Raw genomic sequence first — 57,671 nt, 5'->3', positions numbered from 1 at the left:
CATATGTAATAATCCTAAAAAGCCACATCTAAAACCAAATCCTAAAGCTTGACTAGTTTCTGGTTCATAAACTAAAGAAGAATCAGATAATTCAATTTTTTCTAAAGCTTCTTTAAAATCTTGATATTTATTAGTATCAATTGGATAAATTCCACAATATACCATTGGCTTTAATTTTTTATAACCGTCAAGTGGTTCACTAGCAGGATTTAAAACACTTGTAATAGTATCTCCAACATTAACATCTTTAATAGTTTTAATTGAAGCAGCAACTCAACCAACTTCACCAGCTTCTAAAAAATCTTTTTTAACAATTTTTGGAGTTTTTATTCCTAAAGAAGTAACTTCATATTCAGCATTAGTAGACATTATTTTGATTTTATCACCAACTCTTAGCATCCCTTGTTTTAATCTTATTGACATAACAACACCTAAGTATTTATCATAATAAGAATCAAAAATTAAAGCTTTTAAAGGGGCATTGTCAATAGCATCGCTTGGTGATGGAATTTTTTCAACTATTGCTTGTAAAACATCTTGAACATTTAATCCAGTTTTTGCTGAAATTAAAGGGGCATTACTACAATCTAATCCTATAATTTCTTCAATCTCTTGTTTAACTTTATCAACATCAGCACTAGGTAAATCAATTTTATTAATTACTGGAATTATTTCTAAATTACTATCTATTGCTAAATAAACATTAGCTAAAGTTTGAGCCTCAACTCCTTGAGAAGCATCAACAACTAAAATAGCACCTTCACAAGCTGCTAAGCTTCTTGAAACTTCATAAGTAAAATCCACATGACCTGGAGTATCAATTAAATTAAAAATATAATCTTGGTCATCTTTTGAATGATATTTTAGCTGAACTGAGTTTAATTTAATTGTAATTCCTCTTTCTCTTTCAATATCCATTGAATCTAATAATTGATCTTGCATTTCTCTTTTTTCAACTGTATTTGTTAGTTCTAAAATACGGTCAGCTAGTGTAGATTTACCATGATCAATATGAGCAATAATACTAAAATTTCTGATTTTAGATTTATCCATATAAAACCTTTCTTTAAATATGTATTGAGTGTGTATTAATAAAAGTAATTACTTGATTTTCTAGTTTTAAATTAGAATTACTAAACATCTTATTTTTAAGATCATCAATATAACTCAAACTTATATGATAATCTTTTTTTAAAAGTTGTTTTAATAACTTATATGATGAGTTTAAATATTTTTGTTCTTCTTGATAATTATTATCATTAACAATAATTAAAATAGGTAAATGCTTTTTTATTAAATTAATTTTTTTTCTTTTTAAACTAAAATACATTGTTTTATAAACATCTAACAGACTAATAATATCAAACTTTTTAGAAACAAAATCATCTTCTAAAATATCTAAATATCTATTTAATTTATTTACTAAAAAATTATTATTTTGATTAAACTTATTTAAAAATTTTTTAATAAAACTATATTGATGAAAACTACATTGATTTTTATTTTTAAAAAACAATTTAATAAATATTAATTTAAATATTTGTTTAATAATTGTTTTTTTATTTAACTCTAAATAATTAGATAAAATTAACCCATCTATAGTTTCAGAATATTTAATACTATAAGCTTTACTAAAAGCACAATAAACTGAATGAGAAAACATGAAAATAGGTAACTTATATTGCTTTTTTATAAAATGATTAATTTCTTTTAAATCTTCAAGATTAATTTTTCAATTATTATTTAATATTCTAGCTTGTTTTCTAATATTTAAAGAATTTTGAATTGAATTACAAACAACTATAATCTGATTATTATTAAGTACTTTAAAAAAGTTCTTATAAAAATCTATGATATTTAAATTACTACTTATAATATGTAAAACTGCCTTAGGTTTTTTAACTTTATCAAAAACATAAGTTTTAACTTGATGATCATCAATTGTTTGAATATCAATTTGTTTCATTTTAAACCTCTTTAAAAACAAATTCTAAAGTTGCTTGCTTTGCTAATTTATCAGCTAAATCATTATACTTATTATTAGTATGTGATTTTATTCATTTAAATTCAACACTAATTTGATCCTTATATTTATTAAAAAAATCTTTATATTCTTTTGTAAAATCTAAATTAGCTTTTCACTGATTTAAAGCTCATTTACTAACCCCTTGATAATCATGATAAATAATAACTTTTGAAATTTTATTAGCTATACAAAACATGATTGTTTGTTTAACAGCCATTATTTCTCCTGCTACATTTCTTAAATTAGCTAAATTAGAATCATTAAATCGTTGACTCAAATGAAATTCTCTATTTTTTAAAAAAACAACAACACCATAAGAAAAAGTATTATTTAAAGTATCATAACTACCATCAGTGTATGCTATACAACTATTTTTATCATTAGTAAAATTTTTTAATGGTTTTTGATCAGTATCATTTAAAAAATCTCTAGCTTGTTTTAAAGTTGAAAAAGATTTATGAACAGCATTAGAATAATTTTCAACTTGTTTTTTAGCTTCATCTCAAGTTGTATAAATACCAGTATTTCAACCTTTTTTTACAGCATAATACTTTTTAATCATAACTTTTCCTTTCTAATAAGCTCTTGCAAATATTACTTGTAAACAAGTGTCTTTTTTACAATTAAAACATTTTGCTTTAATTTCTTTTTTATCAAAAGGAATACATCTTGAGTTAGTTAAAGTTTTTGTTTTAATATCTTCTTCACATTCAACTCTTCCACAAAATGGAACTAATACAAAACCTTGATTTTGTTTTAAAATTTCAATATATTCTTCAATTGTATTAGCTTTAAAAGTTCTATTTTTTCTATTTTCTAAAGCATTATTATAAAGTGATAAATCATAATCTTTGATCATTTGATCAACTACTTTTTTGACATCTTTATAATTAATTTTAATTTTAATTTCTTGTTGATCTCTTCTTGAAATTGTAATTTGATTATTTTCTAAATCACGAGGTCCTATTTCAATTCTAATTGGTATTCCTTTAATTTCTGCTTCACTAATTTTAAATCCAAAGCTTTTATCACTATTATCTACATCTATTCTATAATCAGATAATTTTTCTTTAATATTTTCAACAACTTGATCAATTTGTTCGGTATTTTTAATTTGAATAATTTGGATTTGAATTGGAGCTATTTTACTTGGTAAGACTAAACCATTATCATCACTATGAGTCATAATAAGAGCACCAATTAATCTTGTTGAAACTCCTCAACTTGTTGAATAAGCATGTTCTAACTTATTTTCTTTGTTTTGGAATTTAATATCATAAACTTTTGTAAAGTTATCAGCAAAAAAATGAGAAGTACCACACTGTAAAGCTTGACCATCAAACATTAAAGATTCAATACTATAAGTATCTTTTGCTCCTGCAAATTTTTCTTTTTCAGTTTTTTTACCACAAATTACAGGTAGTAACAAAACTTCTTTTGCAAACTTTTCATAAATATCTAATATCTTTAAACAAAAATTTTCTGCTTCATTATAAGAACTATGAACAGTGTGACCTTCTTGTCATAAAAACTCACTAGTTCTTAAAAAAGGACGAGTAGTTTTTTCTCATCTCATCACATTACATCATTGGTTATAAATTAAAGGTAAATCACGATAAGAATTTATTTCATTACTAAAATAATCCATCATTAAAACTTCACTAGTTGGTCTTATAAATAAATTTTCTTCTAATTTTTTTTGTCCAACTCTAGTAACAGTTGCAATTTCTGGAGAAAATCCATCAATATGATCTTTTTCTTTATTAAACAATGATTCAGGAATTAATAATGGAAAATAAACATTATCTACATTTACTTTTTTAAATTCTTCATCTAAATACTTTTGAATTAATTCTCAAATTCTATATCCATATGGTCTAAAAATCATAGTTCCTTTAACAGAACCATAACTAGCTAATTTTGTATTTAAAACAATATCTGTATATCATTGTGAAAAGTCAATATTTCTTGGAGTTATTTTATCTAGTTGCTTTTTCATTATCATTATTACTTTCTATTTGATCTATTTCATTTTCATTTTTATAATATATTCTTATTCTATTATTTAACATAACTTCTTCAACATATTTTTTAGCTTGTTGATATGTTTGATAATCTCTAAATAATAATCATTCAATACTATCTATTTCAATTTTTTGATTAATAAATACTATAGATAAAGATTTATCTCAAACTCAATCTTTACTAGTGCGTGTGTATAAACTATAAGGATTTATTCCAATTGTTAAAAAATTGTCATAATTAAATTTTTGATCATCTATTGATTCTTTTATTCACTTTCAAAATTGAGCTCTTGATGAAACATCAAATTCTAATCCAATTAAAAAATCTTTTTGCTGATATGATCAAACAATATATTCTTCATTAGATTCTAAATTAATGTTTTTAACTGGACAAATACCATGCTGTAAAATGTTTAATCAATTTTTAGAATTTGTATAAAATAAAAAATATTGAATATCTTGTTTTTTTATAAAGTCTAAAACATTTTTCTTTTCATTTTCTTTAGTAATAAAAAAAGGATATAAAATATTTTCAAAATAATTATGTTGAATTAAATCATTATCAGTTTTTCAAAATATTAATTTTGATCAAATAGATTTTTTGCTTTTTGATTTATTTTTAATATTTTTATCTACTTTTTTATTCATCATAACTCCATTTATTATTCTTACTATATTATATATTGTTTTAAATTGTTTAAATTAAAAGTTAATTTCTACTATATTAAATTAAAAATAAAAAAAGACTACTTATGTAGTCTATTTAATTTCTAATGGCGGGTTAAGAGGGACTCGAACCCTCGCGCCGGAGACCGACCTAACACCTTAGCAGGGTGTCCTCTTCACCAACTTGAGTATTAACCCATAAAGTAATACTTTTTAATTATACACAAAAATATTAATAATTTAAATTAGATTCAATAAAGCGTGTTGGATTATTAAACAAAATGGTACCAGACCAATTATAAGACCACAGATCTGTGGTCTTATAATTGAACAGGAGGTCTAATGTTTGTTATCCAAGAAAATAAAAAGTTTAATGAAAAAAAGAAACTTATAATAGATACTTTTGAAAAAGAGCCTAACAGAAAGTTGTTATCAATCGCTATACAGTTTCAAAAATCACTTTCTACTGTAAAAAAATATAAAAGTGAATATATTAAATGAAAGAACAAGGAAGCAGAGCTAATTCTTTCACATAAAAACACTAATAATAAAAATGCTCAAAAATATAGTGATGAGATAATACATAATTTAGGTGAAAAATACCAAGAACAAGTAAAAATAACTGGTGGAGATGTAAATAATGCTAGTTGTTCTTATTTAACTTTAGAAAACTATCACAGCACTCTTATGTCAACTAACACTAAAAATAAAATTTCTTATTCAACTTTAAATAGGAGACTAATACAACAAGGTTATGCAAGCCCTTATTGCAAACGTAAAACCAAAAAAGAAGTTAAAAAAATAAGAAGACAACAAGAAGAAGGAAAATTAATTAGGTATAGCAATGAGCTAGTTTTTTATGTGCCTAAAAACGTAGAAAAACACAGACTAGCAGTAGCAAACAATTATAAATTTGGACAGGTAATAGGAGTAGATGGATGTACTCATTATTATTTTCAAAATAACACAATAGCAACATGTGTTATGGCTGTTGATGTTGGAACTAATCAAATACTTGATATGTATTTTGAAGAATACGAAGAATCTTTAAATTCTTATCAAAAAATTTTTGAAACAATATTTAGAACTTATGGCTATCCTCAAAGAATTATTACTGATAATAGAGCTAATTTTAAAAAAGATGAAAGAAATAACGCTAGAACGCGTTTAGAGCTTGAAAATAGGGGTATAGAGGTGATTTCTTCATCTAATGCTAATGCAAAACCACATGTTGAAAGAATGTGAGATACAGTCCAAAAAAATGCACCTTTCTTCTTTAAACAAAATGATATAAAAACAATTGAACAAGCAAATCAAATAAAACACAAATTAATAGATTTTGTTAATAGTAAATGTAAAAAAAGAAAAAGAGATAATGCATTTAGACAACTAGGTGAAAATGAAGTTGAAAAATTCTTTGACCTACCTATACCTAGAAAATTTGCAAATGGTGTAGCAGAGTATAAAACTAAAATTTATGCTCCATACGATGAATTTGGTAAACGTTTTAGATTTTATAAAAAAGAAAATATTCAACTTGTAATTGGTTCAGATGAACAACTTTACTTTAGAACAGATACTAAACGCTATATTGCAAAGCCATTAGAAATTGGTTCAACTGATTGAGTTGAAGTTGATTTTGTTAGAAGAAAACAATTAGATGAAAGTAGAAAAGAAGATTTAAAAATACTAACAATGATAAACCAAACAAGAAGAATTCATAGTGGATTAAGAACTTTCCGTTAAAACCACTATAGGAATATATGAAAAATAGCTGAAATGCTATTTTTTTTGCCTATTTTGTCAAAATATCGATAAAACCTAGGATTTTTATAGAAAAAAATATATAAAAAAACAGCTAAAAACTATAGAAAAAGAACGAAAAATATAATACAATTATAGTGACTAAAGCACTACATAAGGAGAAGGAAAATGCCTATACCAAAAGAGATATTAGCTGTCGAAAGACCAAAAAATACAAGAGTAAAGAAAAACGGAAATAGATATGATGTTATTAAAAGAACAAGTGTTTGAAAAAATGGAAAATCTGTTCCTGTAGAACTGGGTAAAATCGGTGAAATAATAAACTTTGAATATGTAGAAACTAAAACAAGTAGACTTAACTTTGCTTTGTGTGACATAAAACAATTCGGAAGAACTGAAATTGCTTATAAATTATCAAAAGATGTATTTGAAGATCTTTGCAAAGTTTATAATCCTTCAGATGCAAAAATAATTTATGCAATAGCAATTATTAGAGCAGCTTATGGAAATATCACTAATCGAGAAATTAATAGAAAATATCAATGTTCATTTTTCTCTGAACAATTTCCAGGTATAGGACTTTCATCTAGTAACATTTCAAGGTTTTTAGAAAAGTTAGGATATAACTACAGATGCATCAAACAATTCATTCAAAATAGAATCGATACTGTTTCTCCTGGATCTACTATTGTAATTGATGGTATGTTAAAAAAATGTAGTTCTAAAAGTTCTGATTTTACAAAATGATCGTGAAAAGCTAGAACTAAAGGAGTGCAAAACATTTCTGTTCTATATGCTTTTGACCTAAACAAAAAAGAACCCATTGCAAGTAAGGTTTTTCAAGGAAACACACTAGATACAATGGCGTTCAATAGATTTATTGATGAATTTTCACTAAATAATTGCTTAATCATGGGAGATAAAGGAATTCTTTCTAAAGAAAGTTTAGATAAATTAAATACTCAAAAGAAAAATGTTAAAAATCTTTTCCCTATTAAAAGAAACGATAAAAGAATCAAAGCTTTAGAGTTATCTAAATATGAAATGACTTTCAATTCTGATGAAGATATTATTTTATGTAAAAAAGCAAAACTAGATCAAGGCGAATTTTTATATTCATTTAAAAGCACAAATGACTACAGCCAAGAAAGAAGAGCTTATTTAGATAAAGTTAATCGTGAACAAAGTTTTAATAACGAACTTTTACAAGAAAAAGAAAATCTTTTTGGAACAATTACTTTTATTTCCAACGAAGATTTATCTTTAAAACAAATATATGATCTTTACAAAACAAGATGAGAAATTGAAGAATTTTTCAACTTCTATAAAAACATTGTTGAACTGGATTTTGTAAGAGTACAGCAAAACACAAGTGTAATTGCTACTGAATTTATAAACTTAATAAGTTCTATAATCACTTCAAGAATGAAAAAAGAATTTGAAGAAAAAGGATTAACAGAGAGGTTCTCATTTAATCAAATAATGGAAAGATTAAGTTCAGCTAATAAGTATTTAGATGGTACAACTAAAAAATGACACTATACAAGTGAAAAGAAATATACTGACAATATTATTGATATTTTAAACCTATAGTGGCAAAAATGATAAATTTCTTAGTGGATTAGACAAAACACTCTTATACATAAAAAAATACCCCAATGGATTACCTAGTGAGTTAGTTGACGAGATCTCAGGAATCGTATTGAGGGTTAAAAGTGATTGTTCAAGGTTTTCCCATGAACTCAAAGATAAATTAGGCTTGTTAGAATAGATCTATTATTCTCTATTATTTCGCTGCTTTACCTGGAGTTGTTCCATCAGCTTTACCTGGAGTTGTTCCATCAGCTTTACCTGGAGTTGTTCCATCAGCTTTACCTGGAGTTGTTCCATCAGCTTTACCTGGAGTTGTTCCATCAGCTTTACCTGGAGTTGTTCCATCAGCTTTACCTGGAGTTGTTCCATCAGCTTTACCTGGAGTTGTTCCATCAGCTTTACCTGGAGTTGTTCCATCAGCTTTACCTGGAGTTGTTCCATCAGCTTTACCTGGAGTTGTTCCATCAGCTTTACCTGGAGTTGTTCCATCAGCTTTAGACTCTTCCTCTTTTTTATCTTCTTTTGTCATTTCTGATGGTTTTTCAGAAGTTCCATTATTATTTATTTCAGTATTTGATCTATCACCACATGCAACTACAGCAGCACTAGTTGATGCAATTAAACCTACTGAACCTAGTAAAGTTAATAATTTTTTCATTAATTATCCTTTCAAAAACCGGTTATTTTAGCTACATATTATGTATTCTATATAGCTGAAATTCATTATATATATATATATATATATATATATATATAATGTCAAGCATACATACACGGTTGGTTGGATTATTAAACAAAATGGTACCAGACCAATTATAAGACCACAGATCTGTGGTCTTATAATTGAACAGGAGGTCTAATGTTTGTTATCCAAGAAAATAAAAAGTTTAATGAAAAAAAGAAACTTATAATAGATACTTTTGAAAAAGAGCCTAACAGAAAGTTGTTATCAATCGCTATACAGTTTCAAAAATCACTTTCTACTGTAAAAAAATATAAAAGTGAATATATTAAATGAAAGAGCAAGGAAGCAGAGCTAATTCTTTCACATAAAAACACTAATAATAAAAATGCTCAAAAATATAGTGATGAGATAATACATAATTTAGGTGAAAAATACCAAGAACAAGTAAAAATAACTGGTGGAGATGTAAATAATGCTAGTTGTTCTTATTTAACTTTAGAAAACTATCACAGCACTCTTATGTCAACTAACACTAAAAATAAAATTTCTTATTCAACTTTAAATAGGAGACTAATACAACAAGGTTATGCAAGCCCTTATTGCAAACGTAAAACCAAAAAAGAAGTTAAAAAAATAAGAAGACAACAAGAAGAAGGAAAATTAATTAGGTATAGCAATGAGCTAGTTTTTTATGTGCCTAAAAACGTAGAAAAACACAGACTAGCAGTAGCAAACAATTATAAATTTGGACAGGTAATAGAAGTAGATGGATGTACTCATTATTATTTTCAAAATAACACAATAGCAACATGTGTTATGGCTGTTGATGTTGGAACTAATCAAATACTTGATATGTGTTTTGAAGAATACGAAGAATCTTTAAATTCTTATCAAAAAATTTTTGAAACAATATTTAGAACTTATGGCTATCCTCAAAGAATTATTACTGATAATAGAGCTAATTTTAAAAAAGATGAAAGAAATAACGCTAGAACGCGTTTAGAGCTTGAAAATAGGGGTATAGAGGTGATTTCTTCATCTAATGCTAATGCAAAACCACATGTTGAAAGAATGTGAGATACAGTCCAAAAAAATGCACCTTTCTTCTTTAAACAAAATGATATAAAAACAATTGAACAAGCAAATCAAATAAAACACAAATTAATAGATTTTGTTAATAGTAAATGTAAAAAAAGAAAAAGAGATAATGCATTTAGACAACTAGGTGAAAATGAAGTTGAAAAATTCTTTGACCTACCTATACCTAGAAAATTTGCAAATGGTGTAGCAGATGAACAACTTTACTTTAGAACAGATACTAAACGCTATATTGCAAAGCCATTAGAAATTGGTTCAACTGATTGAGTTGAAGTTGATTTTGTTAGAAGAAAACAATTAGATGAAAGTAGAAAAGAAGATTTAAAAATACTAACAATGATAAACCAAACAAGAAGAATTCATAGTGGATTAGACAAAACACTCTTATACATAAAAAAATACCCCAATGGATTATCTAGTGAGTTAGTTGACGAGATCTCAGGAATCGTATTGAGGGTTAAAAGTGATTGTTCAAGGTTTTCCCATGAACTCAAAGATAAATTAGGCTTGTTAGAATAGATCTATTATTCTCTAATTTCTTTGATAATATAATTATAACTTATAGTACCATTTTGTATAATAACCTACGTTTTTATTTTTTAATATTATTCAAATAGCACTAATTTATTATTATAGATAAATTCTTATATAAAATAAAACTAGGTTATATTTTTTATAAAATTTATAATTTTTGTAAGTGGTATAATTTAAATAACAAAAGGAGAATTTTATGGCAAATATAAAAACTCAAAAGAGAAAAGAATCATTGCTTTTAAGAGAATTAAACTTAATTTTACAACGTGAAATGAAAAGCGAAATTTTAAAATCAATTTCAGTTGTTGAAACTAGATTATCTGCTGATAATAGTCATGTTAAAATTTTTTATCAATTTATTCCAATTATTGAAGATTTAACAATACAAACTATTGAAGAAGAATTAGAAAATAATTTAAAAGAAATTAGAATGATATTAGCAAGCAAACTAGATTGAAGAACTGTTCCTGAATTAACTTTTGTTTATGATAATAGTTTAGATAGAGTTAATCAAATTGATAAAATTTTAAAAGAAGAAAAAAATAAATAATATTAAATTTCCAAGTTTTATACTTGGATTTTTAAATAGAAACTAAGTTATGCAACAATCAGGTATTTTTATTTTAAATAAACCAAAAAATATATCAACTTATCAATTAATTAATCAAGCTAAAAAAAAGCTAAACATTAAAAAAGTTGGTCATTGTGGTACTTTAGATTTACTAGCAACTGGGGTTGTTATTTGTTTAGTAAATAATGCTACTAAAATTAGTGATTATTTATTAAATGCTAATAAAGCTTATCAAGTAAAAATCAAATTATTTACACTAACTGATAGTTATGATAGTGAAGGAAATATAATTAAAACTCAAACTCCTTTTGATATTAGTTTAGATCAAATAAATAAAGTAATTAATAAGTATAACAATTATTCTTATGAACAATACCCACCAATTTATTCATCTATAAAAGTTAATGGTAAAAAACTTTATCAATATGCTTTAACTAACCAATATGTTGAAATTAAAAGTAGAAAAGTAACTATTTATAAAACTAGTTTATTAAGTTATGATCAAAAAAATTATGAGATTTTTTTAGATGTTAAGTGCAGTAAAGGAACATATATTAGAAGTTTAGCTGTTGATATATGCAAAGATTTAAATACAATAGGATATGTAGTTTATTTAAATAGAACACTTTCTGGTAATTTTAAACTAGAAAATGCTATTGATTTAGATAATATTAGTTGAGATCATTTAATCTCAATAAATGATGCAATTAAAATTAATGATTTTAAAGTAGTTAAATATCAAAATAGTTTAGAAATAATACAAGGTAAAAAAATTATTTTAAATGATATTAATGATGATTTAGTTTTTGTTAGTGATGATCAAAATAATATTCTAGCTGTTTATCAAAAATATGATAATAATATCTTTAAAATTAAAAGAGTAGGATTAAATAATGATATATATTAATGACTCCTTTGATAAATTAGAAAAACTAAATACTAAAAAAGCAATTATTACTATTGGTAATTTTGATGGTTTTCATATTTTTCATCAAAAAATCATCAATCAAGTAATTAATATAGCAAAACAAGAAAATCTAACTAGTATAGTAATGTCTTTTGATAAAAAAATTAAAAATAACAAAACTTATACTAATTTAGCAACTAAAAAACAAAAATTAGAATTTATTAATACTAAATTAACAGATTTAGATTATTTTATTGATATAAAAGTTGATGATAGTTTAATCAAAACAACTAAAGATCAATTTATAGATATTTTATTAAACAAATTAAATGTTATTAAAATAGTTGAAGGTCAAGACTTTACATTTGGTTATTTATCTCAAGGAAATATCAATGATTTAATTAGAGTTTTTAGTAAAGAAAATGTGATTATTTTTAAAAGAGATAATGATATTTCTTCAACAAAAATAAAAAAACTACTAGATGAAAATCTGGTAGATAAAGCTCAAGAATTATTAGGAATAGATCTAAAATTAAAATAGTACACACTTTAAAAAAGTATGTACTATTTTTTATTTTGTCTTCTTTTTTTAATAATAAAGAATGCTGATATTAAAACAATAAATACAATAATAGATGAAGATACTAAACCAATAATTAATTTAGTTTTATTATTAGTTTTTATTTCTTTTTGATTATTATTAATAACAGAAAAATTAATAATTACTTTATCTTCTGGATTATTTTCTAAATAAATTTCAGCTTTATTTTTATCTTTTAAACTAATTCTTATATCTTGATCAAACTTAAGTTCAGGATTAGTTTTTAAAAGTTCTACTAATAAAGTTATAGGATCATTTTTTGTAATTTTTAAATTCTTATTTTTTATATGTTTAGATAAAAAGAATTTTGGTTTTGAATTTGGTTGTAAATTATCATCTGGTTTTATAGGTAGTGTTTGACTTGGTTTAATAGTTGATTCAGTATCATTTCCAAAAGGAATTTTATCTGCTTTACTAATTAGATCTAAAAGTTTATTGTTATCATATAAATCTTTTGCATTAGTTAAAACATCACCATCTAATTTAACATCTGGATTAACTCCAAATTCTAAGCTTTTAAATTTAGAGCTTGTAAAAACATTATTAGTACTTAATTGAATAATATCTCCAGTTGGTAAAATAAAATATCCAATTGAACTAGCTCCACCAAAAGTTTTATAACCAATTAATTTTGCTACTTTATTATCTCTTGCTATTTGAGGAAAAATATTACCTGCTGAAAAAGAATATGGAGAAGTTAAAATATAGTATTTAAAGTCAAATTTGTTATATTTTGATTTAATAGTTTCAACTTTTTGTTCTTTTGAAAGTGGATTATAATTATAAACTTTAAATGGCTTATCAGTTAAAAATCCCATAATTTCATAAGCAGCCCCAATAAATCCACCACCATTTTGAGTTACATTAAAAATAATGTTTTTAATTCCCTTTTTTTGAGCTTCTTCTAAGCTTTTTTTAATGTGTGAAGCTGTATTTTCTTCAAATTGTTTAAATGAAATTACTGAAGTAGTATCTGAAATAAAATTATTTTGATATTCGATTTTATTAGGATCCAGTTTAGCTAGTACGTGAAGTAGGTTATTTCAATTATCAGAGCGAACTTTGTTAGATTCTTTTGATATTGGAACTTTTTCAATATCTTTCATTTTGCTAAAATAGCCATCTAGAATATAAGCTGAATGAGGATCATCAAGATCTGCTATTATTTGTCTTGTTGCTAAATAATGACTATCATTTGATTCTAAAATTTTAGATTCATATTTTTTAAAAAACTCTTTATATGATTTATTATTTAGTTTAATTCCATAGTAATGATCAAATAAAAATGACAAATATTTATATTGAAATTCTTTTAAATTTTTAGGAATTTCTGTTTGCATATTTGCTTTTGACATTTTAAGATTTGCTATGCTAAAAAAATCTTTTAGTGAATCAGCAAATCTAAAAACATTAACTTCGTCTTGATTAAAGTAAACTTGAATATTTGAATCACTTAAAAAAATTTGATTTAGCAAAACTATAGGTAAATAAATATCCTTATCGTTCTTTAACATTTCAATATTATAATCTTTTAAATGATATTTGAATTGTTTAATTGGGTTTTCGTTTTTTATTCCTTTAAATTCAAGATCTAATTTTTCTTCTCCACGTTCTTTATCTTTTAAAATTTCAGTAAAAATATTGTTATCTGAAACTATAATATCTTGAGCTTTGTGATCAAATTCAACTTTTAGGTTACTAAAACTAGATGATTTTAAACTAATTGTAGTTTTATTATCTTTAAATTCGTGTGTAACATCATTACGTTTAATTATTGATTCAATACTATCTAAAAATTCATTTATAGAAACATAAGCTACATCTTTGTGAGTATGTATGTTTATTTTTTTCTTTTTAGTGTTTTTAATATTTTTAGCTAAATAATTAAGATTATATTCTTTTAAATTAATAGATGAATTTTGATTATTAACTACATTTATACTATTTGCTAAACTTGGAGTTATTGTATTTGATAATAAGAATAAACTTGATAAAAATAATTTCATAATAACTCCTTTCTACAATGTTTTCTAGTTTTTATTTACGATATTTTGAATGTAATCTAAATCAAATAGTTTTTTAAAATCATAACCTTTTGATTTATCAAATTCTATATCAGGTTTAACACCTAATTCATATGAATTTCAATTATTATCAGTTAAAGTATACATTGAACTTTTTCTAATTATCATACCATTAGGTAGAACACTTAATCTAACTTCACTAGCTCCTCCACCTGATTGATATCCAATAATTTTAGCTATTTTATTAGTTTTACTAATTGAAGCAAATGTATTTCCAGCTGAATAATTAATAGGTGAAGTTAAAATATAGTATTTAAAATTAAATTTACCTATATTTGATGTAATATTTATGATTTCTTTATTATTTGTGTTTGGATATAATTTATGATATTTAAAACTTTGATTTGTTAAAAAACCAATAATTATAAAAGTTGCAAGTAGACTCCCTCCTTTATTTAAAGTTAAATCAAAAACAACATTTTTAACTTCTTTTTTGTTTTTAATTTGTTCAAGTTGATTTTTAACACCTTTTATAGTATCTCTTGTAATCAGATCTATTTTAATAATAGCTGTTTTATTATCTTTAGTATATCTAATATCTTTTTCATTTAATTTACTAGATTCTCTAATTAATTCTCTTTCATATTTTCTAAAGTTTCCAACTCTATCAGTTCTACTACTTTCTTTAACTAATAGATCTTCATCTTTAGTTTTTAAATTATAAAGTGGAGATTGTAATAATACTTTTGTATGAATATCATTTAAATCTCTTATTAATAAATTAGTTGTTTTAAAATGTTCTAAATTATCTTTTAATAAATTAGTTTTGTATTTTGTTAAATAATCTTTATAAGATTTATTTTTTATTTTTAAAGGATAAAAATTATCTAATAAAAATCCTAAATAGTTATATTGAAACTCTTTTAAGTTATTTGATAATTTAATGTCTTGTTTATTAGAACTTAGTTTTTTCTTAGTTTCATTATTGTTATGTTGATAAAGATCAAAAACTTCAAATATAAAAAGATTTTTATTATTAAAATAAATTTGTTTTTCTGATTCACTTAAAAATATTTGATTTAAAACAATTAATGGTAAATATAAGTTGTTATTAGTATGAAACATATAAATATTGTATTTATTTAAATCTATGATTAAAGGTTTAGATTCTAGTGTTTTAAAATAATGATATTTTAAGTTAGTTTCATTTTGATAAGAATTTATTAAGTTATAAAAATTAACACTAGATATGATTATTTTTTTGTTTAAAAAATCAAATTTAATAAACTCACTTATTATAAAATCATTTGTTTTATTTTTATCTTTTGATTGATATTTATTAATTAATTTAATAGTAATTAAGTTATTATTAATTTCTTTTTTAAGCTCTTTATTTAATAAATATGAATTATTGTTATAAATTACTTCTTCAGTTTTTTGATTAATTTCTAAAATATCTTTAAATAAATCTAAAAATTGATCTAAATCAATATAATCTATATCTTGATATTTTGTTAGATTAATTGTATTTTTTGTAAGAATTGTTAAATTTGTTAAATCACTTACTTTATAAGGCGTATTTGATACTTTAAAACTATTAGTTTGTTTTGTTATTCTTTTTTTATTAGATTCATCTAATAGATTTTTAAAATCATTATTTTTGCTATTAGTTGATGAGTTATTAGCTTTATCTTTTTTTATTGAGTTAATATTATTTAAATTAGATTGTTTATCATTATTTTTATTATTAAAAGTTTTATTGTTTAGTTTATTATTTGGATTATTTTGATTGATAGTATTTAGCATATCTGGTTTACAACTTACTAATAATAATGATAGAATTGGTGTTAAGAAAATAATAGTTTTTTTCATTTTGTAATCCTAGACTCTCTAATTATTATTTTATAAAAATTATTTAATGATTTTGCAATTTTTATATTTTTTAAAAAACGTTTAATAACTAAGACAAAATAGTTAGTTTATGATAATATTTAAAAGTTAGTAGTTTACCAAAGACATTATTCTTTCTCAAATATGCCTTTGATAGACATTTAAATACAATTCAAGGAGAAAAATATGATTTCTAAAGAACAAAAACAAGAATTAATTAAAGAGTTTGGTGGTTCAGAAAAAAATACAGGTTTAGCAGAAGTGCAAATTGCTATTTTAACAGCTGAAATTTCTAATATGACTGAACATTTAAAAATGCATAAAAAAGATATTCCTACAAGAAGAAGTTTATTAAAAAAAGTTGCTCAAAGAAGACACTTTTTAGATTATCTAGTTAAAAAAGATGTTAATAGATATAAAGAAATTATTGAAAAATTAGGAATTAGAAAATAATTATATTAAAATATTGACATTGATACTTTTATGTAATAATATATAAAAGTATCAAGTATGCAGGTGTAGTTTAATGGTAGAACTTCAGCCTTCCAAGCTGATTGTGAGGGTTCGATTCCCTTCACCTGCTCCATTGAAAATGACAACAACACTCAGGTGTTGTTTTTTTGTATTCAATTTTAACGTTGTTTTTTTGTATTCAATTTTATGTCTAGTTTTTGATATACTTAAAGTAATAAATTAAAAATTATGAAAGAACAAAATAAAGAACAACTATTAGATAATATTAAATTTAATAATAGTAGAACCCCTTTTTTAATTAATCTCTTATTTCAATTATTTACAACAATTAGCTTATTTTTAGTAATATTATTTTTTATTGGTCCTGATTTAAAAAATTATTCTTGAAATTATTTTAATAAATTAGATAAATTAGCTTATTTATATTTGTTTTTAATTTGTTTAGCTTATTTATTAATAATATTTGTAGTTAATTTTTTATTTGTTTTATTTAAATTTATAAAACCAGATAGTTTCAGTTATTCTTTTGGTTTAGTTTTTGTTGGTATTTTAATAATTTTTACTGGAGATTTATTTTATAATTGAAATATTAGTTTAGTAATTAAAACAATGCTACGATTTATTTTAATAATTATTAGTATGGTATTAGGTGTTTTGCTAGGAACTTTTATAAGTGTTATTTATAAAAATAAAGAATATCAAAAAGAAGAACAAAACCAAGTAATTTTAAAAGCTTATTTAAATAATCAAATTATTCCTACAAAAAAACAATTAAAAAAAATAAAACAAATAGAATATAAAATTGCTAAACAAAAAGAATATATAGAACTTTTAAAGTTTAAAGAAGAATTATATAAAAAAAAGACAGATGATAATTAATCTGTCATTACTTAACTTGCTCAAGTTTATAAGCTTCAAATATATCGCCTTCTTTAATATCATTAAAGTTTTTAATAGTCAATCCACCTTCAAAGCCTGCTTTAACTTCTTTGGCATCTTGTTTTTGATGTTGTAATGAATTAATTTCTCCATCATAAACAACAACACCATTTCTAATTACTCTGATTTTGGCATTTCTTGTAATAGTACCATCAACTACATAAAATCCACCAATAGTTCCAATTGCTGAATGTCTAAATAAAGCTCTTACTTGTGCTTGTCCTAAAACAACTTCTTTAATTTCAGGATCTAAAATTCCTTTAGCAGCATCTTCTAGTTCTTCAATTAATTTATAAATAATGTTATGTAATCTAATTTCAATTCGATCTTCTTCTGCTTTTTTTCTAACTATTGCATCAGGTCTTACATTAAATCCATAAACAATTACTAAACCATCTCTAACTGTTGAAGCTAAAGAAATATCTGAAAGTGAAATAGCTCCAACACTAGCTCTAATAATATTAATTTTTACACCAGAAATATTAATTTTTGATAAAGAACTTTTTAAAGCTTCAACACTTCCTTGAGTGTCAGCTTTAATAATTAAAGTAATATTTTTTAGTTCTCCTTCATCAATATGTTGTTTAATTGCATCTAAAGTAAATGCTTGTTTAGTTCTTCTTTCTTCTTCTTGTTGTTTTTTTAATTGAGCTTCAGAAATTTCACGAGCCATTTTTTCATCATTAATGACAACAAATTTGTCTCCTGCTTTTGGAACTTGATTTAACCCATAAACAACAACTGGTTTACTTGGTTCAGCTTTTAAAACTTTATGTTTGAATTCATCTTCAATATGTTTGATTGATCCAAATGTAGTTCCAACTACCATAATATCTTTAATTTCTAATGTTCCTTGTTGAACCAAAACTGAAGCAACTGGACCTTTTGCTTTATCTAAGTGAGCTTCTAAAACAACTCCAGAAGCAAATCTATCTGGGTTTGCTTTTAAGTTTTCTAATTCAGAAATTAGAATAATAGTATCTTCTAATTTGTCTAAATTAATTTTTTTAATAGCTGATCCTTCAATAAATGGAATATCTCCACCAAATTCTTCAGCAACTAAACCATACTTCATTAATTCAGTTTTTACTCTATTTGGATCAGCTCCAGGTTTATCGATTTTATTAATAAAAACAATAATTGGAACATTTGCTAATTTAGCATGATCAATAGCTTCTTCAGTTTGTGGCATTACTCCATCATCAGCAGCAACTATTAAAACTACAATATCAGTTACATTAGCCCCTCTACTTCTCATTTCAGTAAATGCCTCATGACCAGGAGTATCAATAAATGTAATCTTTTTATTATTTTTAGTAATAATTTGATAAGCACCAATCGCTTGAGTAATTCCTCCAGCCTCACTAGCTACAACATTAGAATTTTTAATTGAATCTAATAAAGTGGTTTTTCCATGATCAACATGCCCCATAATTGTGACAATTGGTGGTCTTTCTTTTAAATGTTTTTCATCATCAACAGTATCTAACAAAGTTTCTAAAATATTTTCTTTAGTTACTGATGTTTCTTTTTTAAAATCAAAACCAAATTCTAAACACAATTCACCCATTTGCTCTTCAGTTAGAAGTGTGTTTTGATTTAATAATAGACCTTGATTAAAGTAGTGTTTTAAAATTACAGTTACTGGTTTATTAATTTTAGTAGCAAATTCTAGTATTGATAGTGGTTCTGTATAAACAAAAATCCCATCAATTAAGCCTATATTAACTTCTTCTTTTAATTGTTTTTTAATATTTTTTGTTTGATTTTGAGCTTTTTGTTTTTTTATATTTTTGACTGGTTTTTTCATATCATATATTCCATTCTATCTATAAGTTGGATTTAATCAACTTTATAAAGTTTTCATCTTTTAACCCTATAGCTACTAAAATATCTTTTCCACATGCTTTAGATAATTCTTGTTTTGTTAAAACATTAAAAACACATTCGATATTTCTTGAAAGACATTTATCAATATATTTCTTTTTTTGTGCTAATCCCATATCTGAACTTAAAATCACAAACTTAATTTTATTTAATTTTATTTGTTCTAATAATTTAAATCCAATTATTAGGTTATTAGAAGTGTATGCCATTCCAATAGCTTTTAGTAATTTATCTTTTTGCATTAATAAATTCTTCTAGTTGATCATAAATAGATACATCTATTTTTGATTTTAAACTTTTTGCAATCAAATTTTTTTCTCTTGCTATTTTTAAACTATTTAAATCTGGTTTTAGATACACACCTCTACCGTTAGCTTTATAAGTAGTATCAATAAAAATCTCATCATTTTTATTTTTAACAATTCTAATTAATTGATGTTTTTCTAACATTTGATTTGAAGCGATATCTTTTCTTAGATTTTTATTTTTATTAATCATAGTATTTGTCATAATCATCTAATGAATCAATATCAATATCTTCTTCGTCTTCTTGTTTTAAAATCGCATCATTAAATGCTTTTAGATTTGCATCAATTTCATCAATATCTGGTTCATTTTCTAAATTGAAATCAATATTTAATTCTTCTTTGTGTTTTTGCTTTTTAGAACTAGGTTTTGATATTTCAACTTTAGTTAGATTTGGTTTAGTGTCTGTTTTAACTTCATCATTTTTTAATTCATCTTTTATAAGAATATTATTATTAGTTGTAATATTAACAACTGTATCATCTTTTTCAACTTCAACTTTAACTACTTCATCATCTTTATCTTTAATAGCATTAATGATTGTTTTAGCTTTATTACTATTTATTTGATCTTTATCATTGACTAAGTCTTGGCTGTCTTCTTCATAAATCTTTGCATCTTGTTCTTGTTCCACCTCAGCTTGAAAAGCCATTAATGCATCAACATCAATAATGTTTTCTTCTCTTTTCTTTACAGGTTTATTAATAACAGTATTAACTATTTTTTCTTCTTTTTTAGATATTTTAGTTTTAGGAATGTATGAATTAGTTTCAACTTCTTGTTTTGTAGTATCACCATTTCATAAAATATCCATATTTTCTTTTAAAGCAATTGAATAAGAAAAAATATTAATTTTAGTTTTTAATAAGCTAGCAATTAGTTTAACAGTAATCCCTTGTTTTCCAATAGCTAGTGATAGTTGAGAATCAGGAACAACAATATCATATTCATCACCAATTTTATTAATTGAAATTACTTTAACAGGAGTCATTGCATTAATTAAATAAGTTATTTGATCATCACTTCATCTAATAACATCAATTTTTTCACCCTTTAAAATATCACTAATTCTATTAATTCTATTACCACCAACTCCAATAATAGCTCCAATTGGTTCAACATTTTGATTATGAGTAACTACGGCAACTTTTGAACGTTTTCCAGGTTCACGACTTACAGCTTTTATTTCAACAATTCCCATTCTTACTTCTGGAACTTCTCTTTCAATTAATTTTGTTAAAAAAGCAGGAGCAGTTCTTGAAATAGCGATTTGTGATAATTTACTTTCTTTTTCAACAACTTCAATATAAACATCAATAATTTCATTTATTTGAAAAATTTCATTATTAATAGTTTTATTTTTTCACAAATAAGCAGTTGTTCCATTAATATCTAGAACATAATTATTTTCTCTATTCATTCCCACTACTTTAGCTTGAACAACTTCACCTTCTAAACTTATAAATTGTTCATAAATTCTTGCTCTTTCAGCTTCTCTAATTTTTTGTTGAAAAATTTGTCTTACTTGGTTAACTACCATTCTTGAAAATTCTTCGCTAAATTCAATTGGTTTATAAATGATATCTCCAATTTGAGCATTTGGGTTTTGTAATTTTGCTTTTTGTAGTGTGATTTCTAGTCAATCATCATCAAGTTCTTCAACTACTTTTAGTTCTTGATGCATAGTAATTGATCCTGTTTTTTCATTAATATCAATTTTAATAATTGCATCAGTATCATAAAATCTCTCATAAGCTTTTTGTAATCCTTCTTTAAGACCATTTATAATACTTTCTTTATTAATTCCCTTTTCTTTTTCTATTAATTTAATTGATTCTAATAGTTCTGTTCCGTTTAGCATATATCTCCTTAAAATCTAACTGCATATCTTATAAATTTAATGTTTTTTCACATAACATCTAAAGTCTTTTTTTGACCTTTTATAAAAAATAAAAAACTAAATGTATCAGTATCATTATTGTATTTAATTAAATAACCTTCAAATTCTTTAACTTTTTTTATTTCATTATTTAGTTGAACATAAACTCACTGATCTAAAGCTTTTATTAGTTCTTCTTGACTTCTAATTTGTTTTTCTATTCCACTGCTTGAAATTTCTAATAAGTATTTTTGATTTGTTTTAATTATTTGATCAATTTTGTTTGAAACTAGATCATTTGCTTTTATTAAAATATCAAAATCTAATGGTTTATTAGCTTGCAAGGCATCTTCTACTAGTATTTGAATCATGTCATTTTCAAATTCATTAAGATTATTAATCTCATAAACTTTTAAATTTAAAACTTCTAATTCTTTATTAACTAATTCATTAATTTGAAACTTTATTGATTCAAAATCCTTCATAACACTCCTTAGTTTAGAAAAAATAAAGCAAGGTATTAAAAACCTTGCTTTTAGCTTTATATATTATTTTTAATACATATAAATTATATATGCTTATATTAGTGTTTTCAAATTATTTGATAAAAGTAGTTGGATTATTAAATACTTTAATATTATGATTTGTTGGTATTTGTGATCTAGTTAAAATAATAGTTTGTGTATCTGAACTTAATTTATTATCACTTGCTTTATATCTAATATTAAGTTTTCCCAACATCTAATATTAAGTTTTCCCAAAATAGCATCTGGTATTATAAAATCTTTAGGAACATCTTTTCAAGTAGTGTTATTAAAGTTATATTCTAAATTATCTAATTGATTTGTAATTTTAATAGAACCACTATCTAGTAATTGGATTTGAGCTTCAGGTCTTTTATGTTTTTGAATATTAAATCAAACTTTATTATTAGTATTAATAATAAATTTATAATCTTTTTTCTTAATTGATTCTAATTTAACTTCTACATTATCATATGAACTAAAATGATCTAAATATAAAATATATGATTTATCTTGTTGTTCAATTTTATTAATTAAAGCATTACTGATATTAAAGTTTCCTATTTTTAAATCATCAACTTTTTTATCAAATTCAATTCTAATAGCGTGTTTATTATATTGTTCAACTTTAATAACATTTATATCACTAACAGCTTGATTAGTTTGATAATTAAAAGTATAACTCGCTTGTTTATTTGGACCAATTACTAAAGTAAATTTAGAAGATTTGATATATGAATCTAAATTTCTTTTTTCAAATGCTTTATTAACTGTAATAAAGTTACGTTCATTAGTTATAATATCTAATTTATTTAATTGTTTTGTTTCTGGATCTCAAGCATTATCAATCAATGCTATTGCATCATCTTCACTAACAACAAAATTCTTAAATTTTAAATTTCTTAAACGAGTTCCCTTGTTATCAAAATCACGATTAAAATTATCTTTTTTTGAAAAATCTTCATTAGTATTTAAAAAGAAATTAAATTTAGTGTGATCTTGATCTTTTTCAACTCTATCAGAAGTTGTATCAACATGATATCATTTATCATCAATTTGAACTAAATTTCAAGCATGTCTTACTCCAGAGCTTTCTCTACCACTATCTCCTTCTACAAATCTACAAGGAATACCCATTTCTTCAAGTATTAATTTTAAACCTTTAGCATATCCTGTACATACTGTGTATTTTTCAACTAATGCTGAATGAGCATTTTGATTTTTTAATGAATTTTTTAATGTACGATCATAATCATATTTAATTTCTTTAGTTACTCATTCATAAGCCTTAGTTAATTTTTCTAAAGGTGGTAAACTGTTTCAATTCTTTTCAATAACTAATTGTCTAGCTGCTTGTTTTGCTAAATCTTCATTATTTAATAATTCACTTATTTCATCAGAATAAACTCTAATAACTGCTGAATATAAATACCCTTTGTATTCAGCTCATAGTCTTGCTGATTTTTCATCAGGAGATCTTCCATCAGATTCTTTAGTATCTTTTCATTTTAAAGTTCCATCATCAGTTAGTGTAAATGTTGCATTATCTTGAGAGTCTTTTGATGTAATAACTGCATCAGTTGGATAAGATATACGTTGATATCATTTGATTTGTTCTCTTGAAATTGGTTGTAATGTATTTTTATCAATAAGTTGTAATTTGATTTCTTTATTTTGGTGTTTATCTAATATAATTTCATCTTTATCAAGTTCAAATCTAGGATGAGAATAAAAATTTGAAGCTACTTGATTATTTAACATCATTTCTTTAGCTTTATTTTCTGGTAATTTAATTTCATTAAAAGCTTTAAGAGTTTGATCTATATATTTGTTATTAATTTCATCTAAACTAGCATTTGAATTTATACTTATATCATTGTATGTTTCTTGTTCATAACTATTTAATTTAATAAATTCGTTAGTATTTTCTTTTTTTCATCACGTTCTTTTTTTGATATAGGTGTTATTAATGATGGATTTGATTTATTAGTAGAATTAATATCAGATATTGATTCTTTTAAATTTATACTATCTGATTTATTTTTATTAACATTAGTTTTTTCAACTTCAAATTTAACTTTAGTAGTTCCAACAAATTGATTAGAATTTTTAATATTAATAACAGCATTAGAACTATCGATCATTTTTACTTCTAATTGATCTTTATTTAAATTAGTTAATTGATTATCATTTAAATCTAAAAAAGTTTTAATAATAGCTTCTGGGTTATTATCTGTTAATTCATACAAATTAGTATTTAACTCTAAGTTTTTAATATCTGTTTGTTTGTTATGTAAAATAGTGGTTTTATTATCATTTGTACATGAAACTACAACAATACTACTTGTTAAAGCAGTTAAGCAAGTTAAAATTGATATTAATTTAGTTCTTTTCATTACTTATTTTAATTTTCTATTAATTTAGTTCTTATTTTAATGTTTCTATTTTCATTTAATAAATAAAATACTATAAATATTTAATATATCATAAAAAAAATTAAAAATCAAAGGTTCTATTTTTATATTTAGTTGTTGGTTCACTAAATTCTTTAATGTTTTTTATAAAAATTTCTTTATTATAGTTTTGACGCTTTTTTATAGAATCTAACATTGATTTTTCTAAATAATTATCTTGTAAAAATATATAATAAGTGATTGTGTTTTTAGATCCAATGCGGTGATTTCTTTTTAAAGCTTGAGCATGATAACCATAAGTTGCTAGAGAAAATAAAATAGTTTTATCATATTCTTGTCAATTATTTCCTGTTGATCCAGAAGAATAATTTGCAATAATTACACGTTTTTTACTATTAGCTTTATCTTTTTTATCTAAATTTAAATATTCTAAATAATTAGTAATATCTTTTTTATTACCATTTCAAATATCAATTTTATAATCTAGTTTTTTACAAATCTTATAAATTTCATCAAACTCAGGATCGTAATTATAAAAAATAATGTAATTATCACTTTTATCGATTAAAAGTTGTTCTAATTTATTTAATCTTGAATAATCAAATCAATAATAATCTTTACTATTACCTTGAAATCCAATTGAAATTTGTCTAGTTCTTAATCATAAAGATGCATCATCACTAGCTATTCATTTATCATCAGGATAGCTTAAATTTTTATAATATGGGTTTTTAATAAGATTTAATTCTCTTGGCTTATAGTCTGATTTAATATTATTTTTATTACAAAAGTTTAATAAATCATATTCTGTTACTTTTTTATTTGTAAATAGTTCAAATTCATTACTAATTGGTAGTTTTATACCAATAAAATGTTGTTTTGGTAAATATATTGTTGGAATATTTTTAGTAGTTAAGGCAAATTGATTAATTAATTGTTCTAATTGTTTTATATTTTTATAACCATTAATTTTATAAACTTTACGATAAGCGTTATTAAATTGAGTTTTAATACAAAATTGATTTTCAAAATGATATCTACTCATTTTTAAACCTAAAAACTTCAACTGATTAAACATATCAATAGCTCCAGTAGTTTGTGGAGTTCCACTTAATAAGTATAAATAAGTGTTAAAAGCTTGTTTTTGAACTAAATCAATAAAATTTTTAATACCAATTGAAATTAAAGCTCTTGAATTTTTAATATTTTGACTTTCATCAAGAATAATAGCTATTTTTTGATTTTTATGTACATTAACAAATTCAGATAAATAGCTAAAAAAGTTTTCTTTATTAATATTTAATAAAAATGAATGATAATTAATGATAATCGCTTCTTTTTGATTATTATTAAAACTGGCATTTTTTAAGTTAGTTTTTAAATAAACTTTAAATTTTAAATCATTTTGTAAATAATTTGTAAAACTAGCGTCTTGATCAGCAGTTTCTAAAGTTTTACTTCTACTAGCAATTACAATAATTGCATCAACTTGATTAATTTCACAAAAACCTAAACTTAAAATTGTTTTTCCACTACCCATATCTAAAAACAATCCTAACTGATTTTTGTGTTTATTTTTAATAATCAATTCTTTTTGCCAATCAAATAATTTATTAAAAATTGTCATAATATATCCTTAATTTCATAATATAATTTCACTAATAAAAAAACAAGTAATAAAATACTTGTTTTATTTTGCTTTTTTAATAGCATTCATTGTTTTTTTAATATCAGCTTCAGATGGTTTTCTTCCCATGCTCATATACATAGCTCTAATTTGTTTTTCAGTAATTGGTGGGTTTTCTTTTAATTGTTTTTTAACCATATATCTAGTAATTACAAACCCTAAAATTAATCCAATAATAATTGCTAGAATAATTACACCAATTAGCATTCCAGCTAACTCACCATTTGAAAAAGTTTTTGTTAATAACATTAAAATTTCTCTTTTCTATTTATTTAAGTTCTCTAATATTTTATTTATAATATTTTCTTTAGTAAATCCAAACTCTTTAATTACATTATTAGCTGGAGCTGATTCACCAAAGCGATCAATTCCATAAACTAAACCATCATCACCAACATATTTATATCAAATCGCACTTGCTCCCATTTCAATTGCAATTCTTTTTGTTTTTTTATCTATGATTTGATCTTGATATTTTTTATCTTGCTTATCAAATAAATTAGTTGAAACCATTGAAACTACTTTTGCTTTTAGGTTGTGTTTTAATAATTCTTCTTTTATATCAATTGCTAAACTAACTTCACTACCACTAGCTATTAAAGTAATAGTTGCATCAGCTTGATCACTAATTATATAAGCTCCATATTCAACTTTATTTAAAACATCATCATGATTTAATTGTTTAACATTTTGTCTAGTTAAAACAATTGAAGTTGGAGTCTTATCAAGTTTTGTTAAAGCAATTTTATAACAAGCAACAGTCTCACTAAAATCTGCGGGTCTTAAAACAACATGATTTGGAATAGTTCTAAGCATTGCTAGTTGTTCAATTGGCTGATGAGTAGGTCCATCTTCACCAACTGCAATTGAATCATGAGTAAAAATATACAATTGTTGCAATTGCATAATAGAAGCTAATCTCATTGCTGGTTTTAAATAATCAGCAAACACAAAAAATCCACTAGCAACTGGAATTAATCCTTTATGAGCTGCAATTCCATTATTAATTGCACCCATTCCAAATTCTCTAACTCCATACATTATATTTCTACCAGTCTTATTAGAGCTAGTGAATTGATTATCAGCACCTTTAATTCTAGTTGAACTTGATAAATCAGCACTTCCACCAATTAACATTTTTTCTTTATTTGCAATTTGTTCAAAAATTTTTCCTGAACTTAGTCTTGTTGCTTCATCACTGTTTGGAACATTTTCTAATAAACTATTAAAATCAAAAGTAATTTTTTTATCAATTGCATTATCTAAATACTGGTTTAATTCAGGATAATCTAAGCTATATTTAGCTTTTAATTCATTTCATTTTTCTTCTTTTAATAAACCGTTTTTAGCATTAATTGATCAATGTTCGTAAACACTATTTGGAATAATAAAATCATCATATTTTCAGTCAAAATAGTCTTTAACTTTAGTTATATCATCATTTAAAGGTGCACCATGAACGTCTTTAGTTCCTTGTTTAGTTGAACCTAATCCAATAATAGTTTTAACTTCTATATATGTTGGTTTATCTGAAACTTGAGCTTTTTTAATAGCATTATAAATAGAGTTTAAATCTTCTCCATCACTAACTTTAATTGTATTTCAATTACATGCTTTAAAACGTTTGTGCATATCTTCAATTTGTACATCAACCACATCTGAATCTAATTGCACATCATTTGAATCATGAATTAAAATTAATTTGTTTAATTTGTTTTTACCAGCAAATGAAATTACTTCTTGACTAATTCCTTCTTGTAAATCACCATCACCACATAAAACATAAGTATAATGATCAATTAAATCAAAATTAGGTCTATTATAAACACTAGATAAATGAGCTTCAGCAACGGCCATTCCAACTGCCATTCCAACGCCTTGACCAAGTGGCCCAGTGGTTACTTCAACTCCACTAGTTAAAGTTTTTTCAGGATGGCCTGGAGTCTTACTATCTCATTGTCTAAATTGTTTTAAGTCTTCAATAGATAAATCATATCCAGATAAATGTAAAGCTGAATATAATAAAGCACTACCATGACCAGCAGATAAAATAAATCTATCTCTATTAAATCATTCTGGATTCTTAGGATTAAAATTCATAATTTTGTTAAATAAAACATAAACAATTCCAGCTGCTCCTAAAACAATTCCAGGATGACCAGACTTTGCTTTATTAATTGCACTTACACCTAATATACGCAATGCATTTAAATTATCATTTTTACTGTTTTTCATTTTTCTCCTTTTATTTAATAGAAATCATTTAATTTAATATTTAAAATTTTTTATTTAAAACTATTTCTAAATATCTTTTTTTTAATAATTCAAATTCTTCGATTTTATCTTCTGTTAGTAAACCTTTTGCTTTTAATAACGAATATTCTTTAATTTTTTTAATAATTTCTTCAAGTGATAAATCTTTAATGTTATTTGACATTTTTTATCTCCTATTTATTATTTTATACTATTATAAACTGAGTTTTATAGATTGCTAATTAGCATTTTTTAATAATTGACATATTTAAAAATAAAAAACACTTTAACTTTTTTTAATTAAAGTGTTTATAGTAAAACTAACTAGAAACTGGAGTAATAACAGTAGTTTTATTAGATTCTTGTAAAGCTTTTTGATCTTTTTTAGATTTTTTTTCTTGTTTAATTAAAAATTCTAAACCTTCAAATCTTGTACATCATAAACTGTTTCAAGTATTTGGTACTCTTTTTAAAACTAAAATAGAAACTTCAAAAGTTGAAATGATTAAAACTGGTTCTATAGCAGCATCAATTGGAAAAACAATAAATTTCTTGATTAAAGTCACATAAACATATGAATTTTTACCAATAGCTAACATAGCAACTGGATGAGAAATAAATGTTAAAGTAAAGCTTGCAATAAACAGTAAAACAAAAACTGAAATCATAAATGATAATCTTGATTTTTGTTTTCTAATAAAAACTAATGATCCTAACATTGCATAAATCATATATGCAGCCATAAATGAAAAATGAATAAATATATTAGGATTAATCATCCCAGCTGTATAACTTAAAGCTCCAACTAAAGCCCCACCCATAGGACCAAACAACATACCAGATAAAAATAAAACAAAATTACCAAACATTAATCGCGCACCAAATACACCACTATAACCAATAATATTTGTTAGTAAAACAATTAATGCTACTTGCATTGCCATCATTGTTAATTTAATAGTTGTAATAGTTTTTAAAAATTTAGGATCCATTACATAAGCTATTACAAATAAAAAAATAATTACACAAATAGCAACACCATTTGTTAAAAAGAACAACATCTTAGCCTCTCTTTTTTAATTTAAATTATTTTTACATTAATTATTGTATCAAGTATCAGATTATTAAGTATATATAAATTATTTTTTTAAAGCACTACTTTAAGTGTTAAGCTTTTTTAAATATCGTTTTATTAGTTTAATTGCTCTTTTTGAATAATTTTTTTTACTATTATCAGATAATTCAAAACCATTAATCATATCAACTAAAGCTCAATTAATTCTCATTGGACTAAAATTAGTATCAGTTTTTAATAAGTAATTATAAAGTGAACCTATTGTTGAATTTTTATTAGGTAAAATCATTTTTTTATTATTTAAATATCTATCTAAATTAATTGCTGTAATTAATCCAGAACAAACTGATTCAACATATCCATCAACTCCAATAATTTGACCTGCAAAAAAAATATTTTTATGTGTTTTTAATTGCACACCTAAATTTAATATTTTTTTAGTGTTAATGTAATTATTTTTATGCATAACACCATATCTCATAATTTTTAAATTTTCTAATCCAGGAATTGAACTAAAAACTTTTAATTGTTCATTTCACATTAAATTAGTTTGAAAATTAACTATTGTATATAAATTATCAATAACACTATCTTTTTTTAATGTAATAGTAATATAAGCGCTATTATTTTTTGGTTTAAAATGATTAATAAATTCTTGTTTGTTTTTAGCTAAACTTTCAACGCTAAAATAATTGTTTTTTTCTAGTAATTTAATTTCATTTTTTAATGGTGAAATAAAAATTTTTGCACTAATTAAAGCATTGTAAAATTTTTCAAATTGTTCTTTATTTAAATCACAATATAAATAGTTCAAATTATTATCTAAACTATAACAAATATCCATATTTATTGATTGTTTTAAAATAGTTGGTTCTACAGTATCAAATAATTTTAAATTCTTTTTATTAATTAAATTTTCTAATTTATTTAAAAAATCAGGTGTTGAAATAGGACCAATTGCTATAATTGTTGGAATATTTAAATTGATATTTAAATATTCTTGTTTTATAATTTTTAAATTATTAAAAGTTTTTAAATAATTAGTAATATAATTTCCAAATTCAATTCTATTTACAATTAGTTCATTATTTTGATTTATACTAGCATATTTTGCTGCTTTTATAATTAGTGAATCTAGTAATTCTAATTCTTTTTTTAAAGTACCAACACTAGTGTTTAAATCAGTTGATCTAAATGAATCTGAATATGCTAATTCACAAAAATAATCATAATGTTGAATTGGATTTTTTTTAATAGTTTTAATTTCATACAATTCAACAAAATAGCCTTTTTTTAATAAATAATAAGCAGCTTCACACCCTGATAGACCTGCTCCAATAATTCTTATTGTTTTCATATTATTCTCTTATATTTATAATCATAAAAAAATAATTAATAAAGTCTATTAAAGTTTTAAATAAAGATAATAATTTTTAATTATATTTATAGTTTTAGATTTTATTGCTTTTTTTATTTAATTTAAAAAATATGAAAAAAAATTATATTTATTAAGAAATTTATCATTTTTACCACTATAGGTCTAAAATATCAATAATATTGTCAGTATATTTCTTTTCACTTGTATAGTGTCATTTTTTAGTTGTACCATCTAAATACTTATTAGCTGAACTTAATCTTTCCATTATTTGATTAAATGAAAATCTCTCTGTTAAGCCTTTTTCTTCAAATTCTTTTTTCATTCTTGAAGTGATTATAGAACTTATTAAGTTTATAAATTCAGTAGCAATTACACTTGTGTTTTGCTGTACTCTTACAAAATCCAGTTCAACAATGTTTTTATAGAAGTTGAAAAATTCTTCAATTTCTCATCTTGTTTTGTAAAGATCATATATTTGTTTTAAAGATAAATCTTCGTTGGAAATAAAAGTAATTGTTCCAAAAAGATTTTCTTTTTCTTGTAAAAGTTCGTTATTAAAACTTTGTTCACGATTAACTTTATCTAAATAAACTCTTCTTTCTTGGCTGTAGTCATTTGTGCTTTTAAATGAATATAAAAATTCGCCTTGATCTAGTTTTGCTTTTTTACATAAAATAATATCCTCATCAGAATTGAAAGTCATTTCATATTTAGATAACTCTAAAGCTTTGATTCTTTTATCGTTTCTTTTAATAGGGAAAAGATTTTTAACATTTTTCTTTTGAGTATTTAATTTATCTAAACTTTCTTTAGAAAGAATTCCTTTATCTCCCATGATTAAGCAATTATTTAGTGAAAATTCATCAATAAATCTATTGAACGCCATTGTATCTAGTGTGTTTCCTTGAAAAACCTTACTTGCAATGGGTTCTTTTTTGTTTAGGTCAAAAGCATATAGAACAGAAATGTTTTGCACCCCTTTAGTTCTAGCTTTTCACGATCATTTTGTAAAATCAGAACTTTTAGAACTACATTTTTTTTAACATACCATCAATTACAATAGTAGATCCAGGAGAAACAGTATCGATTCTATTTTGAATGAATTGTTTGATGCATTTGTAGTTATATCCTAACTTTTCTAAAAACCTTGAAATGTTACTAGATGAAAGTTCTATACCTGGAAATTGTTCAGAGAAAAATGAACATTGATATTTTCTATTAATTTCTCGATTAGTGATATTTCCATAAGCTGCTCTAATAATTGCTATTGCATAAATTATTTTTGCATCTGAAGGATTATAAACTTTGCAAAGATCTTCAAATACATCTTTTGATAATTTATAAGCAATTTCAGTTCTTCCGAATTGTTTTATGTCACACAAAGCAAAGTTAAGTCTACTTGTTTTAGTTTCTACATATTCAAAGTTTATTATTTCACCGATTTTACCCAGTTCTACAGGAACAGATTTTCCATTTTTTCAAACACTTGTTCTTTTAATAACATCATATCTATTTCCGTTTTTCTTTACTCTTGTATTTTTTGGTCTTTCGACAGCTAATATCTCTTTTGGTATATGCATTTTCCTTCTCCTTATGTAGTGCTTTAGTCACTATAATTGTATTATATTTTTCGTTCTTTTTCTACAGTTTTTAGCTGCTTTTTTATATATTTTTTTCTATAAAAATCCTAGGTTTTATCGATATTTTGACAAAATAGGCAAAAAAATAGCATTTCAGCTATTTTTCATATATTCCTATAGTGGTTTTAACGGAAAGTTCTTAATTTATGATTTTTAATACAAAAATACTAATCAATAACTTTTAATAATATAAATACATATTTTATAAAAAGAGATGAGAAATTGAATTGCTTTTTAAACAGTTTAAAAATGTGCTTGAACAAAACGAAGCAAATGTACAAGGAAACTATAGATTATTAGCAACTGAATTTATTAACTTTTTATCTTCAATTATGCTTTGCAGAATAAAAAACCACCTCTTAAATAGTGGCGTTCTTGACAATAGAACAATTAATGAAACTTTTAGATATTTATCGAAAATAATCAAGAAGAGAAAGTCTAGAAAAAGAGAAAAATGAGATGATGTTGAAACATTAAAATATATTAAAGAAATGAAGTCTATTTTAAAAATATAGTGTCCAAAATTGGGAATTTTTTAATATATTGCTTGATAGTAATTTTTCATGGTGCTTTAAGCAGGCCTCAACTAGAATACACTTGACATTATATATATATATATATATATATATATATATAATCTGTCTTATCAAAAGATAAACAACCAATTGTAAAGGACATTATATGAAAAAATTATTAACATTACTAGGTTCAATATCAGTAGTTGCTAGTGGGGGAGCTGTTGCGGTTGCATGTGGTAACGCGCCAACTAATGATAAAATAGATAGAGCAGAAGGTGAACAGGCTGATCAAGCTCAAAAAGATGGAAAAGCACCTAACTCAGGTGGACAAGCCGATCAAGCTCAAAAAGATGGAAAAGCACCTAACTCAGGTGGACAAGCCGATCAAGCTCAAAAAGATGGAAAAGCACCTAACTCAGGTGGACAAGCCGATCAAGCTCAAAAAGGTGAAGCTGGTGGTTCAAATGGAGAACAAAAAACACTGCCATAGGTTTTTGAGAAAAAATTAATATACTTTGTAAAAGACAAATAATCTAATATTATTTAACATAAAAATTAATAAAATTTCAAACAAATTATCAATTTTTTAATTTTTGAGCATAGAAAAAACAATAAAATGATATTTTTTATAACATTTTATCCATATTATTGATTTTTACAACTAATACATATAAAATAATTTTTTAATTTAATAAAGTAAGAAAATGATAATTTAAACTTTTTTTGAAAAGTTTGTAAAAAATTTAAAAATTTTTATGAGAGGTTGATAGTAAAAATTTGACTTAGTTTGTGTTTTTAAATAATTGTATTCAGAACATCAATATATTAATTTTTGTAAGTAATTTTTAAATGATGTAAATTTTTTTCTAAGTTTATATTTTCATTTTTTAATCAATGAATGAAATATCTCTATGATAACATTATCTGAGCAGCTATAAGTTCTTCCCATACTTATAGTTATTTTATTTTTATAGGCTCACTTTTGGTATTTTTTAGAAAAATAAACTGAACCGTGATCTGAATGCATAATTAGGTTGTCTTTTCATAAATTGTCTTTAATAAGTTGTCTTTTAAAGCCTTTCATATTTCTCATAATTAATTCAGTATCATTTTTAAAACTAAATTTAACATCAATTATTCTTCTAGTTGTAGCTTCTAAAATTGTTGATTGGTAGAACTTTATACCAAAAATGCTATGAAAAGTAACATCAGTGTAAAAAACTTTATTTTTACCATAAATATTTTCTACAGATTGAAATCTTCTTTTGACTTTATCTTCTATGGCATCACTTTTTTTGTTTTTTGTTTATTAATAGTTCTATTTGATTTTCTAACAAAACCTTGTATTCCTAAAAAACTCATTATTTTTTGAATTTTATTAATACCTATCTTTTTTAAACCATATCACTTTGAGTTTGGATCATTTCTTGCTATTTCATAATATTTATAAACTCTTCTATAACCAAAATCCTGATGTTTATTCCAAATGGTTTTAACTATTTCTACTCTTCATGTATCATTTTTAGTAATTATCCATTTTGGTTTATAATAACGAAATCTTCTATATAGGGTTTTTTCACTAATATTTATTCCAACACTTCTTAATAAATTCAAAATAATATCAATTGGAATATTATATTTATTTCTTAACTTATTTAACTTTTTATATAAATTTATATCCAATAAATCAGAAAGCACTTTTTGAATTTTATAAATAATTTCTAATTGATTAGTTATTTCTTTATTTACTTTATTATCAATTTGTTTTCTTTCAAAAGCGCCATTTTTATATTGTTTTATCCACGCTTTAATAGTATTTTTTTTAACACCAAATGTTTTTATTGTGTTAACTGTCTTATTTTTAATAGCGTATTTTGCTACTTTTATTTTAAAATTTATATCTTCATAAGTCGCTCTATTTTTATTTAACATTTTGACCTTTTTACTTTCTATAATTATATTTCATAATATTTTAAAGTTTTATGATAGTATATAAGTTGAGAAAGACAAACTAAAATAAATATGACAACTATCGGGTTAAAATACTTGATAGTTTTTTGTCGTTTATATAAAAACTAAGTATTATGCCTATTGGATGTGAAAATAACTGAAATATTTTTTACTTCAAGGAGCAAAATATGGATAATAAGATTAGTATCCAAAAAGAAATAATTTATGAAATTAATAATGCTTTTAAAAATAAAAAAATAAATCAAACTGCAAATTACTTAACTAATAATTATTTAAATCAAGCAACAAATAGTGGTTTTTTAGTAAAAGCAATCGTAATTCCAAGAAAATATACACTTGAATCATCAAAAAATACAGGTATTTGAATTACTAATGTTCAAAATGATACTAGAATTTTTATACCAAAAAATTTTGTTTATGATGAAGATAAATCTAAACAAGTTGTCTTAATTGCATTACCACTATTTATAAATAATAAGAAATTTAATTGTTTTTTAAGAACTAAAGGCAGTCAAAGATCTAAAAACATTGGAATTGTTAAAGCTTACCTATTTTTATTAAAAATTAATGTTTTTTACTATATTGAAAAGGGAAAAGAAAAATTAAAACAAAATATAGAAAAAATTAAGCAGGTTATTGATAAAACTTGAAATAGAACAGAAAATTGAGTTAAAAAAGTTTATAAAAAAGAAAAAGGTCAAGAAGATAATAAAATTAATCAAATAAAACAAAAAACTAAGTTATGAACAACTAATAAAGATTTATTTAATTATCAAAAAAGAACAGAACCAATAGTAGAAGAACTTGACTACGCTTTTTACTTAGAAAAGTTTTTTAATTTTGATGATTCTAATTTACAAGATGAACATATTTTTGAGTTTACTGAAGAAGAATTAGAATGTTTAAAAATTATATAAATTAAAATTTAAAAATAATGAAATAAGTGCCTCTAATGCATATTTGATAATATTAGAAAACAAACAATTAACAGCGGATAAAAGATATAAAAATTAAAAAAATCAGTAAAAATTATTCTTAAATTTTGTAGGTTTCTAATTTGAATTTATTCAAATACTCTAATCATTATTTTTAAAAGAAAATATAGATAAAAAGTTTAGGATTTTTATCCTAAACCTTTTTTGCGTAGTTAAATTTGTTAAATAACTATAAAAATATCATTTTTAAGTAAAATTTTTTATGATTTTAAACGACACTAGGTTTTTAAAGATTTGTTTTTCAACAAATTTTTACAAAAATAATAAAAATAAGAGATTTTTTTAAGTTTCTAATTAAAGAATACAATTAAAGAATACAATTAATGAATATAATTAATGAATACAATTAATGAATATAATTAATGAATACAATTAATGAATATAATTAATAAAAAAAATATAAGAAATACTATAAAATTAATTGTTTAGAAATATAAAAGAATAATTTATTCTTATGTAGGTTATATAATTTATTTATGAGATATTTGTTTTAGAAAGAGATTTATTATGAAGCCAAATTTTGTTGAAGAAGAATATGAAATTGAACTTTCTAAAAAGCGTTGCGAAGAATTATGAGATAGAGGTATTATCAACACTTTTGAAGTTGGAACATGAAAAGGTTTACAACAAATTCATAAATATATTTTTCAAGATGTATTTGATTTTGCTGGAGAAATAAGAAAAGTTAACATTTCAAAAGGTGATTTTATGTTTGCCCCTTTATTATTTTTAGATGATAATTTAAAAAAAATAGATAAATTACCTGAAAATACTTTTGATGAGATTATTAACAAATATGTTGAAATGAATATTTGTCACCCATTTAGAGAGGGTAATGGTAGATCAACTAGAATTTGACTAGATTTAATACTAAAAACAAGATTAAATTTAGTAGTTAATTGAGAATTTATTGATAAATATAGCTATCTTTCAGCTATGGTTAGATCAACTGTTAATCCAGCCGAATTAAAAGAACTATTAAAAAAACATTTAACAGATAAAATTAACGACAGAAAAACTTTTATAAAAGGTATAGTTAAATCTTATGAATATGAGGGATATTATATTAAAATTTAACTGTTAAATAAGTTCAAAGTCCATTTAGGACTTTTTCTTTTGTCTTCTATTGTTTTTCGTGGGTTATTATACAAAATGGTACTATAAGTTATAATTATATTATCAAAGAAATTAGAGAATAATAGATCTATTCTAACAAGCCTAATTTATCTTTGAGTTCATGGGAAAACCTTGAACAATCACTTTTAACCCTCAATACGATTCCTGAGATCTCGTCAACTAACTCACTAGGTAATCCATTGGGGTATTTTTTTATGTATAAGAGTGTTTTGTCTAATCCACTATGAATTCTTCTTGTTTGGTTTATCATTGTTAGTATTTTTAAATCTTCTTTTCTACTTTCATCTAATTGTTTTCTTCTAACAAAATCAACTTCAACTCAATCAGTTGAACCAATTTCTAATGGCTTTGCAATATAGCGTTTAGTATCTGTTCTAAAGTAAAGTTGTTCATCTGAACCAATTACAAGTTGAATATTTTCTTTTTTATAAAATCTAAAACGTTTACCAAATTCATCGTATGGAGCATAAATTTTAGTTTTATACTCTGCTACACCATTTGCAAATTTTCTAGGTATAGGTAGGTCAAAGAATTTTTCAACTTCATTTTCACCTAGTTGTCTAAATGCATTATCTCTTTTTCTTTTTTTACATTTACTATTAACAAAATCTATTAATTTGTGTTTTATTTGATTTGCTTGTTCAATTGTTTTTATATCATTTTGTTTAAAGAAGAAAGGTGCATTTTTTTGGACTGTATCTCACATTCTTTCAACATGTGGTTTTGCATTAGCATTAGATGAAGAAATCACCTCTATACCCCTATTTTCAAGCTCTAAACGCGTTCTAGCGTTATTTCTTTCATCTTTTTTAAAATTAGCTCTATTATCAGTAATAATTCTTTGAGGATAGCCATAAGTTCTAAATATTGTTTCAAAAATTTTTTGATAAGAATTTAAAGATTCTTCGTATTCTTCAAAACACATATCAAGTATTTGATTAGTTCCAACATCAACAGCCATAACACATGTTGCTATTGTGTTATTTTGAAAATAATAATGAGTACATCCATCTACTTCTATTACCTGTCCAAATTTATAATTGTTTGCTACTGCTAGTCTGTGTTTTTCTACGTTTTTAGGCACATAAAAAACTAGCTCATTGCTATACCTAATTAATTTTCCTTCTTCTTGTTGTCTTCTTATTTTTTTAACTTCTTTTTTGGTTTTACGTTTGCAATAAGGGCTTGCATAACCTTGTTGTATTAGTCTCCTATTTAAAGTTGAATAAGAAATTTTATTTTTAGTGTTAGTTGACATAAGAGTGCTGTGATAGTTTTCTAAAGTTAAATAAGAACAACTAGCATTATTTACATCTCCACCAGTTATTTTTACTTGTTCTTGGTATTTTTCACCTAAATTATGTATTATCTCATCACTATATTTTTGAGCATTTTTATTATTAGTGTTTTTATGTGAAAGAATTAGCTCTGCTTCCTTGTTCTTTCATTTAATATATTCACTTTTATATTTTTTTACAGTAGAAAGTGATTTTTGAAACTGTATAGCGATTGATAACAACTTTCTGTTAGGCTCTTTTTCAAAAGTATCTATTATAAGTTTCTTTTTTTCATTAAACTTTTTATTTTCTTGGATAACAAACATTAGACCTCCTGTTCAATTATAAGACCACAGATCTGTGGTCTTATAATTGGTCTGGTACCATTTTGTTTAATAATCCAACAACATTTTATCCATATTATTGATTTTTAAAACTAATACATATAAAATCATTTTTTACTTTAATAAAGTAAGAAAATGATAATTTAAACTTTTTTTGAAAAGTTTGTAAAAAATTTAAAAATTTTTATGAGAGGTTGATATGTATAAGCAAAGATGGGAAATTGAACTTGTTAATAACTTTTACAAAAACACTTTGGAACTTGATTCAGTTAAAGTTCATGATGATTTAAGTGTTTATGCAGATGAATTTATCAATATGATTACATTAATTATTGGTTATAGAATTAAAAATAAATTTGAAGATGCAGGTTTATTTAAAACTACAACATATAGAGAAATAATGAAAAATTTTTAAACAATATAAAAAAGTTCAAATACCAGATAAACCTGATATTTGATACTTAACAAGAGTTGCTAAAAAGAATGAAGAGATAATAAACAAGGTCTTATATAGTTAATTTTTTGGGAAAGTTTTAAATAATATTGAAGCATTAAGAAAGGAGTGTAATGGATGAAAAGTACACACAAAGTTTTATTAGGAATGACAAGTTTATTAGTAACAGCTCTACCAATTTCAACAGTTGTTGCTTGTAGGATTACTCCAGAAATTGCTAAAACTCGTTATCAAAATGTTTACAATAATTTCAATAGTGAAATTGAAAAAAATATTCAAATTCTAAAAGCTAAAAAACAAGCAATTGAAAATGAAAAAGATGCTACTAAATTACAACAATTAAAAATTGAAAGACAAGCTTGAGTTAAATCAAAAACTCCAGTTTTACAAGAATTAAGAAAAAAAGTTAATGATGAATATAATAAACTGAAGCAAAGCCAGTCAAATTCTAATCAGCAATTATTAAAAATTGTTCACACTAATGACGAACACGGGCGTTTAAAATATGATGAATCTAAGCTTAATAATTATTCAGGTATGCAAGGATTAGCTGAAATTTTAAACAAAAACTTTGACCGAGATTTATTATTATCAGCTGGAGATTTAATTCAAGGATTACCTCTATCTGATTCAGATAAAGGAATGACAATTTCTAAAGTTGCTCATAAAATGAAATATGATGCAGTTGCAATCGGAAATCATGAATTCGATTGAGGATTACCACATATGTTTGATATTGAAAATGCAACAAAAGGTATGCCATTTTTATCAGCTAGTGTATTTTGAAATAAAAGAGCAGTTAAAGAAAACGTAAAAACAAAAACTGGAGAGTTAGCTAAAGAGGGAGAAAAAGTCTTTACTCCATATATTGTTAAAGAAATATCTCCAAAAATTAAAGCAGGAATTGTAGGAATTACAACTCCAGATACTGCTTATACTTCAAATCCAAAAAACTCAGTTCATGTTAGATTTGAAGATCCCGTAACAGCTGGAAATAAAGCATTTAGTGAATTAAAACAACAAGGAGTTAACTTTATTGTTGCAATTACTCACTTAGGAGTTAAAAGACCTGACACTAGATGAGATGCAAGAGAATTCGCTACAAAAACAAACGAAGTTGATCTTATTTTAGACGGTCACTCTCATACTTTAGTTCCTCATGAAGAATATGGTAAAATCGCTAAAAAAACTTATCTAACACAAGCAGAAGCTTATACTAAATATTTAAGTGAATTAGATATTGTTGTTGATGCTAAAAAACAAAAAATAGTTGATATAAAACAAGAACTAAGAACTATTGAATATACTGAACTTTTAGGTGGTAAAAATAATACAATTACTGAAATTAAAGAATTAATTGATAATTTAGAATTAAAATTCAATAAAGAAAATGATGTTGTTGTATTTACTTCTCCTATTGCATTTAAACATACAGATAATGTAGTAGCACAAACTAGTTCAGGAGATGTTACTGCTTTAAAGGGAAGAGTAAGTCAAACAAATTTAGGAGCATTTGCATCTGATGGTATTGCTTGAGAATTTATTAAGAATAATAAAGTGGACAGTGTTAATTATTCTGAAGATAACGTTATTGGTTTAATTAATGGTGGAGGTTTACGCCAAGATATAGCTGCTGGTGATGTTAAAAAACTTGATCTACTTGGAGTTTCTCCATTTGGAAATAGAATTACTGCAGTTAAAGTTAAAGGTTCAACATTAATCGAAGCTGTGAAACATGGTGCGTCAAAAGTATTTTTTGGAGGATATGCTCAATATTCATCTAACGTTAAAGCAAACATCAATATTACTAAAGCTGATGGTAATAATAGAGTTTATGAACTTGATGAATCTAGTTTAAAAATCAATGATAAACCTATTAATAAAGAACAAGAATATGTAATTGTAACTAACGATTTCTTATTAATTGGTGGAGATGGATATACAATGTTAGATTACACAAAAAACCCAAATGATGTAAAATATGCATATGAAGGTAACGATTTATTACAAGTTTATATTGATTATGGTAAACATATAACAACTAATCAAGAAGTTAAAGATGGTAATTTATTTGAAAAACGTAAAATTCAAGATTACAACCCAGATATTTACCCACAAAACATTATTGTAAATCACAAATTAAATAAGTAATAATTAATATCATAAAACTAAACTAGGACAAAATATTTGTTTTTTTTAGTATTATTTTATTCAATATCAACAACAGTTAAACTTAAAGGTTTACCACCATATAATTCATCAAATTTTGCTTTATCAGATTTAAGATTATCTTTATATGTTATTATAGAAGCTTCAATGTATTTATCAAAATCAAAGCTTTTACTTTCTGTTGTATTTTTAGCTAGTTCAGGATATATATAAATATAATTATAAACATCTACAGTTTTAGTGCCTTTATCAATATTAACTTTAAAAATAATATTATTTGAACTTAAAAGGTGTACTACTATTTTATTATCTGAATCTTCTTGGATTGTATATTGTGAAAACTCATTTGATTTCAATTTTCTAAAAGCACCAAATTCTAAACTATTTTTTTGTGTTTGATCACCTGTGATATTATTTTGAATATGATCGTTTTCATTGTATATAGCATATATAAATCTATCAATATTAAATAATGTTCATAATCAATTTTTGGAAAATAAATCATGTATTACTTGTTTGTGATATTTTCATGCATATGGTTCTTTTTGTGGGTCAGAATCTGCATTATGGCGATAACTAGAAAATATGTTATTTACATAAAATAGTGCTTCTTTTGCTGTATTAAAATAATTATTTTCATCTAGTTTTCTTTGTTCTTCAATATATTTTTGTTTTGCGTTAGCATCATTTTTTGTAGGATAAATAGTATTTAAAATATAATTTATATATTCAAATTTTGTGAAAGTATCTCATCGAGATCGAGATTTTTCTTTTTTTAAAACAATTTGATTATTTGATATTTGAGTTGTTTGTTTAATTTTTAAATATGGTAATAAAATTGCAAGAAAAGAGATTAAAATTACTAAAAATATTATTAAAGAAAATGTATATTTTTTATTTTTCATTTTCCTTTTCTCCTTTAAAAGTTAAAATAGAATCTCACGCTAATCCATATTCACCAACTATATCTCTTTCAAATTTTTTATAACCTTCTTCGTTGTGGTGATACAAAGCAACATGAATGGTATCAGAAATGGTTTGGACACTAATTCTTTCTGTATTAGAATCTGGAAAGAAAATTATCTTATCAAATTTTAATTCATAATTTTGTTTGTTTTCCTTTAACTTAGAAACAACAATTCTAAAGATAATTTTAGATTGTCTTATATATAAAAAGTTATTATCACTATGTTTTGATTCTTCACCGATTTGAAAATGATCAAAATACTTACTTTTTATTGAAAAATTTGTTTCATTTGGTGTTTTATTTTTAACTTTATTTAAAAAATCTGCTGTGTGTTCGGCGTCTGATTTTGCATCTTGTTCAAAATATCAATATTTATGAAAATTCAAATTAAATTTTTCAATATTTGAGAGTGCAAACAGTCAATTTTTATTAAAAAAATTTATTAAATTAGAATAATCTTCAGTAGACTTACTATGTAAATATTTTTCACTTAATGTTTTAGCTTCTTTTAATAATTCTTTTTCTTTTTTTTGAGATTCTACAAAAATTAGTTCTTCATTTTTATTATTACCAAATACTAAATTTTTTATATTGTTTATTATAGATTTGGTTTTTTCTGCTTTAGAATTATAATCAACTCCTGAAACTTCAAAACCAGTAGGTATTTTTAAAAGCAATTCATTTGAATTACCCTTCATACTATAAAACAAAGCTACTGGAAGAATGATAATTTGAATGGCTGCTAAGAATAGTGAAAATCCAATGATAATTTTTTTTCTCTTTTTATCCATATATGTATCTCATACTAAATCTAAATATATCTAATTCGTGTTTAGTATTTTCCTTTCTTTGTAGCACTTCTTTATTAATTTCATTTATTGATTGCATTAAAATATCATTGTATTGGTGAGTTTCTTGAAATTTCATAAATGATTCATCATTATCTTTGTATCTTTTATCTAAATATTGTTGTATAGAAAATTCAGAATCATTTTCAATACCATAATCCTCAGGATCAAAATTTTCTTTTTCAATTTTTATTTTTCTGTTCAATTCATCAACTCTTTTTTTATGAATCATTTTTTCTAAGTTTTCCAATTGTTGCTTTAGCTGTTTTATATTATTTGAATTTTTTAAAATTAATAGATCGGGTAATATTTTAAAATAAACTTTATTATTAAACTCATATTTTCAAATTTTAAGTACCTTATAATTGTCAAACACTAGGTATCATGCTTGCTTTTTTTTATAAATACTTTTTTCTTCAAATTTTACATCTGAATAATCTAATTTATCGCTTATTGTTTGGGTTTTTAATTCTTTAAGATCTTTGTCAGTTATATCTTTTATATCAAATGTTATTAATTCTATTGGTGCTTTATTTTTAATTTTTTGAACTGATGATTTGAAAAGTTCTTTTGTTTTATTAAAAAGAAATTCATCATTATAGGTAATACCATTTATTTTTATGTCGTCAATTTTTTTATAATAATCACCATAAGGATTAAATGTATATTGGAATTTATCAATATTATTAATTACTCAATATCAATCATTTGAAAGTGTATTTTCAATAACGCTTTTTGCAGTTAAATTAATCCCTTCATATTGAGAATTATGTCTTACATTTATGGAATTAAATATAGGATAAAAAGTTAATGCAAATCTTAATTCATCATATTTGCTATATGGCTTATTTTCTTGCTGGTCTATATAAAGATCATAAGATTTATCTTTTTTTGTATATACCTCTAACATCTTTTTTATTGATTTGTTAGTGTATAATTTAAATTCACTATCTTCTTGTTTAATTTGATTTATATTATTATTCTTTACTACACAACTTGTAACTGGTATAGCTAACATAAATAGCGACAAGCTAGTTATTAATAACTTTTTCATAAAATAGTTTCTCTAAATTTTTGTTTTTAATTCCTGAGTAAAGAATATTTCCGTGATGAATTAAAGTAACTGAATTAACATATTTATCAATTTCAGATAATATGTGTGAACTAATTAAAATAGTTATATTTTTTTCTTTATTAATTTTTTGTAAAAAGTTAAATAGCTCAAATCTAGCGGTTGGATCTAAATTAGCTGCTGGTTCATCTAAAATTAATACTTTTGGATCATGAAGTAAGGCTTGAATTAATAAAATTTTTTTCTTTTGACCAGATGAGAAGTTATAAGGTTTTTCATTCATTAAATTTAAAATATTAAACATCTTTAAAAAATCATAAATTTTTTGTTTAGCTTCTTTTTTTGAAATATTAGATAGAATTGCTAAATTATATAAATATTCAAATGATGTTAATTCTTTTGGAAATAGTGCAATTTCAGGAACATAACCAACAAAAGATTTAGCTTCTGCTTTTTTAATATTAATGTTATTAATTAATATATGACCTTTGTATTCAGTATGAGCACCAATAATGGTTTTAATAGTTGTTGTTTTACCAGCACCATTTTCACCAATAAAAGCATGAAAATCACCATCAAATAAATTCATTGATATATTAAAAACACCACGATTTGTTTTGCTAAATATTTTAGTTAAATTTCTTATTTCTAAAATTTTTTTCATACTTATTTATATTCCTTTCTTAGATAAATCTTAAATACTATTCCAAATAAACCAATAATTATTAATATTCATACAAAAACTAAAATGTTATTATTTACAACCCTTTTTGATCTAACTATTGAGAATAACTCATCATTAGATTGAAATAAAAAGTTATCTTTACTTTTTCTTAGTTTAAATCTTTTTTTAACATTGTATTCTTTTTTGTTTGTAACACTATTAATTGAATTTTTATCTTTAACAAATATAGTTGGTTCATACTTTTCATATCCACCTATTTTGTAATTAAATTCATTTATTTTTATATTTACTTGGAAATTACCAAATCCTTTATTGTCAGGATTTTTAATAAGTGAATCAAATAAAACTGTATCTTGGTAATTAAAGTAAATATAATTTAATAAACTAACAACAAGATAAATTTTTCTTTCAATTTCAGTTTGTAAAATTTGTTCTTTAATTGCTCTTGGATTAAAAATAGTTACATTATGATTGTTGTATGTATTAATATCACTTTGTTTATTGTTTACATATTTTGAAATACTTTCAATTATTTTGTAATGATTTTCAATTAAATCATTTTTTAAGTTTTTATTAATTGAATTGTTAACAAATTTTTTAGCAATTTCATTAAATTTTTTATCCTTTAATGCTTGATGAACAAATTCTCATTTTATTCTTCCAGCTAAACTATTATCATTTGAAAATTGTTGTTCATCTTCTGGAAAGTCTGTTTTATTAGTATCTGCACCCTCACGAGCATAAATAATATCTCTATTAACACTATCTGTCTTAATTACTGAGTTAGCTTTTAATAATCCTGGAACAATATATTTTTGTTTTTCTTTATTTTCATCAATAACTAAATATTTTTTTTGTTTTGCTTTTTTTTCTAGTTTATATTTATATGAGATATCATCTAGGTTGTTGTAATAAACATAATCTGACAAGTTAGATGCATTATTGTTAATAGGACTAAAAATATTCTTATTTCTAATATTAAAAATATTAACTAATTGATATGGCACTGAAATTAATGAATAAATTTGTCAGCTATTTGATGAATTATTAGAATATTTGACAACTGATGTTAAATATTCTTCTTGTTCATCACCAAAACCTTTATATTCTGGTCCATTAGAAATTAATAATAGTTCATCTTTATCATTATTTAAATAAAATGGCTCAACATTTAATTCATTTCCAGAATGATGGTATGGGAATTTTCTATTAATATAAGAACTAGCAATATTAACATTACTTGATACATTAGCTGAAATTATAGATCCAGTTAATATTAAAGGTACAAAAAGAATTAATGGAACTGTCATTGATATTTTTTGATTTAATTTATTAGATAATAAAGCAACTAATAATCCAACCATTAAATAAGTTACTAATGAAACAAACATTAATAATAGTGAATATAAGATCAAATCTTTAAATGAGTGAATTGCATATAAAGAAATTAATCCGCAAATAAATAACACAAAAGATCATAATAATCCAAAGAAAGTTAAACTAGCTAGTTTTCCTAAAACAATATTTTTTCTTGAAATAGGTTTTGATAAAGTAATAATCTCAATTCCTTCGTTTTCTAAATCTTTAAAAATATTTAAAGATTTAATAGAACTAAATACAACAGTTGTTAAAATTAGAGCGATTGTATATAAAAAACCTGATAATTCTAAATATTTATCACTAACAACAAATTTAAAAACTAAACCTATAATAAATGAAATTACAGTTATAACTCCTGGCATAAAAATAGAACTTTTCTTTTTAAAAGTAATATTGAATGCAAAAAAAGCATATCTTAATAGTGTGTTGTTCATAAAAATCCTTCCAATTTATTTAAATTAAAAAAGCTAAATAATTAATTTATTTATCTTATTTATAAAAATTATAAATAAATAAAAATAAAAATATATGATTTTTCGTTTTTTAACTAAAATTTCAGTTTATTTATTAAGAAGTTTAATTTTTAATTAACTTCTTTAATTTAAAACACTAAAAAATAAAAAATCATTGAAATTTTTTTATCAAATATTTTAAAATTTTTCTCTAATATTAGAATTATTCAAATAATTATTCTTAATTCAAAATATTAAAATATAAAATTCTATTTGTTAAAATTTTAGTAATTTACAATACTGGAGGCATTATAAGGATAACCATTTTTGGTACAACTGGAGCCGGAAAAACTACATTACTTAAAAATCTAAAAAAGCTATTAAATGAATCTTATGTTTATGTTGCAGAAACAAGTTTAGAATGTCCTTATTATGAACAAGCATATAATGATAACAGTCCTAATCTTCAAGACTTAAATTATAAATTAGATTTATGAATGTTGGCTGATAGAATGAGGTCTTTTAAAGATTATGCAAATAATGATTATGTAATTTATGATAGAAGTGTATTAGATTCTATGGTATTTGCTCAAACAGATCATTCATATGGGCGTTTAAACGATGTTGATTATGAAGTTTTTAAAGATTATTTTATGACTTGTGTATTACCTAATTTATTTGATAAAGATTTTCATAACAAAAACTTTGATATTGCTATTTATTTAAGAGTTAGTCCTAAAAAAGCAATTAAACGCGTTGTTAAGCGTGGACGTGTTCCTGAATTTTCTACTAATAAAGAATTTTATATAACTTAGCAAGTTCATATGATTTATGATATGAAGCATATAAAGAGATTGTTCCATTTTGAGTTATTGATGCTAATAATGATGATCCAATCCAATGTGCTAAACAAATTGCTGAAAAGATCAATCAATTTGATAAACAAAAAAATAATTAGAGTTTTAATTGTTACTTTATGTTTTTTATTATTAAACTCAATCATATGTCCAGCATTATCTCCACCAGCAAATCTTACAACAGCATCTGCTTTTTGGCTAAAATAATCTGTAATCTTTCCTTTACCTTTATCTCCTCATTGATTTCCTACAATAACTAATGACTTATAGTTGTTTTTCATAACTTCTCCTTAAGAACATTTTTAAAATATCTAATAAATTATTAGAGTCTTAAAAAATTCGTTATATTATTATTTAGCTTTTATTCCAATAAAATTTGTAAAAAATTAAAAATTTTTAAATCCTTTCTAACTAATTAAAAAGATTTAACTAAATAAAAAAGTACACTTCATCTATTTAAAGAGTGTACTACGAAAATATTATTAACAATGTGTATGTAAATAAAATTTTAGACATATTTTATATATGATAAATTAACAAATACTAATTAAAAACTATATTAATTTAAATTAAAAATTTTTTTACTATTTTGAGTTGTAATTCTAATTACTTCTTTAACATCGATATTTTTTAATTCAGCTATTTTTAAAGCAGTTAAGTAAATGTATTTAGGATGGTTCACTTGTCCTCTGTAAGGATCAGGAGTTAAGTAAGGAGCATCTGTTTCTAATAACATTTTTTCAAGCGGAATAATTTTAACTGCTTTTTGAAGATCTTTAGCATTTTTAAAAGTAACAGCCCCACCAATGTTAATATAGCAATCTAAATCTAAAAACTTTTGAGCATAAACATCATTAGCTGAAAAACAATGTACGACTTTTGTGACTTGATTTATATCTTTTATAATTTCTATAACATCATCATAAGCTTGAAATTGATCTTTTTGATCTCTAATATGCATTTGTAAAACTTTATTATATTTAATTGCTAAATCAATATGTTTTTTAAAAAACTCTTTTTGTTTTTTAATATCTTCTTTTGAATAAAAATAATCCAAACCAGTTTCACCAATGCAAACTACTTTTTTATTTGTAATTAGTTGTTCTAATTCATCAAATACTGAATCGTTAAAATTTTGTACTTCATTTGGATGAATAGCAATACTTGCAAAAACATTTTCAAATTGTTCAGAAAACTCAATAGCTTTTTTTGAAGAAGTTAAATCAAAACTAGAACATAACCAAGCAGTAACATATTCTTTTTGTGCTTCTTTAATTAGTTGTTCTATATTAGCATCTTTGTATTTTAAATCATCATTAAAATGTATGTGATTATCAAATATTTTATTGTCATCAATCATATTAACTACCTCCTAACTATATTCTTATTAAATAATTTTAAAATAATTTCTTGCAGTTTAATTTTCAAATATAAAAGATAAATGCAATTTTAATATTTATACATTTTAATAACTTAATAAAATAAAAAAATAGTCTATCGACTATTTTTATTTTTCAAATGGAGGCAACAATCGGATTCGAACCGATGATCAGGGTGTTGCAGACCCACGCCTTAGCCGCTTGGCCATGTTGCCATAAATAATACTTATTTAATTATATTAAAAAAAACTATATATTAATAGTTTTTATTATTATAAAGGTGTATTTATTATAACTTATACTACTTATATTCACCTAATACTAAGATTTGTTTTTTAATTTTACTGCATTTTATTTGACACTATATATATATATATATATATAATGTCAAGTGTATTCTAGTTGAGGTCTGCTTAAAGCATTATAATAAATTACTATTAAGTAAATATATATGATAGGGACTGCTAATAAAAAATCTCTAGGATTTATAAAAACATAATCACTAGAGACTTTAATATATTTCTATTTATTTTCTTCTATTTCAAATTTAAATTCTAGAGTTCCAACAAAGGTTTTAGATCTTACTGAACCAGCACCAATTCCATTTGTCGAATCAGCTTTTAATTCTTGTAAATCAGATTCATTAACAGTAAGTTTTTTAACTAATTCTTTTTTTAATATCTCCTTGAGATACTATGTTCTTATTGTTTGGTTCAAAATTACCTAGAATCTTATTTCCAACATTTGAAAATTTAGGTTCAAATTTTTCTTCTTCCTTAGTTTCACCCTTTTTAGCTTTGTCAGATTCACCTGCTTTTATTTCTTGACTAGGAGTTTTACAAGCAACAGTTATAGCTGCACTTGATGCTATTAAAGCAAATGAATCTAATAAAGTTAATAATTTTTCATAACTAATTCCTTTTAATAAGGTTAGTTTATTAACACGATTTTTTTGTATATTCACACATTAAAAATTGTACTAATTATAAAATTAATTTTTTTAATTTCTAATAAAAAATAAAAAACTTGAATTACAATATTTAAGTTTTTGTTATTTATTCTAATTATTAGTTATAAAATCATCAATTATTTGATTTAGTTTTTCAGATTGATCTTTATAAACCATATGAGAAGCATTGTTAATAACTACTGTTTTGACATTTTTAATAGTTTTATTAAAAAAATTTAATGAATCATCACAATCAATAATTCTATCATTTTTTGCTAAAACTACTAAAGTTGGAATATTAATAGATTGATATGCTTTTGTGATTTTATTATGTAAGTTTATATCAGTTAAACCTTTTGCTAATTGAAGTATATATTTATTAGTATAATAGTTTAAGTTAAACTTTGACTTAGCATTATTAACTCAATTTGAATTATTTAATAAATGATCATAATTATAGTAAATATATGGAACAAATTTAGTTAAATAATCGTTAAATGAATTAATAAATACATAGTCTTTTTTTCAAAATTCTAAACTTAATTGAGTTTGATTAATTGGAGTAATTAAAATTAGTTTTTTAAACAATAAAGGTTGTTTTAAATAAGCTAAACTAATAACACCAGCTCCTAGTGATTTACCAATTAGAATTACATTTTTTAAATTATTTTGTTTAACAAATTCAATTAACAAGTCTGAAAATTGTTCAACACTAATTTGATGATTTTTAATTGGTTTTATTATATTTGAACCTGGAAATTGTAAGGCATAATAATTTGATTTTGTTCAATAATTACTAAATCCATTTAAACTAGTTAGTTTAGAATTAAATCCGTGACAAAAAACTATATTTTGCTTATCATTATTATTATTATTTTTAAAGACAAACTCATAATCATAAATAATTGACATAATTTTTATTAATCTATATTAACTTCTATAATTTCTGAAGCTAAAGCATTTTTTAATGGTTTAATTCTAATTTGATAAGTTCCAGAAGCTAAGTCTGTCGACGCTTTGTTTTTAGTTATATCAGTTCAACTACCATTGTTTTTTAATTTATACTGCATTTTATCATTTACACCAGTTAGTGTTTTATTAATTGATTTAATGTTGTTATTAGTTGGTATTTCTGATCTAATTAAATCAATTTTTTGATTATCTGAACTTAGTTGTCTTAGTTGTTATCTGATCCTTTATATCTTAAATAAAGACTTCCAATAGTAGCACTAGGTATTATAAAGTCAGTTGGAACATCTTTTCAACTAGTGTTATTAAAGTTATATTCTAAATTGTTTAAATTATTAGTAATTTTAATAGAATCATTATCTAATATTAAAATTTCAGCATTAGGTTTATTTTGTCTTTGAATCTTAAGTTTAACTGAAGTATTATTATTTAAATTAAATTTATAATCTTTTTTCTTAATTGATTTTAATTGAATATTAACATCACCATAGGAATTAAAATGATCTAAAGTTAGAATATAAGAATTATTTTCTTGTTTAACATCTTTTATAAGAGCATTTTTAATATTAAAGTTTCCTGCTTTTAAATCATCAACTTTTTGAACTAATTCAACTTTAATTGCATATTTATTTTTATATTGTTGAATACTTGTAACATTTACATTGGTTAATTTTGTATTGTTTTGTTTTTCAAAATTATAACTAACAGCTTTATTAGGTCCAATTATTGAAGTAACCTTAAATCCTTTTTCTTTAACATCTAATCCTCTTTTATTAAATGCACTATTAACAACTTTAAAGTTTTTTGAATTAGTTATTAAATCTAAGTTACTTATTTGTTGAGTATTTGTATGTCAATTATTATCAATTAAAGCTAAAACATCATCTTCTGTAGTTACAAAGTTTTTAAATTTTAAGTTTCTATAACGCTTACCTTGATTATCAAATTCTTTATTAAATTTATCAGAAGTTGTAAAATCGTCATTTATATTTAAAAAGAAATTAAAACTAGTGTAAGTATCTATTCTATCTGAAGTAGCATCAACATGATATCATTGATTATCTAATTGAACTAAGTTTCAAGCGTGTTTAGTACTTCTAGTTTCTCTACTACTTTCACCTTCCATAAATCTACATGGAATATCAAGTTCATCTAATATTAATTTTAATCCTTTAGCATAAACAGTACATACTGTATATTTTTTAACCAAAGCTGAATGAGCATTTTGATTTTTTAACATTGGCTCATCTGTTAAATTATAATCATATTTAACTTCTTTAGTGATTCACTCATAAGCTTTTATAAGTCTTTCTAAAGGTGGTAGTTCATTTCATTTCTTTTCAACAACCAAATCTTTAGCTGCTTTTTTAGCTAACTCTTCATTATTTGCTAATTCACTTGTGTACTCTGAAAATACTCTAACAATAGCTGAAAATAAATAACCTTTATAACTTGCTCAAATTCTAGCTGATTTTTTATCTGGGTAATTACCATATGTATCTTTAGTATCTTTTCATTTTAAAGTTCCATAACTTGTTAATGTAAAAGTTGCATCTTTTTGATCATCATTTGAAGTTATAATTTCATCCTTTGGATAAGAAGTTCTTTGATATCATTTAATTTCATTTCTTGAAATTGGTTTTGAAGTACTTTTATCAATAAGCTCTAATTTTACTTCATTATTTCTGAACTTATCTAATACAATTATGTCCTTATTAAGTTCAAATCTAGGGTGAGAATAGAAATTTACAGCAACATCATTATTTAACATCATTTCTCTTGCTTTATTTTCGTCTAACTCAATTGCATTAAAACCTTTAAGTGTTTGATTGATATATTTATTAAAAAATTCCCAATTTTGGACACTATATTTTTAAAATAGACTTCATTTCTTTAATATATTTTAATGTTTCAACATCATCTCATTCTTCTCTTTTTCTAGACTTTCTCTTCTTGATTATTTTCGATAAATATCTAAAAGTTTCATTAATTGTTCTATTGTCAAGAACGCCACTATTTAAGAGGTGGTTTTTTATTCTGCAAAGCATAATTGAAGATAAAAAGTTAATAAATTCAGTTGCTAATAATCTATAGTTTCCTTGAACATTTGCTTCGTTTTGTTCAAGCACATTTTTAAATTGTTTAAAAAGCAATTCAATTTCTCATCTCTTTTTATATGCGACATAAATATCTTTTAAGTTCAAATCATAATTACACTCAAAAATTATTAATCCAAAAAGATTTTCTCTTTCTAGTAATTTAATTTCATCATACACACCTTTTTTATGTGCACGACTTATGAAATTTTTCTTTTCTACCATTTCAGTTAGGGTTGATTTATAACAAAAATAATATTTGTTGCTGATGATAATTTTCTTTGCTCTTATTGTGTCTTCATCATAAGTAAAAGTGAAATTAAATCCAGATTTTAAATTAAACTTTTTAAAAGTATGATTTATTTTTATAGGGATTAAATATTTAATATTTTTTTCTCTCATCAAGTTTTTACATTCTTTATCATCAAATCCTTTATCAAGAATTAAAAATCCATTTTTAATCTCATAAGTTCTTAAAAAGTCTCTAAAAGCAGTGTAATCTAGCATATTTCCTGGGTTAACAGAACTAGCAACAGGTTCTTGTGCATTAATATCATAAGCATAAATAAGGTTTAAGTTTTGAGAATCTTTAGTTCTAGACTTTCTAGACATTTCAGAGAAAATGTTAGTTTCTGATGTATTGTTTTTCAACATACCATCAATAACTATTGAGTGGTTTGAAAACTCTTCTAATCTTTTATTCATAAAGTCTTCCATCTTCGAACTAGATTTACCTATTTTCTCTAAAAAACTTGAGATAGTGTTTGAAGATAAAGCACATTTTGGGTATATTTCAGAAATAAAATTTGTATCATATTCATGTTTTAAATGTTCGTTTTTAATATCTGAAAACATAGTTCTTAAAGAAGCTATAACATATAATTTTCTAGCATCTTCAAAATCATAAAAATTTAAAAGTTCTCTAAAGATATGATTGTTTAATTTTTCATTTAGTGCAAATAGACCATATGATTTAATATCTACTTCATATGTTTGCTTTTCTATGCTTTGAAAAACACCATTAATAATCTTTCCAATTACTCCTTTTTCAACAGGAATAATTTTTCCATTTTTTCTTATTGATGTTCTTTGTATAACATTATAAATACCTTCTTTTGATGTTGTTTTTACTCTAGTACTAGATGGTCTTGGAATTTTTAATATGTCTTTAGGAATGGCCATTTTTATATCTCCTTTTTTATATGTTAAACACTATACATATATTTATTTTACCACCTTTTTTTTAATTTTTTAAACTTTTTTTAAATGAAATTGGAACAAAAAATAGAGCTTTTTTAGCTCTAAATTTAAGAAAATTTAATTATTTAGATGTTTTAATGTATTTAATGGACGAAAATAAGAATTTTTTAGTAAATTATTAAAATTATATAGTGTCCAAAATTGGGATTTTTTTTAATATATATAGAATTCTTTATACTTAAATTTAGTAACTTTCTAGTTATTGATATGTATGAATAAAAATGCTTTAAGCAGGCCTCAACTAGAATACACTTGACATTATATATATATATATATATATATAATCTGTCTTATCAAAAGATAAACAACCAATTGTAAAGGACATTATATGAAAAAATTATTAACATTACTAGGTTCAATATCAGTAGTTGCTAGTGGGGGAGTTGTTGCGGTTGCATGTGGTAACGCGCCAACTAATGATAAAATAGATAGAGCAAAAGGTGAACAAGCTGATCAAGCTCAAAAAGATGGAAAAGCACCTAACTCAGGTGAACAAGCTGATCAAGCTCAAAAAGATGGAAAAGCACCTAACTCAGGTGAACAAGCTGATCGAGCTCAAAAAGGTGAAGCTGGTGGTTCAAATGGAGAACAAAACGATAAACAATTAAGCAAGACTAAATCTTATAATTTAACTCAAGAAGAAATTAGAGATAATTTAATAAAAGAAGAAAAGAAAAATAAAGAATTACGAGAAAAAAGAAAAGAAAAATTGGAAAATTTCAAGAAAACAAATGAATATAAGTATTATGAATAAAGAATAATTCTTTTTTTAAAAAATAAGATATTTTCTAACTTTTTACTTTTAAAGATTGAAAAACATAAAAGTGTTGTTTTATAGAATTTAAACTAGAACAAAATATTTAGAAAAAAATTGTGTTTGTTTGAATATTTTGTCCTAGTTTAGCTAGTATAAATGGGGGCTTTAAATTTAATATTAAAAATTTTTATTTAAACTTGGACAAAATTATTGGACTCGATATTCAAGTTTGTTTTCTATATAAGCACCTCACAATTGCTGAGGTGTTTTTCATTTAAATTCTTTTAAAAATCTTTCTTTATTAATTTTGAGATCTCATTTTTTAATTGTTCAAATGTTAACTTTCTAACCATTTTCTCAAAGTTAGGAAACATTTCTGACTTTAATATAGAAAAGAAGTATTCAATTTCTCTATTATCTAAAGAATCATCAATTCTTGACATTGATATAGTTCCATTTTTTGATTGAATGAACTGTGTGTATTCTTTTAATGAGTATAAAATTCCATGATCTGAGTGAATAATGAAATTATTTGAAAACTCTGTTTTCTTTAGATGTGTCATTACAAGATTAGTATCATTATATTTTGAAATATTGTAACTTACAATTTTCTTGGTTTTATGATGAATAATAGCTGACATAAAAATATGGTTATCAGGCACATCAATTAGGGCTGGAATATATGTTATATCTGTTGCATAAATATCATTATTAATTCCGTTATAGTCTCTGATAGCAATGTTATTATATTTTGCTTTTGTATTCTTGTACTCTTGTACTCTTTTGCTCTTAATTCGGACATGACAAAATAACCCTAATTTATTCATAATTCTGCCTAAAGTTCTAGGATTTATCGTGATTTGCTCGTTTTTTGAGATGTAAAAGGATAGTCTTTCTCTTCCATATCTGCCTTTTGTTTGCTCAAATGCTTTCTTAATTATTTCTTCATATTTATGTTGTTTTTCTACACCTTTTTAATTATGTTTTTTAAATTGATAATAAAAAGTAGATTTAGGAATTTGTAGAATTTTTAATAATTCCTTTAAAGACAATTTCTTAGATGAATTATATTGGACTTTATCTACAATTAGATCCAATAATTTTGCTTATTTTGTTTGAACAATTTTTCATTAAATAGATAAGAAATAATTATCTCTAAAATATCTCTAAAACTTCTTTTTTAAAATGTTTTAAAGTGTCATTTGAGCTTTCTTCATATATATCTTGGCTCTTTTTAGGTCTACCTGAACCCTTACCTTTTTTAGGTCTGTACCTGTTTTTGATTCTTCTAATTTAATACCTAAATTATATAGTCTGTGCTTTTTTCTGAGTAGTCTGATCATATGACAGGAAATATAATCAATATTTTTTAACTTCTTCATTTTTCAAATAAAAGTACTTTTTGAAATTAAACCATTTAGAAAAGTATCATATAAATTTATTAATTCTATTCATTCATTAACTGTTAGTTGTCTAGCCATAATAAAATAACCCTTCTACATAAAAAAATATTTGAACAAACATAATTATTTGTCCAAATATTTTGTCCTATTTTAAAAATAACACTATTTTCTTTTTTGAACTGTCTCATTTTCAGTTGTAATTTTTCAGTTTTATTTCTCTTTTTCTATTATTTAAATTATCTAGAATTTGTTCTTGAGTTAAATTATAAGAATTAGTCTTGCTTAATTGTTTATCGTTTAAGACCGCCACCAAAAAATGAGAAAACTTTATACCCCACACAAAGACTAATAATCACATTAGTCTTTTTTTATTCTAAAAACTAATGAACAGTGGTTATATTCATACCTTGCTTAACTATTAGAAAAGTATATACCTTATATAAATTACATACCCTATATAAGATATATAACTTTTTAATAATATGATGCATTTCAAAGTTATTAAGGAAAGAAAGGGGTAGAAATGTACATTAAAAAAAACAACTATAAAAAAACTATTACACAAACTGTAACAAAAATAGTTATTAAATTATTCTCATTTTGTTTAATATTATTACTATTTATTAAGCTAATACTAGTTTTTAAGACTCAAAAAATTAATTTTGATCTTAATTTTATCAAAGAATTTAATTTATCAAACATTTTAACAATTGATAGACTATGTAATTTTTTAATAATAATAGTTATTCCCTTATTTTTTTTGTTACTAGCAATTATGAAATTAATTAATAATATAAACTATCAAAAAAATAAAATTTATGAATTTAAAGCAATCTATAACGATGATGAAACAGAATGTCTAGAAATTGGTTATTTTACAAATGATAATGGAG

General features: G+C 23.5%; 47 protein-coding genes, 3 tRNA genes and 8 pseudogenes (2 of these 58 running past the window's edge). 18 read left to right on the top strand and 40 right to left on the bottom strand.

The window, feature by feature from the left end; genetic code table 4:
* From lepA to V2P32_RS03825, 6 genes are all read right to left on the bottom strand, one after another.
* Positions 1-1,053: the 5' portion of a translation elongation factor 4 gene (lepA, locus tag V2P32_RS03850; protein WP_434343388.1), read on the bottom strand. It extends 750 nt beyond the left edge of the window; the window shows 1,053 of its 1,803 coding nt (coding positions 1-1,053); it begins with the start codon at positions 1,051-1,053; its stop codon lies beyond the left edge, outside the window.
* A gap of 13 nt (positions 1,054-1,066) precedes the next feature.
* Positions 1,067-1,966 carry a phospholipase gene (locus tag V2P32_RS03845; protein WP_434343387.1) on the bottom strand — a complete coding sequence of 300 codons (900 nt, stop codon included), beginning with the start codon at positions 1,964-1,966 and terminating at the stop codon, positions 1,067-1,069.
* A 1-nt stretch (position 1,967) separates the two neighbouring features.
* On the bottom strand, positions 1,968-2,588 hold the full coding sequence (locus V2P32_RS03840) for a ribonuclease H1 domain-containing protein (RefSeq protein ID WP_434343386.1): 621 nt from the start codon (positions 2,586-2,588) through the stop codon (positions 1,968-1,970).
* Between the two features lie 12 nt (positions 2,589-2,600).
* Positions 2,601-4,025, bottom strand: coding sequence for a proline--tRNA ligase (gene proS, locus V2P32_RS03835; RefSeq protein ID WP_434343385.1), 1,425 nt, complete (start codon positions 4,023-4,025; stop codon positions 2,601-2,603).
* The gene (locus tag V2P32_RS03830) at positions 4,006-4,698 is read right to left on the bottom strand and encodes a hypothetical protein (RefSeq protein ID WP_434343384.1); all 693 of its coding nucleotides are present in this window, start codon (positions 4,696-4,698) and stop codon (positions 4,006-4,008) included. The genes proS and V2P32_RS03830 overlap by 20 nt, the downstream gene beginning before the upstream one ends.
* A gap of 126 nt (positions 4,699-4,824) precedes the next feature.
* A tRNA-Ser gene (locus V2P32_RS03825) sits at positions 4,825-4,914 on the bottom strand.
* Between the two features lie 144 nt (positions 4,915-5,058).
* Between V2P32_RS03825 and V2P32_RS03820 the strand changes: the two genes are divergently transcribed.
* Positions 5,059-6,462, top strand: coding sequence for a hypothetical protein (locus tag V2P32_RS03820; RefSeq protein ID WP_434343383.1), 1,404 nt, complete (start codon positions 5,059-5,061; stop codon positions 6,460-6,462).
* A gap of 186 nt (positions 6,463-6,648) precedes the next feature.
* Positions 6,649-8,073 (top strand): transposase, encoded by a 1,425-nt coding sequence (locus V2P32_RS03815; RefSeq protein WP_434343382.1) that lies wholly within the window; start codon positions 6,649-6,651, stop codon positions 8,071-8,073.
* A 193-nt stretch (positions 8,074-8,266) separates the two neighbouring features.
* Here V2P32_RS03815 and V2P32_RS03810 read toward each other — a convergent pair whose 3' ends face one another.
* Positions 8,267-8,731 carry a lipoprotein gene (locus V2P32_RS03810; protein WP_434343381.1) on the bottom strand — a complete coding sequence of 155 codons (465 nt, stop codon included), beginning with the start codon at positions 8,729-8,731 and terminating at the stop codon, positions 8,267-8,269.
* Positions 8,732-8,932: 201 nt separating this feature from the next.
* On the opposite strand from V2P32_RS03810, the gene V2P32_RS03805 reads away from it, so the two are divergent.
* From V2P32_RS03805 to V2P32_RS03790, 4 genes are all read left to right on the top strand, one after another.
* Positions 8,933-10,375 (top strand): hypothetical protein, encoded by a 1,443-nt coding sequence (locus tag V2P32_RS03805; protein WP_434343380.1) that lies wholly within the window; start codon positions 8,933-8,935, stop codon positions 10,373-10,375.
* Positions 10,376-10,586: 211 nt separating this feature from the next.
* Positions 10,587-10,940, top strand: a complete 354-nt coding sequence (gene rbfA / locus V2P32_RS03800; RefSeq protein ID WP_434343379.1) for a 30S ribosome-binding factor RbfA — start codon at positions 10,587-10,589, stop codon at positions 10,938-10,940.
* A 49-nt stretch (positions 10,941-10,989) separates the two neighbouring features.
* Positions 10,990-11,868 carry a tRNA pseudouridine(55) synthase TruB gene (gene truB, locus V2P32_RS03795; protein WP_434343378.1) on the top strand — a complete coding sequence of 293 codons (879 nt, stop codon included), beginning with the start codon at positions 10,990-10,992 and terminating at the stop codon, positions 11,866-11,868.
* Positions 11,855-12,409: an FAD synthetase gene (locus V2P32_RS03790; RefSeq protein WP_013729459.1), complete on the top strand. Its 555-nt coding sequence runs from the start codon at positions 11,855-11,857 to the stop codon at positions 12,407-12,409. The genes truB and V2P32_RS03790 overlap by 14 nt, the downstream gene beginning before the upstream one ends.
* 23 nt (positions 12,410-12,432) lie before the next feature.
* On the opposite strand, the gene V2P32_RS03785 is transcribed toward V2P32_RS03790, so the two are convergent.
* Entirely contained in the window at positions 12,433-14,475 is a 2,043-nt protein-coding gene (locus V2P32_RS03785; RefSeq protein ID WP_434343377.1) for a S41 family peptidase, read from the bottom strand.
* Positions 14,476-14,499: 24 nt separating this feature from the next.
* Positions 14,500-16,365 (bottom strand): S41 family peptidase, encoded by a 1,866-nt coding sequence (locus V2P32_RS03780; RefSeq protein WP_434343376.1) that lies wholly within the window; start codon positions 16,363-16,365, stop codon positions 14,500-14,502.
* A gap of 204 nt (positions 16,366-16,569) precedes the next feature.
* Between V2P32_RS03780 and rpsO the strand changes: the two genes are divergently transcribed.
* From rpsO to V2P32_RS03765, 3 genes are all read left to right on the top strand, one after another.
* Positions 16,570-16,836, top strand: a complete 267-nt coding sequence (rpsO, locus tag V2P32_RS03775; protein WP_434343375.1) for a 30S ribosomal protein S15 — start codon at positions 16,570-16,572, stop codon at positions 16,834-16,836.
* Positions 16,837-16,895: 59 nt separating this feature from the next.
* Positions 16,896-16,969, top strand: a tRNA-Gly gene (locus V2P32_RS03770).
* A gap of 116 nt (positions 16,970-17,085) precedes the next feature.
* Positions 17,086-17,736, top strand: coding sequence for a DxFTY motif-containing membrane protein (locus V2P32_RS03765; RefSeq protein WP_434343374.1), 651 nt, complete (start codon positions 17,086-17,088; stop codon positions 17,734-17,736).
* Positions 17,737-17,743: 7 nt separating this feature from the next.
* Here V2P32_RS03765 and infB read toward each other — a convergent pair whose 3' ends face one another.
* The 14 genes and pseudogenes from infB to V2P32_RS03695 all read right to left on the bottom strand — a co-directional run bounded on the left by infB (position 17,744) and on the right by V2P32_RS03695 (position 32,779).
* Complete coding sequence (gene infB, locus V2P32_RS03760; RefSeq protein WP_434343373.1) at positions 17,744-19,606, bottom strand: translation initiation factor IF-2; 1,863 nt, start codon at positions 19,604-19,606, stop codon at positions 17,744-17,746.
* Between the two features lie 19 nt (positions 19,607-19,625).
* Positions 19,626-19,925 carry a L7Ae/L30e/S12e/Gadd45 family ribosomal protein gene (locus V2P32_RS03755; protein ID WP_434343372.1) on the bottom strand — a complete coding sequence of 100 codons (300 nt, stop codon included), beginning with the start codon at positions 19,923-19,925 and terminating at the stop codon, positions 19,626-19,628.
* On the bottom strand, positions 19,912-20,199 hold the full coding sequence (rnpM, locus tag V2P32_RS03750; protein ID WP_011387220.1) for an RNase P modulator RnpM: 288 nt from the start codon (positions 20,197-20,199) through the stop codon (positions 19,912-19,914). The genes V2P32_RS03755 and rnpM overlap by 14 nt, the downstream gene beginning before the upstream one ends.
* A complete protein-coding gene (gene nusA, locus V2P32_RS03745; RefSeq protein WP_434343371.1) occupies positions 20,174-21,850 on the bottom strand; it encodes a transcription termination factor NusA in 1,677 nt (558 codons plus the stop codon). Before nusA ends, rnpM begins: the two co-directional genes overlap by 26 nt.
* Before the next feature lie 8 nt (positions 21,851-21,858).
* The gene (gene rimP / locus V2P32_RS03740; RefSeq protein WP_434343370.1) at positions 21,859-22,353 is read right to left on the bottom strand and encodes a ribosome maturation factor RimP; all 495 of its coding nucleotides are present in this window, start codon (positions 22,351-22,353) and stop codon (positions 21,859-21,861) included.
* 124 nt (positions 22,354-22,477) lie between these two features.
* Positions 22,478-24,285 (bottom strand): annotated as a pseudogene (locus tag V2P32_RS03735) (MAG6410 family transglutaminase-related lipoprotein); the annotation flags it as partial.
* An 8-nt stretch (positions 24,286-24,293) separates the two neighbouring features.
* Complete coding sequence (locus tag V2P32_RS03730; protein WP_434343369.1) at positions 24,294-24,788, bottom strand: hypothetical protein; 495 nt, start codon at positions 24,786-24,788, stop codon at positions 24,294-24,296.
* A 100-nt stretch (positions 24,789-24,888) separates the two neighbouring features.
* Complete coding sequence (locus V2P32_RS03725; RefSeq protein ID WP_434343368.1) at positions 24,889-26,433, bottom strand: SNF2-related protein; 1,545 nt, start codon at positions 26,431-26,433, stop codon at positions 24,889-24,891.
* A gap of 63 nt (positions 26,434-26,496) precedes the next feature.
* Positions 26,497-26,742: a YneF family protein gene (locus V2P32_RS03720; RefSeq protein ID WP_107669565.1), complete on the bottom strand. Its 246-nt coding sequence runs from the start codon at positions 26,740-26,742 to the stop codon at positions 26,497-26,499.
* A 15-nt stretch (positions 26,743-26,757) separates the two neighbouring features.
* The gene (gene tkt / locus V2P32_RS03715) at positions 26,758-28,728 is read right to left on the bottom strand and encodes a transketolase (protein WP_434343367.1); all 1,971 of its coding nucleotides are present in this window, start codon (positions 28,726-28,728) and stop codon (positions 26,758-26,760) included.
* A gap of 40 nt (positions 28,729-28,768) precedes the next feature.
* Complete coding sequence (locus V2P32_RS03710; protein ID WP_013447890.1) at positions 28,769-28,930, bottom strand: hypothetical protein; 162 nt, start codon at positions 28,928-28,930, stop codon at positions 28,769-28,771.
* Positions 28,931-29,066: 136 nt separating this feature from the next.
* Positions 29,067-29,807: a folate family ECF transporter S component gene (locus V2P32_RS03705; RefSeq protein WP_434343366.1), complete on the bottom strand. Its 741-nt coding sequence runs from the start codon at positions 29,805-29,807 to the stop codon at positions 29,067-29,069.
* Positions 29,808-29,906: 99 nt separating this feature from the next.
* Positions 29,907-31,178 carry a methylenetetrahydrofolate--tRNA-(uracil(54)-C(5))-methyltransferase (FADH(2)-oxidizing) TrmFO gene (trmFO, locus tag V2P32_RS03700; RefSeq protein WP_434343365.1) on the bottom strand — a complete coding sequence of 424 codons (1,272 nt, stop codon included), beginning with the start codon at positions 31,176-31,178 and terminating at the stop codon, positions 29,907-29,909.
* A gap of 175 nt (positions 31,179-31,353) precedes the next feature.
* Positions 31,354-32,779: pseudogene (locus V2P32_RS03695) on the bottom strand (transposase).
* 254 nt (positions 32,780-33,033) lie between these two features.
* Here V2P32_RS03695 and V2P32_RS03690 point away from each other — a divergent pair.
* Together V2P32_RS03690 and V2P32_RS03685 are read left to right on the top strand one after the other, a co-directional pair.
* Positions 33,034-33,354 (top strand): annotated as a pseudogene (locus tag V2P32_RS03690) (IS1634 family transposase); the annotation flags it as partial.
* Between the two features lie 166 nt (positions 33,355-33,520).
* Positions 33,521-33,847, top strand: coding sequence for a lipoprotein (locus V2P32_RS03685; RefSeq protein WP_434343364.1), 327 nt, complete (start codon positions 33,521-33,523; stop codon positions 33,845-33,847).
* Positions 33,848-34,635: 788 nt separating this feature from the next.
* Here the strand turns inward: V2P32_RS03685 and V2P32_RS03680 are convergent.
* On the bottom strand, positions 34,636-35,289 hold the full coding sequence (locus V2P32_RS03680) for a hypothetical protein (protein WP_434343363.1): 654 nt from the start codon (positions 35,287-35,289) through the stop codon (positions 34,636-34,638).
* Between the two features lie 206 nt (positions 35,290-35,495).
* On the opposite strand from V2P32_RS03680, the gene V2P32_RS03675 reads away from it, so the two are divergent.
* Both V2P32_RS03675 and fic read left to right on the top strand, forming a co-directional pair.
* Positions 35,496-36,245, top strand: coding sequence for a hypothetical protein (locus V2P32_RS03675; RefSeq protein WP_434343362.1), 750 nt, complete (start codon positions 35,496-35,498; stop codon positions 36,243-36,245).
* 585 nt (positions 36,246-36,830) lie between these two features.
* Positions 36,831-37,400, top strand: coding sequence for a protein adenylyltransferase Fic (gene fic / locus V2P32_RS03670; protein WP_434324682.1), 570 nt, complete (start codon positions 36,831-36,833; stop codon positions 37,398-37,400).
* Between the two features lie 127 nt (positions 37,401-37,527).
* Here the strand turns inward: fic and V2P32_RS03665 are convergent, their stop codons facing one another.
* Complete coding sequence (locus V2P32_RS03665) at positions 37,528-39,063, bottom strand: hypothetical protein (protein WP_434343361.1); 1,536 nt, start codon at positions 39,061-39,063, stop codon at positions 37,528-37,530.
* A 211-nt stretch (positions 39,064-39,274) separates the two neighbouring features.
* On the opposite strand from V2P32_RS03665, the pseudogene V2P32_RS03660 reads away from it, so the two are divergent.
* Both V2P32_RS03660 and V2P32_RS03655 read left to right on the top strand, forming a co-directional pair.
* A pseudogene (locus V2P32_RS03660) lies at positions 39,275-39,599 on the top strand (transposase); the annotation flags it as partial.
* 53 nt (positions 39,600-39,652) lie between these two features.
* A complete protein-coding gene (locus V2P32_RS03655; RefSeq protein WP_434343360.1) occupies positions 39,653-41,686 on the top strand; it encodes a bifunctional metallophosphatase/5'-nucleotidase in 2,034 nt (677 codons plus the stop codon).
* A gap of 56 nt (positions 41,687-41,742) precedes the next feature.
* Here the strand turns inward: V2P32_RS03655 and V2P32_RS03650 are convergent, their stop codons facing one another.
* From V2P32_RS03650 to V2P32_RS03630, 5 genes are read right to left on the bottom strand one after another with little or no spacing between them, the layout of a single operon-like run.
* The gene (locus tag V2P32_RS03650) at positions 41,743-42,609 is read right to left on the bottom strand and encodes an aromatic motif membrane protein (RefSeq protein WP_434343359.1); all 867 of its coding nucleotides are present in this window, start codon (positions 42,607-42,609) and stop codon (positions 41,743-41,745) included.
* Entirely contained in the window at positions 42,599-43,462 is an 864-nt protein-coding gene (locus V2P32_RS03645; RefSeq protein ID WP_434343358.1) for an aromatic motif membrane protein, read from the bottom strand. Before V2P32_RS03645 ends, V2P32_RS03650 begins: the two co-directional genes overlap by 11 nt.
* A complete protein-coding gene (locus tag V2P32_RS03640; protein ID WP_434343357.1) occupies positions 43,455-44,573 on the bottom strand; it encodes an aromatic motif membrane protein in 1,119 nt (372 codons plus the stop codon). Before V2P32_RS03640 ends, V2P32_RS03645 begins: the two co-directional genes overlap by 8 nt.
* Positions 44,551-45,255, bottom strand: coding sequence for an ABC transporter ATP-binding protein (locus V2P32_RS03635; RefSeq protein ID WP_434343356.1), 705 nt, complete (start codon positions 45,253-45,255; stop codon positions 44,551-44,553). The genes V2P32_RS03640 and V2P32_RS03635 overlap by 23 nt, the downstream gene beginning before the upstream one ends.
* A gap of 2 nt (positions 45,256-45,257) precedes the next feature.
* Entirely contained in the window at positions 45,258-47,090 is a 1,833-nt protein-coding gene (locus tag V2P32_RS03630; RefSeq protein WP_434343355.1) for an ABC transporter permease, read from the bottom strand.
* 329 nt (positions 47,091-47,419) lie between these two features.
* Between V2P32_RS03630 and V2P32_RS03625 the strand changes: the two are divergent.
* Positions 47,420-48,066 (top strand): annotated as a pseudogene (locus V2P32_RS03625) (deoxynucleoside kinase).
* 6 nt (positions 48,067-48,072) lie between these two features.
* On the opposite strand, the pseudogene V2P32_RS03620 reads toward V2P32_RS03625, so the two are convergent.
* The 7 genes and pseudogenes from V2P32_RS03620 to V2P32_RS03590 all read right to left on the bottom strand — a co-directional run.
* Positions 48,073-48,246, bottom strand: a pseudogene (locus V2P32_RS03620) (adenylosuccinate synthetase); the annotation flags it as partial.
* A 278-nt stretch (positions 48,247-48,524) separates the two neighbouring features.
* On the bottom strand, positions 48,525-49,325 hold the full coding sequence (locus V2P32_RS03615; protein WP_434343354.1) for a TatD family hydrolase: 801 nt from the start codon (positions 49,323-49,325) through the stop codon (positions 48,525-48,527).
* 159 nt (positions 49,326-49,484) lie between these two features.
* A tRNA-Cys gene (locus tag V2P32_RS03610) sits at positions 49,485-49,559 on the bottom strand.
* Between the two features lie 443 nt (positions 49,560-50,002).
* The gene (locus V2P32_RS03605) at positions 50,003-50,308 is read right to left on the bottom strand and encodes a hypothetical protein (protein ID WP_434343353.1); all 306 of its coding nucleotides are present in this window, start codon (positions 50,306-50,308) and stop codon (positions 50,003-50,005) included.
* Between the two features lie 96 nt (positions 50,309-50,404).
* Positions 50,405-51,205, bottom strand: a complete 801-nt coding sequence (locus tag V2P32_RS03600) for an alpha/beta fold hydrolase (RefSeq protein WP_434343352.1) — start codon at positions 51,203-51,205, stop codon at positions 50,405-50,407.
* 8 nt (positions 51,206-51,213) lie between these two features.
* Positions 51,214-53,102, bottom strand: a pseudogene (locus V2P32_RS03595) (MAG6410 family transglutaminase-related lipoprotein); the annotation flags it as partial.
* A 25-nt stretch (positions 53,103-53,127) separates the two neighbouring features.
* The gene (locus V2P32_RS03590; protein ID WP_434343351.1) at positions 53,128-54,540 is read right to left on the bottom strand and encodes an IS1634-like element ISMmy1 family transposase; all 1,413 of its coding nucleotides are present in this window, start codon (positions 54,538-54,540) and stop codon (positions 53,128-53,130) included.
* A gap of 406 nt (positions 54,541-54,946) precedes the next feature.
* Here V2P32_RS03590 and V2P32_RS03585 point away from each other — a divergent pair, with 406 nt between their 5' ends.
* Complete coding sequence (locus tag V2P32_RS03585; RefSeq protein WP_434343350.1) at positions 54,947-55,372, top strand: lipoprotein; 426 nt, start codon at positions 54,947-54,949, stop codon at positions 55,370-55,372.
* A 287-nt stretch (positions 55,373-55,659) separates the two neighbouring features.
* Here the strand turns inward: V2P32_RS03585 and V2P32_RS03580 are convergent, their stop codons facing one another.
* The 3 genes and pseudogenes from V2P32_RS03580 to V2P32_RS03570 form a co-directional block, all read right to left on the bottom strand.
* Complete coding sequence (locus V2P32_RS03580; RefSeq protein WP_434343349.1) at positions 55,660-56,202, bottom strand: hypothetical protein; 543 nt, start codon at positions 56,200-56,202, stop codon at positions 55,660-55,662.
* Between the two features lie 27 nt (positions 56,203-56,229).
* Positions 56,230-56,313 (bottom strand): annotated as a pseudogene (locus V2P32_RS03575) (hypothetical protein); the annotation flags it as partial.
* A 252-nt stretch (positions 56,314-56,565) separates the two neighbouring features.
* A complete protein-coding gene (locus tag V2P32_RS03570) occupies positions 56,566-56,856 on the bottom strand; it encodes a hypothetical protein (RefSeq protein WP_434343348.1) in 291 nt (96 codons plus the stop codon).
* 445 nt (positions 56,857-57,301) lie between these two features.
* On the opposite strand from V2P32_RS03570, the gene V2P32_RS03565 reads away from it, so the two are divergent.
* Positions 57,302-57,671: the 5' portion of a BspA family leucine-rich repeat surface protein gene (locus tag V2P32_RS03565; RefSeq protein ID WP_434343347.1), read on the top strand. 284 nt of this gene lie beyond the right edge of the window; only the first 370 of its 654 coding nucleotides appear in the window; it begins with the start codon at positions 57,302-57,304; its stop codon lies off the right edge, out of view.

Source organism: Mycoplasma sp. 06067-C1-B144P-99-0482-3, from assembly GCF_051053925.1.
Classification (GTDB): domain Bacteria; phylum Bacillota_I; class Bacilli_A; order Mycoplasmatales; family Mycoplasmataceae; genus Mycoplasma; species Mycoplasma leachii.
The sequence above is the reverse complement of the archived record's forward strand: the minus strand, read 5'-3'. Positions and strand labels throughout refer to the sequence as shown.